The 57,671-nt window shown below is 26.4% G+C and carries 52 protein-coding genes and 1 riboswitch (2 of these 53 cut by a window edge); of the genes, 6 read left to right on the plus strand and 46 right to left on the minus strand.

Features of this window, described 5'->3' with window-relative positions; all coding sequences use genetic code 11:
- The 5 genes from I2E83_RS13920 to I2E83_RS13940 all read right to left on the minus strand — a co-directional run.
- Positions 1-176, minus strand: the 5' portion of a protein-coding gene (locus tag I2E83_RS13920) for a sugar ABC transporter permease (protein ID WP_195430512.1). The gene continues 1,162 nt to the left of window position 1, outside the view; only the first 176 of its 1,338 coding nucleotides appear in the window; its start codon is at positions 174-176; its stop codon lies beyond the left edge, outside the window.
- 300 nt (positions 177-476) lie between these two features.
- Positions 477-1,400, minus strand: a complete 924-nt coding sequence (locus I2E83_RS13925) for a LacI family DNA-binding transcriptional regulator (RefSeq protein WP_195430514.1) — start codon at positions 1,398-1,400, stop codon at positions 477-479.
- 210 nt (positions 1,401-1,610) lie between these two features.
- The gene (locus I2E83_RS13930) at positions 1,611-3,005 is read right to left on the minus strand and encodes a L,D-transpeptidase family protein (RefSeq protein WP_195430516.1); all 1,395 of its coding nucleotides are present in this window, start codon (positions 3,003-3,005) and stop codon (positions 1,611-1,613) included.
- A gap of 358 nt (positions 3,006-3,363) precedes the next feature.
- The gene (locus I2E83_RS13935; protein ID WP_195263503.1) at positions 3,364-4,302 is read right to left on the minus strand and encodes an L-lactate dehydrogenase; all 939 of its coding nucleotides are present in this window, start codon (positions 4,300-4,302) and stop codon (positions 3,364-3,366) included.
- Between the two features lie 272 nt (positions 4,303-4,574).
- Positions 4,575-4,958 carry a VOC family protein gene (locus I2E83_RS13940; protein WP_195263502.1) on the minus strand — a complete coding sequence of 128 codons (384 nt, stop codon included), beginning with the start codon at positions 4,956-4,958 and terminating at the stop codon, positions 4,575-4,577.
- Positions 4,959-5,253: 295 nt separating this feature from the next.
- Here I2E83_RS13940 and I2E83_RS13945 point away from each other — a divergent pair, with 295 nt between their 5' ends.
- Positions 5,254-5,901, plus strand: a complete 648-nt coding sequence (locus tag I2E83_RS13945) for a hypothetical protein (RefSeq protein WP_195430518.1) — start codon at positions 5,254-5,256, stop codon at positions 5,899-5,901.
- A gap of 106 nt (positions 5,902-6,007) precedes the next feature.
- Here the strand turns inward: I2E83_RS13945 and I2E83_RS13950 are convergent, their stop codons facing one another.
- A complete protein-coding gene (locus tag I2E83_RS13950) occupies positions 6,008-6,544 on the minus strand; it encodes a GNAT family protein (protein WP_195263500.1) in 537 nt (178 codons plus the stop codon).
- A gap of 25 nt (positions 6,545-6,569) precedes the next feature.
- On the minus strand, positions 6,570-8,522 hold the full coding sequence (locus tag I2E83_RS13955) for a TetM/TetW/TetO/TetS family tetracycline resistance ribosomal protection protein (RefSeq protein ID WP_195430520.1): 1,953 nt from the start codon (positions 8,520-8,522) through the stop codon (positions 6,570-6,572).
- A gap of 363 nt (positions 8,523-8,885) precedes the next feature.
- On the opposite strand from I2E83_RS13955, the gene cplR reads away from it, so the two are divergent.
- A complete protein-coding gene (gene cplR / locus I2E83_RS13960) occupies positions 8,886-10,535 on the plus strand; it encodes an ABC-F type ribosomal protection protein CplR (protein WP_195430522.1) in 1,650 nt (549 codons plus the stop codon).
- Positions 10,536-10,817: 282 nt separating this feature from the next.
- Here cplR and I2E83_RS13965 read toward each other — a convergent pair whose 3' ends face one another.
- The 14 genes from I2E83_RS13965 to I2E83_RS14030 all read right to left on the minus strand — a co-directional run bounded on the left by I2E83_RS13965 (position 10,818) and on the right by I2E83_RS14030 (position 24,166).
- The gene (locus tag I2E83_RS13965; RefSeq protein ID WP_195430524.1) at positions 10,818-11,375 is read right to left on the minus strand and encodes a hypothetical protein; all 558 of its coding nucleotides are present in this window, start codon (positions 11,373-11,375) and stop codon (positions 10,818-10,820) included.
- 23 nt (positions 11,376-11,398) lie between these two features.
- Positions 11,399-11,926 carry an N-acetyltransferase gene (locus tag I2E83_RS13970; protein WP_195430527.1) on the minus strand — a complete coding sequence of 176 codons (528 nt, stop codon included), beginning with the start codon at positions 11,924-11,926 and terminating at the stop codon, positions 11,399-11,401.
- Between the two features lie 14 nt (positions 11,927-11,940).
- Complete coding sequence (locus I2E83_RS13975) at positions 11,941-12,324, minus strand: VOC family protein (protein WP_243249647.1); 384 nt, start codon at positions 12,322-12,324, stop codon at positions 11,941-11,943.
- A gap of 26 nt (positions 12,325-12,350) precedes the next feature.
- Positions 12,351-12,800, minus strand: coding sequence for a GNAT family N-acetyltransferase (locus tag I2E83_RS13980; protein ID WP_111927925.1), 450 nt, complete (start codon positions 12,798-12,800; stop codon positions 12,351-12,353).
- A gap of 86 nt (positions 12,801-12,886) precedes the next feature.
- Positions 12,887-13,675 carry an EcsC family protein gene (locus tag I2E83_RS13985; RefSeq protein ID WP_111927926.1) on the minus strand — a complete coding sequence of 263 codons (789 nt, stop codon included), beginning with the start codon at positions 13,673-13,675 and terminating at the stop codon, positions 12,887-12,889.
- A 240-nt stretch (positions 13,676-13,915) separates the two neighbouring features.
- Positions 13,916-14,704: a 5'-methylthioadenosine/adenosylhomocysteine nucleosidase gene (locus I2E83_RS13990; RefSeq protein WP_195263493.1), complete on the minus strand. Its 789-nt coding sequence runs from the start codon at positions 14,702-14,704 to the stop codon at positions 13,916-13,918.
- Between the two features lie 200 nt (positions 14,705-14,904).
- On the minus strand, positions 14,905-16,794 hold the full coding sequence (locus I2E83_RS13995) for an endonuclease MutS2 (RefSeq protein WP_195430529.1): 1,890 nt from the start codon (positions 16,792-16,794) through the stop codon (positions 14,905-14,907).
- Between the two features lie 394 nt (positions 16,795-17,188).
- Positions 17,189-18,340, minus strand: a complete 1,152-nt coding sequence (locus I2E83_RS14000; RefSeq protein WP_195430531.1) for an MFS transporter — start codon at positions 18,338-18,340, stop codon at positions 17,189-17,191.
- Between the two features lie 164 nt (positions 18,341-18,504).
- Positions 18,505-19,713: an FtsX-like permease family protein gene (locus tag I2E83_RS14005; protein ID WP_195430534.1), complete on the minus strand. Its 1,209-nt coding sequence runs from the start codon at positions 19,711-19,713 to the stop codon at positions 18,505-18,507.
- Positions 19,703-20,383 (minus strand): ABC transporter ATP-binding protein, encoded by a 681-nt coding sequence (locus I2E83_RS14010; RefSeq protein WP_195430536.1) that lies wholly within the window; start codon positions 20,381-20,383, stop codon positions 19,703-19,705. The genes I2E83_RS14005 and I2E83_RS14010 overlap by 11 nt, the downstream gene beginning before the upstream one ends.
- A gap of 1 nt (position 20,384) precedes the next feature.
- A complete protein-coding gene (locus I2E83_RS14015) occupies positions 20,385-21,464 on the minus strand; it encodes an efflux RND transporter periplasmic adaptor subunit (RefSeq protein ID WP_195430538.1) in 1,080 nt (359 codons plus the stop codon).
- Between the two features lie 75 nt (positions 21,465-21,539).
- Entirely contained in the window at positions 21,540-21,950 is a 411-nt protein-coding gene (locus I2E83_RS14020) for a hypothetical protein (protein WP_195263488.1), read from the minus strand.
- A gap of 127 nt (positions 21,951-22,077) precedes the next feature.
- Positions 22,078-23,490, minus strand: a complete 1,413-nt coding sequence (locus I2E83_RS14025) for a HAMP domain-containing sensor histidine kinase (RefSeq protein WP_195430540.1) — start codon at positions 23,488-23,490, stop codon at positions 22,078-22,080.
- A complete protein-coding gene (locus tag I2E83_RS14030; RefSeq protein ID WP_195263486.1) occupies positions 23,477-24,166 on the minus strand; it encodes a response regulator transcription factor in 690 nt (229 codons plus the stop codon). The genes I2E83_RS14025 and I2E83_RS14030 overlap by 14 nt, the downstream gene beginning before the upstream one ends.
- A gap of 279 nt (positions 24,167-24,445) precedes the next feature.
- Here I2E83_RS14030 and I2E83_RS14035 point away from each other — a divergent pair, with 279 nt between their 5' ends.
- Both I2E83_RS14035 and I2E83_RS14040 read left to right on the plus strand, forming a co-directional pair.
- Positions 24,446-25,648, plus strand: coding sequence for a YibE/F family protein (locus tag I2E83_RS14035; protein WP_195430542.1), 1,203 nt, complete (start codon positions 24,446-24,448; stop codon positions 25,646-25,648).
- A 276-nt stretch (positions 25,649-25,924) separates the two neighbouring features.
- A complete protein-coding gene (locus I2E83_RS14040) occupies positions 25,925-26,095 on the plus strand; it encodes a hypothetical protein (protein ID WP_195430545.1) in 171 nt (56 codons plus the stop codon).
- Positions 26,096-26,298: 203 nt separating this feature from the next.
- On the opposite strand, the gene tyrS is transcribed toward I2E83_RS14040, so the two are convergent.
- The 8 genes from tyrS to I2E83_RS14080 all read right to left on the minus strand — a co-directional run bounded on the left by tyrS (position 26,299) and on the right by I2E83_RS14080 (position 34,089).
- Positions 26,299-27,507: a tyrosine--tRNA ligase gene (gene tyrS, locus I2E83_RS14045; protein WP_195430548.1), complete on the minus strand. Its 1,209-nt coding sequence runs from the start codon at positions 27,505-27,507 to the stop codon at positions 26,299-26,301.
- 681 nt (positions 27,508-28,188) lie between these two features.
- Positions 28,189-29,574: a DUF4179 domain-containing protein gene (locus I2E83_RS14050; protein WP_195430551.1), complete on the minus strand. Its 1,386-nt coding sequence runs from the start codon at positions 29,572-29,574 to the stop codon at positions 28,189-28,191.
- The gene (locus tag I2E83_RS14055) at positions 29,558-30,079 is read right to left on the minus strand and encodes an RNA polymerase sigma factor (RefSeq protein WP_195430553.1); all 522 of its coding nucleotides are present in this window, start codon (positions 30,077-30,079) and stop codon (positions 29,558-29,560) included. Before I2E83_RS14055 ends, I2E83_RS14050 begins: the two co-directional genes overlap by 17 nt.
- A gap of 88 nt (positions 30,080-30,167) precedes the next feature.
- A complete protein-coding gene (locus tag I2E83_RS14060; protein WP_195430556.1) occupies positions 30,168-30,779 on the minus strand; it encodes an NlpC/P60 family protein in 612 nt (203 codons plus the stop codon).
- A gap of 159 nt (positions 30,780-30,938) precedes the next feature.
- Positions 30,939-31,478, minus strand: a complete 540-nt coding sequence (locus I2E83_RS14065) for a hypothetical protein (protein WP_195430558.1) — start codon at positions 31,476-31,478, stop codon at positions 30,939-30,941.
- A gap of 171 nt (positions 31,479-31,649) precedes the next feature.
- Positions 31,650-32,165: a hypothetical protein gene (locus tag I2E83_RS14070; RefSeq protein ID WP_195430560.1), complete on the minus strand. Its 516-nt coding sequence runs from the start codon at positions 32,163-32,165 to the stop codon at positions 31,650-31,652.
- Positions 32,166-32,447: 282 nt separating this feature from the next.
- Positions 32,448-33,071 (minus strand): hypothetical protein, encoded by a 624-nt coding sequence (locus tag I2E83_RS14075; RefSeq protein ID WP_195430561.1) that lies wholly within the window; start codon positions 33,069-33,071, stop codon positions 32,448-32,450.
- 145 nt (positions 33,072-33,216) lie between these two features.
- The gene (locus I2E83_RS14080) at positions 33,217-34,089 is read right to left on the minus strand and encodes a PhzF family phenazine biosynthesis protein (protein WP_347708069.1); all 873 of its coding nucleotides are present in this window, start codon (positions 34,087-34,089) and stop codon (positions 33,217-33,219) included.
- A 150-nt stretch (positions 34,090-34,239) separates the two neighbouring features.
- Here I2E83_RS14080 and I2E83_RS14085 point away from each other — a divergent pair, with 150 nt between their 5' ends.
- Positions 34,240-34,986: a polyphosphate polymerase domain-containing protein gene (locus I2E83_RS14085; RefSeq protein WP_195430562.1), complete on the plus strand. Its 747-nt coding sequence runs from the start codon at positions 34,240-34,242 to the stop codon at positions 34,984-34,986.
- Complete coding sequence (locus I2E83_RS14090; protein ID WP_195430563.1) at positions 34,980-35,669, plus strand: DUF4956 domain-containing protein; 690 nt, start codon at positions 34,980-34,982, stop codon at positions 35,667-35,669. The genes I2E83_RS14085 and I2E83_RS14090 overlap by 7 nt, the downstream gene beginning before the upstream one ends.
- Positions 35,670-35,804: 135 nt before the next feature.
- Here I2E83_RS14090 and I2E83_RS14095 read toward each other — a convergent pair whose 3' ends face one another.
- The 17 genes from I2E83_RS14095 to I2E83_RS14175 form a co-directional block, all read right to left on the minus strand.
- Entirely contained in the window at positions 35,805-37,106 is a 1,302-nt protein-coding gene (locus tag I2E83_RS14095) for a DUF2812 domain-containing protein (RefSeq protein WP_195430564.1), read from the minus strand.
- On the minus strand, positions 37,090-37,422 hold the full coding sequence (locus tag I2E83_RS14100; RefSeq protein WP_195263467.1) for a PadR family transcriptional regulator: 333 nt from the start codon (positions 37,420-37,422) through the stop codon (positions 37,090-37,092). The genes I2E83_RS14095 and I2E83_RS14100 overlap by 17 nt, the downstream gene beginning before the upstream one ends.
- A gap of 409 nt (positions 37,423-37,831) precedes the next feature.
- Positions 37,832-38,254 (minus strand): DUF2871 domain-containing protein, encoded by a 423-nt coding sequence (locus I2E83_RS14105; protein ID WP_195263462.1) that lies wholly within the window; start codon positions 38,252-38,254, stop codon positions 37,832-37,834.
- 6 nt (positions 38,255-38,260) lie between these two features.
- A complete protein-coding gene (locus I2E83_RS14110) occupies positions 38,261-38,923 on the minus strand; it encodes a hypothetical protein (RefSeq protein ID WP_195430566.1) in 663 nt (220 codons plus the stop codon).
- Between the two features lie 14 nt (positions 38,924-38,937).
- Positions 38,938-39,363, minus strand: a complete 426-nt coding sequence (locus tag I2E83_RS14115; protein ID WP_195430568.1) for a hypothetical protein — start codon at positions 39,361-39,363, stop codon at positions 38,938-38,940.
- A 468-nt stretch (positions 39,364-39,831) separates the two neighbouring features.
- Entirely contained in the window at positions 39,832-41,697 is a 1,866-nt protein-coding gene (locus I2E83_RS14120) for a carbohydrate-binding domain-containing protein (RefSeq protein WP_195430570.1), read from the minus strand.
- A 264-nt stretch (positions 41,698-41,961) separates the two neighbouring features.
- Complete coding sequence (locus tag I2E83_RS14125) at positions 41,962-42,246, minus strand: hypothetical protein (RefSeq protein ID WP_195263458.1); 285 nt, start codon at positions 42,244-42,246, stop codon at positions 41,962-41,964.
- Positions 42,247-42,310: 64 nt separating this feature from the next.
- On the minus strand, positions 42,311-42,856 hold the full coding sequence (locus I2E83_RS14130; RefSeq protein WP_195263457.1) for a hypothetical protein: 546 nt from the start codon (positions 42,854-42,856) through the stop codon (positions 42,311-42,313).
- Positions 42,857-43,747, minus strand: a complete 891-nt coding sequence (locus tag I2E83_RS14135) for a hypothetical protein (protein WP_195430572.1) — start codon at positions 43,745-43,747, stop codon at positions 42,857-42,859.
- 267 nt (positions 43,748-44,014) lie between these two features.
- Positions 44,015-46,903: a DUF11 domain-containing protein gene (locus I2E83_RS14140; protein WP_195430575.1), complete on the minus strand. Its 2,889-nt coding sequence runs from the start codon at positions 46,901-46,903 to the stop codon at positions 44,015-44,017.
- A gap of 619 nt (positions 46,904-47,522) precedes the next feature.
- The gene (locus I2E83_RS14145) at positions 47,523-48,125 is read right to left on the minus strand and encodes a hypothetical protein (RefSeq protein WP_195263454.1); all 603 of its coding nucleotides are present in this window, start codon (positions 48,123-48,125) and stop codon (positions 47,523-47,525) included.
- Positions 48,126-49,125: 1,000 nt separating this feature from the next.
- Entirely contained in the window at positions 49,126-50,475 is a 1,350-nt protein-coding gene (locus tag I2E83_RS14150; RefSeq protein WP_195430578.1) for a nucleobase:cation symporter-2 family protein, read from the minus strand.
- 114 nt (positions 50,476-50,589) lie between these two features.
- Positions 50,590-50,691: riboswitch (purine riboswitch) on the minus strand.
- Between the two features lie 49 nt (positions 50,692-50,740).
- A complete protein-coding gene (locus tag I2E83_RS14155) occupies positions 50,741-51,454 on the minus strand; it encodes a YoaK family protein (RefSeq protein ID WP_195430623.1) in 714 nt (237 codons plus the stop codon).
- Positions 51,455-51,632: 178 nt separating this feature from the next.
- Positions 51,633-53,003 carry an MATE family efflux transporter gene (locus I2E83_RS14160; protein WP_195430580.1) on the minus strand — a complete coding sequence of 457 codons (1,371 nt, stop codon included), beginning with the start codon at positions 53,001-53,003 and terminating at the stop codon, positions 51,633-51,635.
- A gap of 194 nt (positions 53,004-53,197) precedes the next feature.
- Complete coding sequence (locus tag I2E83_RS14165) at positions 53,198-54,910, minus strand: methyl-accepting chemotaxis protein (protein ID WP_195430583.1); 1,713 nt, start codon at positions 54,908-54,910, stop codon at positions 53,198-53,200.
- A gap of 148 nt (positions 54,911-55,058) precedes the next feature.
- Positions 55,059-57,080, minus strand: coding sequence for a molybdopterin-dependent oxidoreductase (locus I2E83_RS14170; RefSeq protein ID WP_195430585.1), 2,022 nt, complete (start codon positions 57,078-57,080; stop codon positions 55,059-55,061).
- A gap of 339 nt (positions 57,081-57,419) precedes the next feature.
- On the minus strand, positions 57,420-57,671 hold the final stretch of the coding sequence (locus I2E83_RS14175) for an SDR family NAD(P)-dependent oxidoreductase (protein ID WP_195430588.1). Its footprint extends 507 nt past the window's final position; the window shows 252 of its 759 coding nt (coding positions 508-759); its start codon lies off the right edge, out of view; it ends in the stop codon at positions 57,420-57,422.

The following is a 57,671-nucleotide window of genomic DNA, read 5'->3' on the forward strand; positions in this document are numbered from 1 at the left end:
AAATTTTTAATATAGCCTAAAAGATATTCAATCCAATAACCACTTAACAATTCAATAGCTATAAGTATAGCTTGCATCATAAAAAACAGTAATCCTTTTATCCGTTGTTTACAGACAAAAAACTGACCACTTCCCCATACTAAGCACGATAATAAAAGCGCCTTTTTTCTTTTCATTTCCACTCCTTCTTTCTGTTTAACTTATTCGTTTAAGTAACCTGAGTATAACAATATATCCTTTTGTAGTCAATTACATTCAAGAACTTTCATACATATGTACAATTCAAATTTTCATCTAAATTTAAGTAAATTTCTAAAAGCTTTTTGTTAAGTAAAAATATTTTATTTAAAACACTTTGATATTGCACTCCTATGATATCTTCCTTATATTTGTTAAGCATCATGTTAACTTATCTCTAAAATCAGTAAAAAAATAAAAAAATGTGAACTTTGTGCAAACTCACATTTTTATTATTTCTAATATTTAAAAATTGGTTTTATATATGTAGTATTTATAATTTCCTCTTCATCTAGATTAATTAATTTTTGCATGAGTTCAACTGATTTTTTTGCTTTTTCTTTATTACTCATAGAAATTGTTTTTGTATGAGAAAATAATAAATTTGATTCTTCTGATCCAATAATAACTATTATATCTTTAGTATCTACATATTTTTCTACTTGCATTCCTAATATCTCCCCTAAAACTACACCTCTTTTATTCTTATGCTTTTCTAAAAATCCAATTAAATCACTATCATGTTTATTTACAAATATATTTTCTTTTAGGAATCTTTCATTTACAATTTCTCTTAAGTTTTCATTTGAGTAATCTTCCATAATAATATAGGAATCTTTTTTAATCTCTGATTTTTTTTCTAATATATTAAACAACTCATTATAATCACTTAATATCTTGCAAAATATCGGATCTTCTAAATATCCATCAATAAATATTACTGGTACATAAAAATTACTTGTAAGATATTTTAGTTTACTTTTATCCATATCAATAACAAATACAGCATCTAATGATCTTTTTTGCCCAACTTGTATATCTTTATTTGGTTCTTTAGTAGCTAAAAACACTACATCATATCCAAGCTTATAAACTTCTTTTTGAATTTCATTAGTTAAATCATAGTACTCATATAATTTACTCTTTAGATTTTTTTCACCTAAATTTATTATGATTCCAACTAAATAACTTCTTTTACTTGCTAAAGATTTAGCTGCCATGTTGGGAACATAGTTTAATTTTTTCGCTATATCAAAAACTTTTAATCTTGTTTCATGGCTAATCTTTTCTTTTTCTGAATAATTAAGAACATATGATACTGTTGCTGCAGATACACCTGCTTCTCTTGCAATATCTTTTAATGTTACCCTTCTTTTCGCCATATAAAATGACCTCCTTTAAAGCCATAGTTAAATCCTTAATCCTTATAATAATTAAACTAATTATATCATATAAAGTATTTAATTTTTTATATATTTCTACTATAAAAAGGTCATTCTTAAAGTAAATCTATTATTATTTTTTTAAAGTAAAAAGGCTAGATTAGTGTCTAAAACACATATCTAACCTTAAATTCTTTTACTTTAATATTTCTATTCTTCATAGCAAATAACAGGAGTTCCTTCCTCTATATTATCAAAAATAGTTTTTGCTAAATATGACGGAGAATTTACACAACCATGAGTTCCATTTGATTTATATATTGTCCCTCCAAAAGAATATCTCCAACTTGCATCATGAATTCCTATGTTCCCATTAAAAGGCATCCAATAAATTACTTTTGCTTCATAATTTGGACCTCTTAAAGTTGCTTCCTTTTGCTTATAATTAAGCATATACGTTCCAAGTTTAGTGGAATATCCTTTCCCAGGATCTCCAGTTACCACATCCCCTTGAGTAATAAGTTCACCATCTTTATAAAACCATAAATGCTGCCTTGTTATATTGATTTCTACATAGGTATCCCCTATATCATCTGCATCTCTATTGATACCTTTTTGTGTGTATATTGGTTCTTTTTCAAGTACTGCACCAAGCTTTATATTTTCCAATAACATCTTTGTTTCTGCTACATAATTAATTTTCCACCCATAATATCCACCTTTAACCTCAACAACTTTTCCTGTAGAAGATTTAAAATTTCTTGCTATTCCAACTGTGTTATACTTTGCACTTAGCTCTAATACATAATCTTTTACTGAGTTTTCATTTATTATTACTTCTAAATCGTCATTAACACTAAGCCATTCGTTTATTCTATTTCCATCTAATACTTCATTTTTATTTCCAAATAAATATGTTATTTGGGTTGATACATACTTATTTAAAGTATCTTTAGTTGTCATTGCCTTTTCAGAGTTTATTGTGTACTCTGGATTTTCGTAGCATAGTTTCTCATTTAAATCTAATTTAGCTTCTCCTCTTAATATACTGTTTTCTATAGTTTCATATAATTTATTTTCATCTACCTTATTTCCATAAATCTCTTCAATAAACTCATATGAACCATTTGAATATTTGAATCCTACATTCTTAGGTTCAATAATATCTTTATTTAAACAGTCTAACTCTTTAATTTTATTTTTTAATTTTTCATCATTATAAATTACTAAATCATTCATATAATAGTTTTGCTTTTTAATTAATCCTACAATCCACTTTAATGGGGCTTGTACTTCTTTTATGTTAATACCACTATTGTTTTCCTTAAACTTTAGCTCTATATCCTTTCCTAATATTTCTTCTATTTTGCCATCTCTCTCTATTATTTGTAATTTATAATCACTTATGGAGCCTTTTAGTATATCCTGTGCCTCTTCATAAGTTTTTAATGATAAATTAATTCCATTTATACTAGTATTAAAGAATAAATGATTAGTAAAAAATATTGATATAAGTAAATAAACAAATATAATTGCCGCAAATATAATAATAATGTATCCTGTTATTTTATTTTCAAAAAATTCCCTTATATTAATTTTTTTCATATTACTGTATCCCTCTCATTATACTCATTTAAATTAAACATAATTTCTATCTATACTATGCTTTAATTTTTCGTTTTAAACCTTAATTAATGTTATTTTTTCCCAATAATAATATATTTTACAATAAAAATAGTAAAGTGTCGACTATGTTAACACTTTTAAATAATTTCTAATTTATATGTATATTATATATATCAATGTTTAATATAAGATGATTCCTTAAAGATTTATTATTACGTTATAGACTCATAATATTTATTAAGCACTTATAAAATTTAGTAGAAAGTTTTTCGATCTATATCCCCAATATAAATTTAAAAGGTATGAAATTAAAATTTCATACCTTCACATTAAAGTTTTAATTATTATCGATTCTATCAATATATTCTTTCATTATCTTAGCTGATGAAACAAACTTTTCTTTTTCTTCTTCTGATAATTCTATATTTAATACTTTTTCTACTCCATTTTTACCTACTATTGTTGGAACACTTAAGTATGTGTTGTTAACCCCTAAATAGTCATCTAATAAAGTAGATACTGATAATACAGTTTTCTCATCTTTTAAGAATGCTTCCACTATTCTTGTTAAAACTGCTGCAACTGAAAAAGCAGTAGCTCCTTTTCTATTAATAACTTCATAAGCTGCATTCTTAACATCATCAGCAATAACTTTTTCTGTTGCTTCATCCCATTCTATTTTTAATTGTTCTGAGAAATTTTTTATTGGAATATTTCCTATTGTTAATGATGACCATGGAACAAATTCACTATCTCCATGTTCTCCTAAAACATATCCTTGAACAATTCTTCCATCGATACCAAAGTACTTTCCAAGTAAACTTCTTAATCTTGTTGTGTCTAAAACTGTACCTGAACCAATAACCCTTTCCTTAGGAAATCCAGATAATTTATAAGTCATGTATGCTAATATATCTACTGGATTTGATACTACTAATAATATTGCATTAGGACTTAATTTTGATATTGTTGGAACAAAGCTTTTGAATATTTTATAGTTTTTATCAACTAAATCTAGTCTAGTTTCTCCTGGCTTTTGTGCAACACCAGCAGTTATAACAATTATATCTGAATCTTTGGTATCCTCTAAAGAGCCTAGTGTAACATTACAAGGACTATTTAGTGAACTACCGTGCATTAAGTCAAGAACTTCTCCTAATGCTTTTTCTTGATTAATATCATTTATAACTATTTCTCTTGCTACTTCCTTTTGTAGTAAGGCAAAGGCAGTAGTTGCTCCAATTGAGCCTGCTCCAATTATTGATATTTTACTCATATATAATACTCCTTCATCCTTTTATTTAATTTATTGTAATTTATTTCTATTATAAACTAATTACTTGTTAATTTATACTTCTTTTAGATAATTTTTATTATATAAACTATATATTTTTAAAATTAATAACTTCTTATTACTAACTAATATAATTTATAATTAACCTTTTAAAAGCATTTTTAGTTTAATTTATATATTACATTAAATAGTTTATGTATTATATACAAAAATAAATCTAGTAACTTTTGTAAAGCCACTAGATTTACTTTAATTTATTTAGCTCTAATTACTTCAATTTTATATCCATCTGGATCTGTTACAAAATAATATGAAGGTTTTGTTCCTGGAAGTCCCTTAAATGGAGTTACTTCATATCCTAAAGCTATATGTTTTTCTCTCATTGCTTCTAAGTCTTCTACTTCAACAGCAATATGACTAAAGCCATTTCCTAAATCATAAGGTTTTTCAACATCATAATTATAAGTAAGCTCTATTTCATATCCACCTTCTTCATTAGATAAATAAACAAGACTAAACTTATTTTCTGGATATTCCTTTCTTCTTGTTTCTATTAAATCTAACGCTTCTTTGTAAAATTTTAATGACTTTTCTAAGTCTTTAACTCTAATACAAGTGTGTAACATTTTAACTGACATTTCTTTTCCTCCTAAATTTAATCTATTTAATTATTAATCACTATAGTAATAAAATTATTATATAATTAGTTCATTTAATTAAAATAATAATATTAATCACTAGATAATATTAATTCTTATATATAATTATATTTCTGAAATTACATTTTATCAACCAATTGTTTAATCCATAAACACTTTTTAATTTTTTAAATATATTTAAAGGTTTTCTTTTATTAATTTACTTTTCTTATGTTTTATCATACAATAAATTTACATAAGTTTTTTGGAATAATTATCTAGTAAAGGAGCTCATATGAAAATAAAAAAAGTATTTTTATTATTGATTTCATTGTTAATTACTTTGAATTTTACTTCATGTAAAAACGCAAACTCAAAAGATGATGTAACTGACAATAATCCTATTGAAGAAAATATTCAATCAGATGATACAGTAAAAGAAGAACCTAAAGCCCCTACTTCCTTTGAAGCATTTGGAAAATCATATACCTCTACTAAGGATATTAATGCAATAGAAAAAAGCACTAATATTTATGATGATCAAACATCTATTCACTATACTTCTGGTGAATATAAAGAAATAGATTTTATAAATGATTTATTATATTCCTACTTAAATGAAGATACTTCTATATATAACTATTTAATAACATATAGTAATACTAGTGAAAAAGGATACGAGCCTATTTCTGAAGAAGATAAAGAAAAATTAAAAAAAGATTTAGCTTCACTAAGAAGTCAAATGGAACTATCAAGTGGTGAGGAAATGGTAGTTAGGTTAGACAGAGTAACTTATGAAGGCTTAGATTCTAATACAAACTCTGGACATAGTTTTAAAATAAGAGTTGCTATCTCAAGAGTAGGAGCAACAGTAGTTCCTTGGAATTACTTTACTGTAACTGTTTTTGAAGATGGAAATAAACTTGTGGCTCACTTGTTTTAAATTAAAGAATTAAGTAATTAAGGAATGAAATAATGAAAAAATTGTGGATTTAAATTTTGCAGAGCAAAACATCCTCAATTCTTTCATTTTTCATTCTTTCATTATTTTAAATATATAGGTCCATTAATATCTCATCATCGTATTCATCATTAACAAAAAAGAAATTTCTATGAACTCCTACTTCTTTAAAGCCAATCTTTCTATATAAATTTCTAGCTTTTGTATTACTTGCTTTCACCCCAAGGCTTATATTTTTTATTTTATTAGTATATTTAGCAAAGTCTATTAATGTTTTCATTACTTCACTTCCGATACCAAGACTCCAATATTCTTTTTTTACCGAAATGGCAACTTCTGCATTATGAGATATTCTTTTTCTATTTGATGCAGATATTTGGGCTATACTTACTATTTTTTTATTTATTACTCCTACTAACATGATAGAATTTTCTTGATTAGCCATATTTTCTAAATGTGATTTTTCTTGATCTATACTTAAGTGAAACTCATTTTCTCCAAATAGCAAATTATCACTTTCGCCACCAACTATATTTAAATACTCAATCATCTTTTCCGCATCATTAACTTCAGCTTTTCTTATAATTAAATTTTCCCCATTTTTTAATTTTATTTCTTTATACATAAATCTCTTTCCCCCAATTTACCTTTTATTCTTTTATTTCACAATGAATATATTCTTCGACATTATCCCAAGGAACTACAAACCCCTGTCCCTTTGAACAAAAAATAGAACTTGATGAATATTCTATATCTGCATTTTTATCGTATCCTATTTTCTCAATTGCTTCTTCTGTATTATGACATACATCATATCCATCAAATATTAAGCTAATACTGCCTTTTCCTTTAGTAAATGTAAGTATTTCCGAGCTATAATCCATAAATGTAGCTACTGGTCCTCTTCCTGTTATAGAAACTTTATTTAATTTTGTTTCTGGAGGATCAAAGCTCCCATTTAGCCTTTGAATATCAGATATAACCTTCCCCATATAATCAAGCTCTATGTCTATTTTAAATTTATAAAATGGTTCAAGAAGTATATTATTAGCCTTTTCTAATCCTTGCCTCATTGCTCTAAAAGTAGCTTCTCTAAAATCTCCACCTTCAGTATGCTTATTATGTGCTCTACCAGTTAGTAAAGTAATTTTTATATCTGTAATTGGCGAGCCTGTTAAAAGTCCATGATGATTTCTTTCAAAGATATGTGTTTTAATTAAGTTTTGATTTCCTGTAGTTAAATCATCAGCATGACACTTATTTTCAAAGGTTATTCCTTCTCCTCTTTTATTTGGCTCTATTTTTAAATGAACTTCAGCATAGTGCTTTAATGGCTCAAAATGTCCATATCCATATGTCTTATTATCTATAGTTTCCTTATACATAATTTCACAAGGTCCAAATTCTATTTTTAAATTAAATCTATTTAATGCAACTTCTTTAAGTACTTCAAGCTGAATTTTACCCATAATTGAAACTTGAATTTCTTGATGTGTTTCATTCCAAATAACATTTAATGCTGAATCCTCATTTTCTAATATTCTAAAATATCCCAAAACTTCTTTTACGTTATAAGACTTATCAAAAATAATCTTAGATGTTAATGTTGGAATCATATTAAACTTTATATTCCCCCTATTTTTCCCTATATCTTCTCCTGGCATAGCCTTAGTGATTCCTGTTACTGCAAACACATCCCCAGCAGATATTTTTTCAACAGTAGAAAACTTATTGCCATTATAAAGTCTTATGCTACTTATCTTTTCAGTTATTTCTTCATCTAACATTCCATAAGTAATTTCATCCCTTACTTTAAGATTACCACTAATAGCTTTTATAAAAGTAATTCTAGTTCCATTATTATCGTATCTTATCTTATGAACTCTTCCTGAAAATTCTTCCTCTTCATCATAATTTGTATAAGTAAGCTCATTAAATATATTCAAAAAGTTATCTATTCCTTCATCTTGAAGGGCACTTCCACTTAAACATGGAAACACTTTATTTTCTTTTATAAGTTTTTTTAACTCATTAATCCAAATTTCTTCCTCATAATCACCATTAAAATATCTTTCTAAAAGATCTTCATTTCTCTCAGAAATAAATTCTATTAATTCTTCACTCATTCCATGAATAGAATCTATATGGCATATATCATTAGCCAAATTTTCATTAACTTCTTCAAGTACTCTTTCTAAGTCAGCCCCTGTTCTATCCATCTTATTTATAAAAATGAATGTTGGAATGTTATATTTTCTTAGCAAATTCCAAATAGTCTCTGTATGTCCTTGAATTCCTTCTACTCCACTAATTAATAAAATTGCATAATCTAATATACCTAATGCTCTTTCCATTTCTGCTGAAAAATCAATATGTCCCGGGGTATCTATAAGATAATAAGTTGAATTTCCAATTTGAAATGTAGCTTGTTCTGAAAATACTGTAATTCCTCTTTCTTTTTCAATATCATGTGTATCTAAAAATGAATTTTTATGATCTACTCTCCCTCTATTTCTTATGCTCTTTGTATGATAAAGTACTTGCTCTGAAAATGTAGTTTTGCCAGCATCTACATGAGCAAGAATTCCTATTGTCTTTTTCATTCTATCACCTTTTCTTAACTGATAAATAAGTTGTAATAAAGTCTACATTTATATTAATTATATTTATAAATTGAAACATATATATTATTTATTATTAATTATATCATAGAAACATTTGAAATAATTTTAAATAGTGCTATAATGAAAAATGAAAACAAAATTTAAGAAAGGGAAAGGTAATTTCAAACATGAGAATGTAATCTACTTTTAGAATTTTTAATTCACAATAAAATTATGACATTAATGAGTCTTTTTTTGTTGTGTAAAAATTTACGGAGAGTGGATTACTGGCTTAAGGTTTATTTGTGTTACCCTTCTATAAAGTCGTATACTCTCTCCTACATTTTAAGGAGGGATTTTTTTATGCAATTAGCATTATTAAATAAAATCAAAAAGTATTATGGTGATAAATTAATATTAGATATAGACAAATTTGAAATACTAGATGGAGATAAAATAGGATTAGTTGGCGATAATGGCGCTGGTAAAACTACTCTTTTAAAAATTTTAATTGGTGATGAACCTTCTGATGAAGGAACATCTTATTTAACTTCAAGTTACTCTTATATTAGTCAATTTGGAAATAGCCTAAATGATTGTTCATTTAATAAAGTAAAAAGTGTTTTTAATGCTCCTACTGAATATAAAGATTATCTTTCTGGAGGAGAAAAAGTCAAAATGAAAATTGCTAATGCTTTAAGTGAAAATAAAAAACTAATTATTGCTGATGAACCAACTTCTAATTTAGATAGTAATAGCATTGAAGTTCTTGAAGATATGCTAAAAAATTATTCTGGAGCTCTTCTTTTGGTTTCACATGATAGAAATCTATTAGATTCTTTATGTAATACTATTGTTGAAATTAAAGATGGAAAACTAAATATCTACAATGGAAATTACTCTAAGTATATCGAACTTAAAAAAGCAGAAAAAGCAAGAGAAAATACAGAATATAATCAATATATTACTGAAAAAAGAAGACTTGAAGAAGCTATAGTATCAAAAGAAAATATAAGAGATGGTATTAGAAGAACACCTAAAAGGATGGGTAATTCAGAAGCTAGGCTTCATAAAATGGGTGGTCAAAAAGGTAAAAAGAAATTAGAAAATAATATAAAAGCTATTAGGACTAGAATTGATCAATTAGATGTAAAAGAAAAACCTAAAGAAGATAAAGATATAAGAATTGATGTTATTGAAAATTTAGAACTTACTTCTAAAAATCCTATTGAAGCAAAGAACTTAAATATTACTATTGGAGATAGAGTTCTATTAAATGAATCTACTTTCAAAATAAAAAAAGGTAGAAAAGTAGCTTTAATTGGTCAAAATGGATGTGGTAAAAGTACTTTACTAAAAGAAATTATCAATAACAATAATGAAAATATAAAAGTTTCTAAAAATGCTGTTATTGGATATTTGGATCAATCTCAAGATATACTAGATCCAGATAAAACAATATTAGATAATATTAAAATTGACTCTTCTTTCAAAGAAAGTTTTATAAGAACAAATTTAGATGGCTTTGGCTTTAAGGGAGATACTGTATTTAAAAAAGTTTCATATTTAAGTGGCGGTGAAAAAGTAAGAGTTGCTATTTGTAAGCTTTTACTTTCAGACAATAATATAATAATTCTTGATGAACCAACAAACTATTTAGATATTAAATGCATGCAATCTCTTGAAAATGCTTTGAAAAATACTAATAAAACTCTTTTAATAGTATCTCATGATAGAAAATTTATTTCAAATATTTGTGATTATATATTAGAAATAGATAATAATAAAATTATTCAATTTGATGGTAGTTACGATGAATATATTAATTTTAAATCTAAACCTAAGATTGATAAGGACGAAAAGATTCTTAAAGAAAATATATTAATATTAGAAAATAAGCTTTCAGAAGTTATTTCTTTATTATCCTTTGAAAATGATCCAAATAAAAAGGCTCCATTAGAAAATCAATATTTAGAATTATTAAAGCAGCTTAAGGAACTAAGAAATCAATAAAAAAGGTAGATAAATAATAACCTCTCCACCTTATTAATGATAGTTTATTAAAAATAATAGACTAATTTAAAAGATGATTTCTATATTGAGAAGAAGTCATCTTTTTTAATTCCATTAATGTTTCTATAATAATATTAAAGATTAAAATAAACTACAATACCAAACAATGCTAACCCTGACACATATAAAGAACTATAATATAACATATGATGCCTATAACTTTAAAAATTGTAATAAAACTCTCCTATAGCAAATTTAATTTATATTTAACTAGAAAATTCATTAATGTGGTAACAAAATCTCTTTTATTGATAAATTAATATCCTCTGATAGATTCATTTCTAAATTTCTTTGTAATAAATCCTTATGTTTTAATCCATTATGTTTAAAATACTCTTTTATTAAAGGAACTCTTTTCTTTGGGTCATTCATTGCTAAATATGCTACAAACCAATCTTCCAAAGAAGTAAAATTTATTTTACTATCTTCTAATATTAAATTATCGACAATTGATTTATCATCTAAAATAAATTCATATATTTTATTGCCTTGTAAATTTATTTTAAAATTACCCATAAACTCTACCATAACTCCATCTACATTATATCCAAAGAAATTTTCCGTTTTAAATGAATCTTTTGAGTACAATTCTACTTTATTTCCTATTGTATTCATAAATTCAATTACTTTTTCACAATCTTTTGAATTAATTAAAATATCTATGTCATTTGGTTTTTCTATTAATCCATGATACTTTAATAAGACTGAGCCTCCAATGCCCCAAGCACATCCTATTTTATTTAATCCATCTGAAATTTCACATAATAATTCTGTGTTCATACATATCTCCATTATTTTTTAACTTAAATCAAAAATGCTTTTGAATACTCTACTACACCATTAACTTCATTAAGTGCATTAGGAATTAATTCCAAAACCATATAAGCTTCATCTGGAACATCAAAAGGAGCCTTAATTCCATAATTACTTGCTTTTTTAAATCCGAACTTAGGATAATAATGTTCATGTCCTAATACTACTATTGATTTATACCCTAACTTTTTTGATTTTTCTATAGCTTCATTCACAAGCTTCTTGCCTATACCATTCTTTTGATGCTTTGGCAATACTGCTAGAGGTGCAAGTGCAAGAGTTTCTACATCTTTATTTTCACTTTTTATCAAAGCTTTAGTTAAAAGAATGTGGCCAACAATTTTATTGTTAATTTCAGCTAATAAAGATAACTCTTTTATAAATTCATTGCTGTTTCTTAGCCTTTTAACTAAGTTATGCTCATCATTATCTGTAAATTCTGCACTTTTAAAGCTTTCTTCAATTACATTTTCTACTTCTTTATAATCTTTATTTACTTCTTGTCTTATAATTATCATAAAAAAATCCTCACTTAGTTAATATTAAATCCTTCTATTATCTCTATTTCTACTCCATTTGGATCTTCTATAAATATAAATCTTTCTCCACCAGGAGTATTAATAGGCCCTCTAATAATTTTTATATTTTTTTCTTCTAATTCTTTTATTGTATTATCTAAATCTGTAACCTCAAATCCTATAGACACTTTTGAATGATTAACTTCATCTTTTATAGATTTATTTTCATATTCTATTAATTCTATCATTGCTGAACTTTCTCCTTTAAGGAATGCTATATTAGTTCCTTCCATTGGTGAAAATTCTCGTGCAATTTTCAAATTTAATACATCCTCATAAAATTTTATTGATTCTTTTAAATTTTTCACTGTAATTGTGACAAACTTAATATTCATCATTAATTCATCTCCCTATCATATATTTATTATACTTCTAATTTCATTATTTTCTCACCATTTATATCTAATTCACCATTAAATTGAAATCCAAGTTTCTCATACATCTTAGTTGCTAAATCATTGTTTTCATAAATACTTAAATATATCTCATTACGGTTATATTCATTATAAATTCTATTTAATATAAGTTTTAAGCTTTCACTTCCATATCCTCTTCCTTGAAACTCATCTCCTATCATAAATCTATCTAACCATACTCTCCCATAGGTCCCCTCATTTTCCCATAGTCCATACATAGCAAATCCTATAATTTGATTATAGTTATATATACCTACAGGCCTCCATAAAGGTATTTGCTTTGCTTCATTTAGACATTCCTCAACAGTTTCAATAAAATCTTCTTGACCCTTTTTAACTTTTAAACTTAATGCTTCATTATAATTTTTATTATTGATTTCTTTTATAACTAACTTCATAATCTTACCTCAAGTATTTTGCTATAGTTTTAATATTAATTATCTTATCTAATTAAAATAATACTATGTTTAAATACTATTATAGTCTATAGCTTTTTATTTAAATATCTTTTTTTGTATCTAATCCTTGCATATTTGCTAACTTTATTAATGACTTGATAATTAGTTATACTTCCTAAAACTCCAACAATAGGTAATCCCTGAATAAATTTGGCCATTAACAAACTTTCTGACAATACTTGTGATGTACTTCTAATTTCTAAGTTTAAATCTCTATTTATCACTATATTAGAATCTATTTTATATTCAACTTCATTTAATTTTTCATTATAAAGTACTTTTTCTTTACTATTTGTTAAAGCAACATTTATTAAGTTTAATATATATATCTTTTCTTCTTCACTTTCATAATTAAACCCATAACTTAGTGCAATTTCATAAACTGTCTTTAATATCATTGCAATAAATAATGGTATATCAGGCAATCCTATACCCAACACTCCAAGACCTGCTCCCTCTATTGTAGATATGGTAGAGTTTATAATCTTACTTTTCTTTCCTTGAGAATCCATTATCTTTATGCTTTTTCTAGTAACTTTTTTATCTAATGAATAATTATTCACATCATGTTCTAATTGAATTTTATCTTTATTATATAACTTTTCTATATACTTACTTCCCTTTTCTAACACTAATTTAAATCCATTATAAAAGGCACTTTCTAATGTATCTTTCAACTTTTGTGGTATTTTTTCTTCAATCTTATCTGAAATTGGTGCTACTTTATTTTTAATAAATTTATTTTCTCTTTTATTAAGCAGTTTATTTTCTTTTTTATTTAATTTATTTAATTCTCTATTTATTATTTTTTTCACTATTAATCACTGTCCTTTAAGATATTTAATAATCTTATTTTTATTATATACCTTTTTAATAGGATTATAGAATATTTATTATAATAACTTAAACAATAAAAAATTATAGATATATAAATTTTCACTCTATTTCAATTCATAAAACTAAGTAAAATTTATATATATACTTTTATGTATTAAAAAACTCTCATTTTAATATTAAAATGAGAGTTTCACATAAACTACATATATAATTTTTAATTAGTAAATTTTTATAAATTCTTCAACTAAAGCGCTCGCATTTTTAGCTGCTATAGGTAAAAATTCTTCATATGATAAATCTGCACCACCATCTGCCTTATCTGATATTGATCTAAGTATAACAAACGGTATATTATTTAAATATGCAACTTGAGCCATTGAAGCTCCTTCCATCTCAACAGCTGATACTTCTCCAAAATTTTCTTTTATTCTATCAGCTATAGCTCCACCAGCTACAAATTGATCTCCTGATGCTATTCTTCCTTCTTTTATATGAATACCTGAAACATTTTCTGATGCTTTTTTAGCTATTTCAATCATATCCTTATCAGCTTCAAAAAAAGTAATTCCTAATCTTGATATTTCACCAAGTGGATCTCCAAATACTGTAGTATCAAAATCATGCTGTACAGCATCTGTTGAAATAACTATGTCTCCTTGATTTAACTCTGTATCAAGTGTACCTGCAACTCCTGAGTTTACAAGTGCTGTTACATTAAATTTATCTGCTAATATTTGTGTGCATGTAGCCATATTCACTTTTCCAACTCCTGAACGCACTAAAACTATATTTTTACCTTGTAATGTACCTCTATAAAATTCCATACCTGCAACTTCTACGGTTTCTTTTATATCCATTTTACCTTTTAATATCTCAACTTCTTCTTCCATAGCGCCAATTACACCTAATACTTTATCATTTCCACTTTTATTTCCAGCACTACATCCACCTAATACTGATATTGCCATAACCAAAACCATAATCATCAATGTTGATATTTTCTTCATTTCCTCTTCATCCTTTCGTTATATATCGAATATTATTTTTTAAATATTTTATATAATTCGTATAAATTATATATAACACAATTTCACTACTTATTCAATACTATTTATATTATTTATCTATATCTTTTTTGAATATATTTATAACAATCAAAAGTTTAATCTCCAAAACAAAAGAGGATGCTTCAGACATCCTCTTAATTTTATTTTATAAAATGCTCTTTTCTTATCTTCTTTAAAGCCTTTTTAGATCCTCTTTCAATATCTCTTTCAAGCTTTCTTTCTTTATAACTTACAAATAATTGATTTAAGTCATATCCTTCTGGATAAAGGTCTTCAGCCTTTATTTCTAGATTTAATCTTTTATAATTGACTTCAATAAATTCACCATCACACAAAACTATTATATTGTTTAGTTCATCCATTTCTTTATATACTATTGCTTCTTTATTATTATCTAAAAGTCTAACTTTATCTCCAATTGAATATGAATTATATTCAATTGTACTCTTTTGAGTTTTCTTTTTAGAAATTTTACTTTCTTTAACTAGGTTATAGTTATATTCTTTAGAGTCTATATATTTTCTTGCTCTTTCAATAATATTATCATCTATACCCATCTTTTTTGAAATATATAAAGCATTACTATCTCCTGATTTTCCTATTGAAAGCTTATACAGTGGTTCAAGTGTATCTTTCTTAAATTCCATTGCTGCGTTTTCAAAATCAGGGTGTTCCTTCGAGAAATTTTTTATTTCCCCATAATGTGTTGATGCAACTGTTATGCACCCTTTATGATAACATTCTTCTAATATAGCAATTGCAAGTGCTGCTCCTTCATTTGGTTCTGTTCCACTACCTATTTCATCAAATAATAATAAAGTAGATTTATTACTTTCTTTTAAAATTTGTGCTAGATTCTTAACATGAGATGAAAATGTACTTAAGGCATTTTCTACACTTTGATCATCTCCAATATCTACAAATATCTTATTAAATAAAGACATTTCAGTTCCTTCCTTTGCTCCTATATGAAATCCTGATTGCGTTGCTAAAGTTAAGAGTCCTACTGTTTTTAACACAACTGTTTTTCCACCAGCATTGGGTCCAGTAATTATTAAGCTTCTGTAATCTTCTCCAATTTCAAAGTCTAATGGTACTCCATCCTTAATTAAGGGATACTTTCCTTTTAATATCTTTATATATCCATGGTTATTTATTTTAGGCTTAATTCCATTTATTTCACGACTATATTTAGCTTTTGCCCAAATCATGTCATACTCTGATATTACTTCAATATTTATTTTCAAATCTCTCATTCTTTCGTAGATCATTTCAGTAATTGTAGATAAAATCCTATACTCTTCAATACTTTCTTCTATCTTTAATGTTGCAAGTTCTGTTGTGTACTTTGTTATCACATTTGGTTCTATAAATACAGTTGAACCCTTAGTTGAAGTTTCAATTATAGTCCCTTGAACTTGATTTTTAAATGCTGCCTTTATTGGTATAGTATATCTTCCATTCCTTTGACTTATAAAGCTTTCCTGAATATACTCTCTATTAGCACTATTCTTTAAGAACTTTTCAAGTCTTTCCTTTATTTTACCTTCACAAATATCAATATGCCTTCTTATTTTCTTAAGCTCTTTGCTAGCATTTGAATCAACAATACTGCCTTTAATTGAATTATTTATTTCTTCCTCTATATAACTTAAATCTGTAATATTTTCTCCATATGAGCTTAATGTCCTAGCATACCCTTCTTTATCTTTTATAAATAATTTTACTTTTCTGCATCCTCTTAAAAAGTTAGATATCATTACTAATTCATTTGGATCTAATGATGCCCCTTTATCAATCTTTTCAATAAGTGGTACTACATCAAAAATCCCTTCTAATGGTATATGATAAGATGCATCTAATAACCTTCGTCCTTCTGATGTTTCCTCAAGTCTTTGTTCTACAATCTTTATATTATCGCTAGGTTCAAGCTTATCAATTAAGGCTTTACCTAAACCACTAACGCAATACCCCTTAATAATTTCCTTTAATTTATAATAATGTAATTTTTCTAGTGTACTTTTATTCATATTAAAAACCTTCCTTGTATTATTTACAAGTCTACGAACTCTAGATAGATTTTAAATAATATATTTTCTCATACTTCTATAAGTCATATAATTAAATTAACAAATTAAATTAACAAATTATTTTATACAAATAAAAAAGCTATGGATACTTCCACAGCTTTAAATTCAACACTAATAAAGGTATATAAAACACCCAAAAAGTATATTCGTGGACTTGTATCTATTATAGTTCTATTAATTCCACAACAAATAAAGGTATACCACCCTATTTTTTAGAATTAATATTCAATTACTATTTTAGATACTAAACACTCACAAAAATACCTCTCTTTATTTTAAAATCTATCTAAATATAATATATGATACAAATTAATTTTGGTCAATACAAAATTAATTATTTGTATTCATTATCCTGAGTTTTTATATAATATCCCACTAAAACTATTGAAGTCATAGCAATTAAACTACAAATAGTTAATCCATTTTCTAATGATGAATTTGATGCAAATCCTATAACTGGGTTAATGGATGCTGATATAATACTTCCTATCATAGAATATATAGATAAAATAGTTGCTCTATTTTTAGAAATTATTGATTTATTTTTTATATCAATAATCATTGGTTCCATTACTGCCATACTAATAGCAATTAATGCTATACATAAAAAACTCAATACTGGACTGTCTACAATTATCAATATAAATGAATTTACTAATATCACTATTATTAAAAATACTATTGATTTCTTTTGTCCAAGTATATTACTTAATTTATAAGACTTTAGTGATATTAATTTCATAACTTGAATTGCTACTAATAAAACACCAAAATATTTAATATCTATTCCACTTTTAATATATTGCCCTTGATTTAAAAAGACAGTTATACTTTGAACTACTTCGCTAATTAAAGAAGTTCCAACTATAAATATTATCATTGACTTATTACTAATTACAAACTTGAAATTATCTTTTATACTTTCTTTTTTAACAATTTCAGTTTTTATATCAACTATAAATAAAGACATTAGAAAGGCTACTCCATACGGAATTATAGTATAATAAGCAGCTAAGTCCATTGATATATTAACTATATAAGTTGATATTATTGATCCAATTAAAAAACCTATGGTTGAGAACCATTCATATCTAGCAAATATCTTCTCACTATTTTCTTCATCATTAATTGATAAATATATTAAGCTATAATCACATCCTGATAAACCTGATATTGCTATAGATAGTAATACCCTTTCAAATAAAAACATTACAAATGAATTTGCTTTAAAAAATATAATTTTAGATATAAAGAATATAAAATTTGATATTATTAATGTATTTTTATACCCAAATTTATCTGCAAAAATTCCCCAAGGCATTTCTAATACTACTATTAAAACCATAGAAATAGATTCTATTAAGAAAATTTGCGATAATGATAGTCCTCTATTTTCTCTAAGTACTGTAGCTATTGGAGCATAAAATACGAACCCTTGTAAAAATACTATAAGATTCATTAAATATATATTTCTTTTAATATTCAATTTAACTTTCCTCCTAAAAACATAACAAATAAACCTTTATAAAAAGGTTAAAAATGAATTTAGAAATTAAGTTAAATTGGTCTAAACATAAATAGTACCTCCAAATAGTTATAAATATATTATATGGTTTAATTTAAAAAAATAGAAAGTGAATTAACCACTTTCTATTTTAGTATATCTACGGTATTTGCATTTGCTGCCTTTCTTGCTGGAATAAAACTTGATGCAAGTCCTATTATAATTGATATTCCTATTGCTAATAAACTTGTAAATAAACTTGGAGTAATTACTAATTTAAAGTACATAGATATTATGTTTGCAATAATCATTCCAAGTATATACCCTACTAATCCACCAACCATAGTAATTACTATACCTTCAATTAAGAATTCTCTTCTAATATCTCTTTTCCTTGCTCCAAGTGCTCTTTTTATTCCAATTTCTCTTATTCTTTCTGAAACTGATGTATACATCATATTCATAAGCCCTATTCCTGCTATAAATAAAGAAATTCCTGCAACTGATGCAATGAACATGGTTATAGTATTAAGTACTCCCCCAAGTAAATTCACTATCCCACTTGTATCTATTATTTCATATTTTCCCTTAATTATATTTCCCTCGATTGAATTCAAAGTATTTTCTATTTCTTTTATACTGGCTTTTACATCACTATCTTTTTTTAGAGTGATTTTTAATCCTTCTACTTTTTTAATTCCAGCAAAATATTTATCATAAGTTTCCTTAGGAATTTTTACGTCACCTTCCATATTAAATAAATTCAATTCTTCCTCTGCTGGAGCTTTTTTTATGCCTACTATTTCAAAAGATATTCCATTTATAGTTGCTATTCCACCTACTAATTCCTCTACATTATCAAAGTTACTTTTTAATGTTTGTTCTGAAGCAAATATAACTCTATTTTTAAGAAGATTATCATTTGAAGTTAGGTTTCTGCCAAAAGCATCTTCTGCTATATCAAACTCTTCTACAGGCTTAACTAAAGCATTAACTACTTTCCCTCTAATATCCATTTGCATATATTCACCAAAAGAATTACTACTATACTGAAATTCTACTGATTCTACTGAATCTACTCCCTTAACTGCATCTTTATGTTTATTATTAAAAAACTCCATACTTGAAACTTCTTCTGTAAAAGTTTCTGGGCTAAAGCTTGCCATAAGAACTACGGCCCCATCTGTTTCTCCTGTAAATTCCTTAATGGTCTTATTTTTATATCCTTGTCCTAGTGCCACTATTGTAATAACAGATGCAATACCAATAATTATTCCTATCATTGTAAGAATTGATCTTTTCTTATTTCTATTTAAATTTCTTAAGGCGGCAAAAACTAAAACTCTAAATTTCATTATTATCTACCTCCTTAAGTTGTCCATCAAAGATCTTCACTATTCTTTTTGCTTTTTTAGCAACATTTATATCATGAGTGATTAAAATAATAGTTATTCCCTCATTATTCAATTCATTAAATATTCCAATTATTTCTTCTGAAGTTTTACTATCAAGGGCACCTGTAGGCTCATCAGCAATTATTATATCTGGATTGTTTACTAATGATCTAACTATCGATATTCTCTGTTGTTGTCCTCCTGATAATTGTTTTGGATATTTATCAATCTTATCTAGTAATTTTACTTTTTCTAAAAGCTCTTTTACTTTATCTTTAGTTTCTTTAATTCCTCTTCCCATATATAACATAGGAAGCTCTATATTTTCCTTAATGGTTAATCTGTCAATTAAATTAAAGTCTTGAAAGACAAAACCTATTTTTTCATTTCTTAAATTACTAAGTAAATCATCATTTAGAGTTTTTACTTCTTTTTCATCAAGAAAATAGCTTCCTTCAAATTCTTTATCTAATAAGCCTAATATTTTTATCATTGTAGATTTACCTGATCCAGAGGGACCCATTATAGCTAGAAATTCACCTTTAGCTACATCTAAATCTACATCTTTTAATGCATGTAGTTTTTCTTCTCCTGAAGAATAATACTTATTTATACCCTTCAGTTTTATCATATTATACTTCCTCCTTACTATCTTCGGAAGTATTTAATAATATCTTATCTCCTACTTTTAAAGTGTCATTTTGAATTATGTAGTTATCATCCTTTAAAGTTGCTGATATTTCTACTTTTTTATTATTTTCACCTTCAACTAATTTAACATATAGTTTTCCTTCTTCTTCTATAACACAACTTTTAGGGATTACTATTTCTCCTGGATTTACTGTTAACTCTACGCTAAACCCTATTTTTATACTTTCATCAGGTTTAACATAAAACTTATACACCATAGACTTTTGATCTGTTGACATTGATGGAATTTCTTCAATCTTTGTTATCTTACCTGTAACTTTTTTATTATTACTTATAATCTTCATTTCTACTTTATCATCTATCTTAAGTTCCTCTATATCAAATTCTGATGATTCTGATGCAATTAAAGAATCCTCAGAAATCACTCTCATATACTCTTTTGTAGGATCTTCATTATTTATATAAACTTTTCCAGTTATTTCTGACTTTACACTTTTTACTACTTTTTCTTTAAGAGCATCCCTTTTTGAAATAACGTCATTTAAATTTGCATTTAACTCTTCTAACACACTAGCATTTTCAACTTGTTCTCCTTGTATATTTACACCTTGATTTAAGTTTTGTTCTGCTTGATTTGTTATTTGTGCAGATGCTTGTACTTCTTTTTTAAGTGCTTCTAACTTACTTATTCTTTCTTTTTCTCTATCAATCTTTGAACTCAATGAACTAATTTGTCTATTTAACTCATCGACTTGCTCTTGAATAGATTCGTTATAATAATTAAAAAGCACTGTATCCTTTTCTACAATTTGTCCATCTTCTACAAATACTTCATTTATTTCTCCATTAGACTTATCTAAAATTATCTTTTGCTCATTACTTATAATACTACTACCCTTAAACTTCAATCCCCCAGCTTCTTCTATTTCAAAATAATCAACTTTATTTTCTTTATTACTATCTACTGTTGATTTATTTTTAACATATAATGCTCCACTTACTGTAGCAATTAAAGCTAATGTAAATATACTAATTCCTATTATAATTTGTTTTTTCTTCATATTATCACCTCTTATATAATTCTCTTAAATAAATAGAGTAAATCTATTTATTAGATTTACTCTATTTGCACATTATTATTTAACAAAATAAATGTCTTTCTTCTTATAAAGAAAGAAAATCATTAATGCTGGGAAAACTAAATTTAATAGTGTTAATAAACTTACTCCAGAAGTTATTGCTGAATAAATAAATGATAATACCTCTATACCTATAAATATAAATGCTCCAATAGGCTTTTTACATAAAATTAATATTACAGCTATAGTTATTATTAATGATATAGCTAATGTTATTACAAAATCTGTTGTAGTTGCTTGTTCTCCAGCACTTACCCCTGCTTCTGCTATCATATTACTTACAAGATCTTTTGCAAAAATATTAACTAAACAACCTATTGTTATAAAAAATTGTCCAAATAAATCGAGTACAGACATTGTAATAATTCCAGCACCCACACTTTTCTTTTCTACATTTTCTTCCATCATCGCCCACCTCCTTCCAGAAATATTCATTTTTATAATGCTATTTCCATTAAATAAATACAATATTACTTACCTTAAGTTTATCTTAATTTTGATTTAAGCATAATAAAATAGAGATAACTATAATAAGCTACCCCCATTTTTTTAAAATTATCTTAAATTCACTTCCAAGTCCGTCCTCAGTATTCAAAATAATTTTTCCTTTATGTAATTCTATAATCTTTTTAGTAATAGCTAGTCCAAGTCCGCTTCCTCCACTAGAATCTCTAGACATATCTCCCCTTACAAATTCTTCAAAAACCCTATCTCTTATTTCTTTTTTAATTCCTATTCCATTATCTCTAATTATTATTTCTATATCTTCTTCATTACTATTTAGTCCAACAAATAATGTTGTATGTTTTATATTATATTTTAAAGAGTTAATTATCAAATTACATATAGCTCTTTCTAATTGTTCAGCATCAAAATTATAATAAATCGGCTCTTCTGGAATATCTATTTCTAAGTTAAATTCAGCTTCCTCAATTTCTCCATAATAAAAAGCTACTACTTCTCTTAAAAATTCACAAATATCTTTTTGTTCCATATTTAATTTATAATCTACACTATCTAGTTTAGTAAATATAAAAAGTTCATTAACTAAATAATTTAATCTACATGTTTTGTTATAAATATAATCTAAATAAATTCTTTTCTCCTTTGAATCTTGTACAGTTCCATCATTTAAAGCCTTTGAATACCCCATAATAGAAGTTATTGGAGTTTTTATATCATGTGCTATATCTCTTATCATATCCCTTTTACTTTTTTCAAGCTCATTCTTATTTTCATTAGCTAATTTTATTTCTTTTACCATATAATTAAAGCTATCTCTTATACTATCAATTTCTTTATATCCTTCAAAGTCTAATCTCACTGATAAATTACCCTTACTCATCTTTTCTATTCCTAAATTTATTTGATTTAAAGGTTCTCTAATCTTCTTTATATATTTATAATAAACACCCCATAAAGCTAGTACCATAAATATAACTGCTATAACTAATGAGTATCTTATAGTTTCAAGAACTCTTCTTCCTAAACTTTTCTCTCTTAATTGTTTCTTTAAAAAGAATTCACTATTAGGAACTTTTACTATGTAGATTTTATCTCCTTGATTATATACTTTTGAATCGAAAAATTTTTCTTCCTTTTTAAATTGATCTTCATAGGAATTTATAACATTTAATAAATTGTAATCATTAATATTATCTTTCTTTTCACCAATTACACTAACAACCTTGTTATTTTCTATAGTTTCTATCCATCCGCCAACTTCTAATACTCCATTAATATTAATATCTTCATAACTTTGAACGAAAAACTCTTCTTCCATTAGTCTTTGTTCCTCTTTGGTTAATTGCATATTAGAAGCAATTCCCAAAATTGAAATAACAATAAATAAGATTAAAGCTATTATAAAAATTATTATGGTATATATATAATTAATAACAAAAATCCTACTTAAACTTCTACTTCTAAGAAAATTACTTATCTTCAAACCTATAACCTATTCCCCTTATTGTTTTTATATATTTATTTTCTTTATTATCATCCTCAATTTTATCTCTCAAATTACTTATATGTACCATTATTACATTATCATCATATAAATATTCCTCATTCCAAACATTTTCAAATATCCTTTGCTTAGTTAACACTTTATTTTTATTTTCCATAAATAATTCTAGTAATTTAAACTCTTTTAAAGTTAAGGATATTTCTTTTTCACCCTTAGTTACATTAACTTTATCTTTATCTAATATTAAATCTCTACTCTTTATAATGTTGTCCTTATTTTCATCTAAATTCAATAAATAGCATCTTCTTAATTGAGCATTAACCCGAGCTATTAATTCCAATGGATCAAAAGGTTTCGTTATATAGTCATCTGCTCCTATATCTAGCCCTATAACTTTATCATGATTTTCACATTTTGCTGAAATAATTATTATTGGTAAATTACTATTACTTCTAATTTTTCTTATTAAATCATACCCATCTGTATCAGGCATCATTAAATCCATAATTATCAAATTAATTTTTTTTGAATTTAAAATCTTTAATGCTTCATTTGAATCATAAGCTTTAAAAATACAATACCCTTTATTTCTTAAGTAAAGTTCAATTAAATCTACAATTTCTTTTTCATCATCTACTATTAATATATTTATCATTCCAATCTCCCTATAGCTTATAAATTTCAATCTTATTACATTATAATACAAAATTATCCAAACAAAAGTATTATCTTGCAAAATTTGCTTGTAAATTTACTCTTATATTCATATATAAGTAGATATATAAATATTGATAAACTTCATCTTTTAATATCATATATGAGTATTTATACCTATCTTCTCAATTTGCTACAAATATTATTTGTTACTCTAATTTACCTTTTAATTTTACTATAATATAATTATTATAGTAAATATATTACTATGGAGGATAATATGGGTAAAAAGGGTGGGAAAAACAAAAAAAATAACAAAAGACAAAATTTTGTAAAAGCTAAGTTTAATGAAAATCTTACTTTATTATTAGGAGTTATATTTTTTAGTGTCATCTTAATTATTGTTTCAAAATCTATATTTAGAAGTGGGTTTTTACCTGATAAATATAATGGTCAAATGAAATACTATAATGCTGTTGTTACAGAAATTTTAAGTGAAGATTTGACAAAAGATCCTTATATAGAAGATGTTGAAGTAGGATTTCAAAAGATAGTAGTTAAAATTTCATCAAAGCCTTATTCTGGTAATACATTTGAAATAGAAAATCCAATAAGCAGATTATATAATTTAAAAGTTAAAGAAGGTACTAAAGTAATAGTAGGCGTTATTGAAAAAGATGGTTCTACTCAAATGAATTTATATAGTTATGATCGAAGTAATATGATTTATTTATTAATATCAGTATTTATATTATCAGTTGTTATAATAGGTGGATTTAAGGGCTTAAAATCTCTAGTGGCTTTAATCTTTACCTTGATATGTTGTATTTATTTAATGGTTCCTTTAATGCTTGGAGGTATTAATCCAATACTCTCAGGAATTCTAATGAGCATATTAAGTATAACTGTAACACTTATACTAGTATCTGGATTTAATAAAAAGACTTTAACAGCTATTTTAGGCACAGTTTCAGGTGTTATTATTGCAGGATTAATAGCTTATATCTTTGGATCATTAACAAAGCTTTCAGGATTAAATATGAGTGAAGCAGAAAGTTTAGCATATATTGCTGAAGACACAGGATTAAAACTTAAAGGAATAATGTTTACTGGAATATTAGTTGCAACACTCGGAGCTGTAATGGATATTGCAATGTCAATTGCTTCATCAATATTTGAAATTCATAAAGTCAACGATAAAATAAGTTTTAATGAATTATTTAAAAGTGCTATGAACATAGGTAAAGATACTATAGGGACAATGACTAATACATTAATTTTAGCATTTGCTGGTGGCTCATTAAGTATTTTAATATTAGTCTTTTCAGCAAATATGCCTTTTAATAAATTGATAAATTTAGACCTTTTAGGCATTGAAATAATTCAAGGCTTATCTGGAAGTATAGGAATAGTACTAGCAGTTCCAATTACTGCTTTTATAGGATGTTATTTATGTAAAAATGAACTTAAATTTAAAAAGTAAAGGATGTCGCGGAACGCGACTCCCTTTACAAATTTACCTCTTAGCCATATAGGCACCCCTAGCAAATTATCTAATTTCAACTTTATTTTACCACCTATTGTCATTTATATATATAATCACACAACTATATATATTTAAATTTAAAATTAAATTTTTAAATTTACAACTTCTCCCTATAGAAATAATAAATACTATATCAAGTTATATTTTAATAATATTTTTTAATTATCTTGTGGGACACTAATATAGACAACTTAACTTTAGGAGGTAATTTAAATGGATAATAACAAAAATAGAAGAAAAGATCGTCCTAAATCAAATGCTGAACTTAGAAAAATGTATTCAGAATCTGGTGCAGAAATTGGAATTGAAAATGGTAAAAAGAAAGGTGCCCATGCTAATGGCAAAAAATTCACTAAAAGATCAAAGTTATCTCATAATAAATAATCTATACTTTCATTTTAATATTAAAATTACATAATTATAATCTTTATTATAGTTATGATAGTAGATATGTAATTGCTAAATTGAAAGCTGTAGTTAAAAGTTCCTTTTGATAATATTTAAAGATTTTTTACACAAATCTTTAAATATTATCTTTCTTTTTCAAAATAGCCCTGCTTTATATTACAGGGTTATTTTTATTAGCTTTAAGAATTTATTTTAAGTTTTACAAACTTCTTTTTCCCTATTTTTATTACATCTTGCGTTAATAAATTTATATCTAAACTATCTATTTTTTCTCCATTAATTTGAACTCCACCTTGTTCAACAAGCCTAGTAAATTCTTTTTTACTTGATACATATTTCTCACTTACTAAATTTGAAACAATATTCCTAAGCTTATTACTTTCCACGGTTAAATTAGGTATATCATCTGGGATTTCTTTTTTAGTAAAAGCTGTAGTATAAAACTCCATTGCTGATTTCACTTCATCTTCACAATGGTATAATCTTGTTATTATCTGTGCAAGTTCTAATTTAATATCTCTAGGATTTTCACCACTATCTAATCTATCTTTTATTTCATCTATTGTATCTGGGTGTTCATCTGTAGCTAATTCAAAGTATTTTATAATTAAACTATCTGGAACTTCCATCACTTTTTTAAACATTACATTTGCAGGTTCATTTACCCCAATGTAATTTCCTAAACTTTTACTCATTTTCTCAATTCCATCTAAGCCTTCTAAAATAGGCATAAACATTGCAACTTGCTCTTCTTCTCCCATTGTTTTTTGAAGTGTTCTTCCCATTAAAATATTAAATGTTTGGTCTGTACCACCAAGCTCAATATCTGCTTTTAGAGCAATTGAATCATAAGCTTGCATTAAAGGGTAGAAAAATTCGTGAACTCCTATTGGAACATTATTTTTGTATCTATTTTGGAAATCATCTCTTTCTAACATACGCGCTACAGTAGTAGTTGCTGCTAATTTCAAAACATCATTAAAATTCAATTTTGAAAGCCACTCACTATTAAAACGCACTTCAGTCTTACTTTCATCTAAAACTTTAAAAATTTGAGTTTTATAAGTTTCTGCATTTTTTAATACTTCTTCGTCTGTTAATGCCTTTCTGCCTTTTGCCTTTCCTGTTGGATCTCCAATTTTCCCTGTAAAGTCTCCAATAACAATTACTGCATTATGACCTAGATCTTGCATTTGCTTGATTTTACGTAAAACTACAGCATGCCCAAGATGTATATCTGGTGCACTTGGATCAAGACCAAGTTTAATAATTAATGGTTTATTATTTTTTTCAGCTTTTTCTAATTTTTTTCTAAACTCTTCTTCATTAACTATTGTAGCTACTCCTTTTTTTATAATTTTCATTTGCTCATTAATTGTTTGTTTCATCTTTAAACACTCCTCTTATATTATTTAAAATATAAGCAAGTTCTATAAGAATAACTTTACGAAAGGCTATTTGATAAAACTATTTGAACTACTAGTGGACATATATAAGTTTACTTATTCCGTCGCTTCGCTCCAAGTCAACGCAAACTTTATATAAAAACAAAAAACTCCCGCCCTTTATATCAAAAGGACGAGAGATAAATCTTCGTGTTACCACCTTAGGTTCATAGACAACTCACATTGCCTACCTTTTCAAGTACTCCAGAAAATATCTAGGTAATACTCTAGCACTATAACGTGTGCAAGGAATACGTCACAGCCTACTAGGTGTTGCCTAACAATAAAGAATGTAAAATGAAAAATTACTTAAAAATCTCTAATAGAATTTTCGAAATTAAATTTGGGTAATTTAAGACAAATCTCATTTTTAACATCATTGTATTTAAACCAACTCCATTTAGTGTGAAGCTCAAAGATGTATTCATAATTAGCTTATCTTGCACCTCTCATCAACCGGTTACTTTCTGTAAGCCTTACTAACTACTACTTGTTCTTATCACAGCTTTTCATAATCTTATACTCCGAAATATAATCACTTATAAATCTTCGTTATGCTTATTATTAATATGGATTATAAATCTTATTTTTAATATTGTCAATATTCTTATAATTTTTAATTAATCAATAATTAATTTTAACTTTTATGCTTCTATCTTTTTTCTTTATATCTAATGCTTTATTATTAGCAACGAAGAATCTATTATTACTAAACAGTTTTTCACCATCCCCAATATATAACTGTCTTCTCATAAATATAAATTTTCTATAATCTTCACCTAAATAATCTTTTATATTACTTTTATTAGAAGATGGTTCAGAAATAACACCATTATAAGGAAGTATTTCATAAGGTAAATATTCTTCAAACCATATTTTTTTATACTTACTCCAATAAGCTATATCTACTACTTCCTTACTTTCATCATATTTTAACTCTTCTATAAATAAATTATCATTTATCCAAGTATCTTTAATATTACTCTTAACATCAATATTTAAATCTTCACTAAAATTAGCTCTTTCAACAACTATCTTAGCCTTATTAAATTTATCTATAGCTAAATCCTTTAAAACAAAGTTTTCAACTATTCTAATACCATTATTAACAATTTCCTTTTCGTCATATACAACTACCCCCATTCTTTCAATATTTCTTCCTTCTATATTAGGTCTAAAATATATACCTTCATTAAAGAAATTTCCATCATTTTTTTGAATGGCCTTAATTTTTTCTTCATCATCTGAGACTACTGAATAATCTAAATTTATAGCTAAAGGGCTAACCCTCAAATTATTTACTACAAACCTTACTCCATCTATTTCAATTTCATTATTATCTGGTTTTATATTTTTAATATCAACTATCTTAGATGAGTCTATATCTATAGTTATCTCCTTAGCTTCTCCTTCTTCTGTAATTTCCAAAGTAAACTCATTTTTATTTTCTCCTATTTTAAATGTCCATACACTTAATGTATCTCCATTTTTATCTTTTTCACTAAATGCACTTGAGCCTGATGCAAAATCACCATCTAAAATTCTTATACCAGATTTAGGTTTAGTAGAATCATATTCTTCAGGTGGCTCATCTGTTGGTAAAAATCTATCTGCATAAGCAATACTTCCTCTCATAAAAACAGAAAGATACTTATTATCATAAACAATTGCTTCTATTGTTACTTTTTTACCATTACTAAATTCTACTGATTCATTAACCTCTTGAAGTTCTCCCTTATTATTAAGCTTTTTCACATAGCTATTATAAGAAAAATAATCATCATATCCCATTAACTTTTTTATCATTGCAGACACTGTACTTAAATTAAAAATAAACATAAATGCTATAAATATTAAAGCTATTTTTATATATTTACTATTTAAATTTAATCTCTTCTTATTTTCTCTTTTTGCATTATTTAATGCTTCTTTCATTAAATTTTCAAATTGTGGTGGAGCTTTTAAATCCTTTTCTTTTAAGTTATCTAACTCTTTATCTAAATCCATCATTTATATCACCACCTATAATTTTTCTTATTTTGTTAATACCTTTATTTATTCTAGATTTTACAGTTCCTAATGGTATTTCCATGATTTCAGAAATTTCTTCATAAGTATAATCTAAATAATATCTAAGTCTAATAACTTCTTTTTGATTATCATTTAAATTTTCTATAAGAGATTTTAAATAAATTTTATTTTCTGATTCATTAAAAGCATTTTCATCTATCATATTTTCTAAATTAACTTCTTCATATTTCTTTCTCTTAGACAGTTCCCTTTTACATAGATTAACAAGTATTGTCTTGCTCCAACTGTAAAACGAATCAAGTTTTTTAAGCTTTGGAATCTCTTTATATAAAACTATTATCATTTCTTGTAATATATCTAAGGCATCATGTTCATTTTTCATATATACATAAGCTAACTTATAGTAATTATCTTTTTCATTCATAATTAGTTTTAAAAGAGCTTCTTTATCACCATTTATAGCCTTCTTGACCTGTAGATCCAAGCTTCTTCCCCCCCCTAACCTTTTGTCCTTAAATATTAACTATATACCTAAGAGTCTTATAGCCACTAAAAAGTTCCCTAAAATCTTATTATTTTAAAGAATTAATATAATCAATTGGTCTATATATTATACTTTCATCATTTAAATAAAGTTTACCTTTTTTTACTCCTCCAATTGGATATTGTAACTTATTATATGCATTTATCATTTCACCTTTTCCCTTATATAAAACTACATGCCCTGGTGTAAAGATTAAATCTCCTGGCTGTATATCTTTTTTATCAACTTCATACCCTTGCAATATATCTTCTTGATCAAAAGTTGAATAACCAATTTCAACACCTGTAACTTCTTTATATGCAAAGTAAGTTAATCCTGAACAGTCAAAAGCCTGATTTCCTATGTATGTTTCTCTCTTTAATGGATAATATTCTTCTCCATAATAACCTATAAGTTCATCTAACCTTTCTTCAGTCATAATCTCACCTTTTCCACCCCATACATATTCTAGTCCTATTTTTTCTTCAGCTAATTCTATAACTTTATTTACAATTTCCTTTTCTTCTTTTGTCATATTTATCCCTTCATTTTCATAATTTTCTTTTTTATATAAATTATTAAATGCGATAATTCCAACAACTAATAAAAATATTAACCCTAATATAAAAACTATATTTCTATTTACTCTCATCTTTTTCATCCTCAAAATCCCTTTCAATTAATTTCCTTTATATAGTTAATTTTACATTAGCCCCCTCACTTTTCCTAATTACTTTTTGATTAAGAAATAATTAATTATAAATTAAAATGAGCTGTTAAATTAAGAACAGCTCATTTCACTTCTAAATCTATCATATTTTCATCTATTCCAACATTGATATGGTGCATAATTAAATATAGCTTCAAATCTATAATAATCATCTCCATAATACGCAACTAGAGGTAATATATCAATTGCACCTGGCCTAATTCTTCTTTTTGGAACTAATAGTATTCCTGCATTTAATATATAGTAATTTCCGATAGCTCCATGTATTTCACTAAGCTTTTCATTATAATTAGCTCCCATGTATTTTACATTAACATTCTCATAACACTTTGATGATAGCAAAAAATATTGAGCTCTACATGGACGTACATATATTACTTTGTTTTCAGATTCAATATGCATTTCTAATCTACAATTTGCTTGCAGTGAAGTTTGTTTTATATCTCGTATTATTTCTTCATTTTTCTCTTTAATCTCATATGTTTCTTTATTTACCTCTTCAAGAATACTCCAAAAATCATTTTCATATTTTTCTCTTATTTCTCGTGCTTCTTTATTTATATTTTCAAATAAATCTCCATTTATTTTGTCACTATCTTTATTAAGATCATTACAATCTAATCTTTCCACTATCATATCCTCCTAATATAGAGTTAATTTAATACTATATATTTAAACCATACATATAATAATCTATTAAGAATGTTTTATTTATCAATTTAAAGATAATTTCTATACAAAACAGACATCTTAAATGCCCATTAAGATGTCTGTTTAGCCACTATCTTTTATAGCTACAATTTATTTTTTGCAGCACTTACATGGATCAAATGTAAACACTACATCAAATTTAAATTTATTACATCCATCAAATGCTTCAAAAGGTAATACATCTATTTCCCCTGGCCTTAAGCGTTCATTCGGAATAAATAAAATTCCTGAATTTAAGATAAAATAAGTTCCTAGGTCTCCATTAACCTTTTTAAACTTTTGATTAAATCCATGACCAATATATTTAACATTAATTGGACCACAACATTTTGATGAAGATGCTAAAAAATATTGAGCTGTTTTGGGACATACATATATTATTTTATTTTTGGGATTAATATGAATTTCAGATTTGCAATTTGCCTCAAGTGGTGTGTAGGTTTGATTTGAGAATTCTTCAAAACACTCTTCTTCCGCTTCCACTTTATGGTCTTCTTTAAATATTCCCATTTCTTTCTTTAGATCCTCTTCCAACTCTAAATGCATTTTTACAAATTCTCCGTCACCAACTGTATCTAATTCAGATTCATCATAAAAAGTTCTCATTAATTATATCCTCCTACTAATTAAAGAATTATTTTTTTTGCATATATCGCCAATATTCTATTCGATACAATAGTATATTCACATATATGTGAATTGACATGACAAAAAACGCATTTAAAATATTAATTATAAAGAAATAAAAGGCTGTATTAAATTTAGTTTGTAACTTCAATTTAATACAACCTTCTTTAATTTAAAATACAATACCTCACCTAAATGCTTATAAATAAAGGTTATCTAATACAAATTAAATACTTTATTTATAATAAATAACTTCTATCGTTAACCATGAAAATACCCCGTTCTTGCTGACACTACAACATAGGGTACCTCTTCTCCATCTTTATTTATATATGCTTGGTATAAATCATTTTCTAAATGCTCTAATTTTACTACTTTTTCTCCATATATATCAAATAAATCTTGTTTAAATAGCTCTTCCCAATTATTAATAATCGGAGCATTTAAAGTTATATAACTAGCGAACTTTTCTAAATCATCGGCATTACCTCCAGTAGATATATATTGGTCATATAAACTTTCAATATTAACTTCATTTAAAAATGTTTTACTCCATTTTATTTTTTCTGCTTCTGATTTATTTGATTGACCATTAATAATGTAATTTTTAACTTTTTCGCTAATATCATTATTGACTATTTTCTCATCTGAAGTTGAATTTTCTACCTCAGAAGTATTATCTGAAATTTTTTCAGAATCTTTTTCTTCAGAAATATCAGATGAATTTTTATCAGTATTATCATCTTTTAAATCATTATTTAAATTCTTCTCTGATACTTCACTTGATTTATTATCTACTGTTTTATTTGTACTTTCAGAATTATTGGCAGAACATGATATCATAAAAATTGCAGAAAACAATAAACAAATTATTATTTTTTTCATAGTTAATGGACTCCTTTCTTAATTCAATATAAATATTTTACAACTTTATATATATATTTACAATAATCCTTATATAAGTAAATTTTTGTATTTAACCAAGCGAAATACTCTATAAAAAAATAGCCTCTTTTTAGATATCATAGGTCTATAAATATAACTCTCCGCTTAGTACTATAACAGCTTCACCACTTAATTTTACCCTATCATTTTCTAATACCTTTAATGAAATTTCTCCACCTCTATGCGAAGCTTGATAAGCATTTAATTGTATTTTATTCAATTTATTACTCCAATAATTTGCCAGTAAAGTATGAACTGAGCCTGTAACTGGATCTTCATTTATACCTGCCCATGGATTAAAATATCTTGAAATAAAATCATATTTTTCGTTTCCTCTACAAGTAACACCTATTCCTTTTACATTACTTTTAAACTTTAATAATTTTAACATTTCAAAATTTGGTTTTAAATTTATTACATCTTCTTTATCTTTTACTTCTATGACAAGTTTTCTTGTTTTTTCACCTATTATAGCTTTTGAGTAACTTCTTATTCCCATAGCATCTAATATATCTTGCGTTAAATTAAAATCTAAAGCCTTATCTATTGGAAAATCTAAACTTATCTTTTCATCTTCCTTTTTAGCTGTAAGTACTCCACTTTTAGTTTCATATTTAATATATTGCTCTTTTATATTAAACTCATCAAATAAAACCTTAGATGTTGCTATAGTTGCATGTCCACATAAATCAACTTCAACCTCTGGAGTAAACCATCTTAAAGAAAACATCTTGCAGTCACTTATCCTAGAGTTTTCTAAAGGCTTAACAAATGCTGTTTCTGATAAATTCATTTCCTGGGCAATATTTTTCATCACTTCATCACTTATATCATCTTGCAAAACACAAACTGCTGCTGGATTTCCTTTGAATGACTTGTTGGTAAATGCATCTACTTGATATATTTTAATTTTATTTTCTTCCTTTATAATAATCAGCTCCTTTAAATATCCATTTATTTTTCAAATTTTATAATTAATATCATTTTACTATTTTTACATATTAATTTATATATTAATCTTCTAAAAGTAATTTTTAATTTAAGATTTCTTTAAGGTTAGCTTTATATAATTACCTCATAAGATATCAATTCTATGGGAGGCATTTATATGGCAATAAAATCATTTCAAAGATATGAAAAGAAATTTATATTAAATGAAAATCAATATAACGCACTTATTCCAATTTTATCAAAATACATGAATCCAGATAAATTCTGTAAGTTTGGACAGAACTACAGTATTTACAATATATATTATGATACTGATGATAATCAAATAATTAGACATTCTATTAATAAACCTTACTATAAAGAAAAACTTAGATTAAGAAGTTACAGTATACCTACTAGTAAAGATGATAAAGTTTTTCTTGAATTAAAGAAAAAAATTAATGGAATTGTAAATAAACGTAGAGCTACTTTAACTCTAAATGAAGCTTATAAATTTTTAGAATTAGGGGAAAGACCTGCGACTTCTGATTATTTAAATAATCAAGTTCTCAATGAAATAGAATATCACATAAGTAATCATGATATTCATCCAACTGTATATATAAGCTATAGTAGAAAAGCTTTTTTTGCAAAGAATGATAAAGATTTTAGAATAACTTTTGATTCTAATATAATAACTAGACGTGATAGCCTCTTCCTTGAAGCTGGTAGCTTTGGTGATAGACTATTAGATAAAAAACACTACCTTATGGAAGTAAAAATATTAGGTGCTATTCCAGTTTGGTTTACTAAAATCCTTTCAGATTTAGAGATATACAATACTCACTTTTCTAAATATGGAAATGAATATATGAGATATTGTTTAAATAAAAACTATGATACAGGGAGGAAAGATGTATGTTAGAAACTATAATTACATCAACGAATGGAGAATCATTCACACTATTTAACGCACTATTTATTATAATATCTTCAATTGTTCTTGGCCTAATTATAAGCCTTGCATATATGAAGACACATAAAAAAGAAGGATATTCAACAGGATTTACAATAACTCTTATAATGTTACCTGTTATAATTGCAATTATCATACTTCTAGTTGGAAATAACGTTGCTAGAGCATTTAGCTTAGCTGGAGCTTTTTCAATTATTCGTTTTAGAAGTGCACCTGGAGATCCAAAGGATATAACTTATGTATTCTTTACTTTAGCTGTTGGTTTAACTTGTGGTATGGGCTATATAGGCTATGCATTTATATTTACATTAATACTATGTGCTTTAACCTTAATATTAGATTCAACAAAGTTTGCTATGCCAAAAACAAAAACATCTAAGCTTAAAATCACAATTCCTGAAGATTTAAATTACGATGGTATTTTTGATGATATCCTTAATAAATATACAAATTCATGGCATGTTGAAACTATTAAAACTAGAGATTTCGGCTCATTATTTGAAATTCATTATATAATCCATATGAAACTTGACGCTAATCAAAAGAAATTTATAGATGAATTAAGATGCAAAAACGGTAATTTAAACATTTCATTGAACTTTGCTGGTTTTGAAGAAAAAGTTTATAATTAAATTACTATAAAAGCAAAGATAAATAAAGTATGTTTCATAAGTTAAATAACTGTACAATAAAGTACTAGGATTGATATATACTTATTTCACACATTTTATTTATCTTCCTTTCTCTATATTTTATTACTTATGTTACTAACTACTAAATAATTTTTCATAAGCCCTATTAATTACTTCATCTTCACTTATTCCTTCAATTGTTGATATCTCTACCATCTTATTAGGTGAAAAAATTATATATTGATGTCCACGTTCATTCATATAAACCTTTATGTCATTTGGTAAACTTGTTTCTTTTTCTATATATTCTATATCTATCTTATTTGCAAATCGTATTGTCTTATCAAAGTTATATTTTACTGCCCATTTATATTTACTTTCAAAAATATCATAACTTAAATAATCATTTTCACCTGCACAACTATAAAATAAATATGATGCTATTGGAGACTTTTCTAATCTATAGTACAGTGAATCATCTTTACTAATATCATTAAAATCCTCTAGTCTTAAAGTAGCTACTTTTTCTAGTATTTCATCATCAAGTTTATAATCTCTTGTATCTATGTTTCTAAAAATTATATTTGTCATAATAAAAAATATTACTAATGTTAATAATAAATATACACTTGAAATTATAGTCTTTTTATTTTTATAATTCTTATTTTTAACAAATTTAATTATATAATTTAATAAAGTTATTAAAACGATAAAAGCAATACATATCTTAATAACATTCAAATCAGATTTTACACCATAAACCATAAAGGCTGTAAAAGTTGCAATAAATGAAACTTTATAAATAGTTCTCTTAATTAAGGCAATAACTTTAAAATTATAAGATACTTTTTTCCCTTTACTTATTAATAATTTGCTTCTAATATTGAATATTAAAAATGTTATTAATCCTATAATCTCATGTATTGAGAAAGTACTAACAACTAAAAGACTTCCTAAACTTAATGGACTTGCTAAAAAATGCCCATCTAAGCTTCCTATTGTTATAATATATTGTGAGTATAAAAGAAATACTAAAGTTATAAAATTTAAACAAAAATATTTTAATGATGCTTTACGAATAGTATTAAACTTTTCAACTTCATCTGTATGAATATCTATTCTCTCTTGATCTATTTCACTACAATATACTTGTATTTTTTCTCTTCCACAAATAAATTTCCATCCAGCTTCTTTACAATACTCTCTGTACTCTAATAAACTTTCACTATCTTTACCATCAAAAAAAGATACACTATCCATTATATCAACTGAATATTTCAAATTTTTAGGCTCACTTCTTTTAAACTTTAAGAATACGCCCATCATATTCTCTAATATCCATCCCTTTAATGCCATTTTTTCTAGATATTCTTCTAAACTTTTATACTCATACGGTAAAAAATTAAATATAACCCACTTCTTATTTCCCAATACCATTATTATATCCTCCTAAAAAAGATTTTCCATCTTCAACTAACAGAATTAAACGATTATACTCATCTTTTAATACTTCTAATCCTTTATCTGTTATTATGTAGCTTCTTTTCCTCCCTACCACTTCAGTTTCTCTAATCATTCCTTCTTTCTCAAATCTACCAAGTAACGCATATAATGTTCCTGGTCCAACATTAACCCTTCCCCTTGATATTTCTTCAACTGATGCCATTATATCTACGCCACATCTTTCTTCTATTAAAGATACTAATATATAGTACATTGGTTCAGTTAAATTTTGAAATTGTTCTCTTGGCATCTTTGGTCACCTCCAAACATCGATATTCGATATTCTAAACACGCATATGAAATAAACTTTATTTTTGTAATACAATTATAATATCGAGCATCAATATTGTAAACAGAATTTTTACTTTTAATCCCATAATATATAATATTTATATATTGACTGCTTTATAAGGCTCTGTTTGTATGTAATTTTAAAAATATGCCTTGTTTTAATATTGCTTAAAGAGGCTCGCGTTTCGTTAGCCCCTTTAGGAATTACTAATTTCAATAAGTCTTCTCCATATTATAATTATTTTAATCCTCTATTTTAGAACTATACATAAAAGCAGTGAGTTGCTTCCCCTCACTGCTCAAATATCTTAACTTAACCATTTTATAATTTGCTTTTAACTGTACATTTTAATTATAATTTATAATCTCTACTTTTCCTCATTAACTAATACTTTCTTCAATGATGTAAATAGCATCCATAAAGCTATCATTACAAGTATGTGAGATACTCCTGCAATTCCTGAAATCATTCCATTGATTGAACTCGTTAATTGCAGCTCTAATGCTTGAATAATTCCTCTAATTAGCATCATACATACCATAAGTGGAAGTCCAATATTATATATAACCATGAATTTTTTAAAAGTTTTGTTATATAATAATTCTGTATCTCTACAAAATAGAGCTATAATTAGAAATAGTATTGAACCTAATACTATTAAATGTACGTGTATATATCCCAATGTTGTTTGCCCTGTGAATCCTATAATTTTCGTAAATTCTCTGTAAAAAACTCCACCTATCATTGCTAGTAAAAAATAGATAAATGAAATATTTAATATCTTTTTCATACAAAACTACCTCCTTGAAATCATACTATTAAATCCTATTAATACAGTCCAAACATATGCACAAGTTTTTGGAATCATCAACATTCCTACTAATGGAATAGTATCTGCAAATAATACTACAGGTATATAAAATGCAAAACTCAATACAATAGTTAACCACATAAAACGAAAACTTCTATCATTATTTTCTTTTGCACTTTTATAAAATAGAATAATTATCAATATTCCTAATAAAGCAAAAGGTATATTTCGATAAATTCCCCAGCTTAAAGGTGCATTTATGCTTGTCCAACCATTTTGCGGAAATAAACATAAGATAATACGTGTAATTGATAATAAGTATATAGCTAATGTCATTCCATTTTTCCCTTCAATTTTGTAACGTAAACGCCATACATAATAAAGTAGTATATAAAATATAGTCATTGTTATTGAAGTTATAAACTTACCAATTCCTAATGCAAATGTATAATTTTCAAGTCCCGTAGTACATAGTGCAATTGCTCTTGGAACTAAGTGAAATGAGTCTCCTACCCCTAATGTTACTGCCATAACCCCAAATAAAAGATATTGTTTTTTTCCATTGTTTTTCATAATCATTATGATTCCTAAAGTAACTACTGTAATTAGATATACAACATCAAATGTTGTTTCCATAATTGCTTGCATTTTAATTTTCCTCCTTATTCTTTATGTATTTTTCTTTCAAGCTTAAAATAGTTATAACCAAATAGAATTCCAGCACCAAATAATGCACAACCTAAACCAGAATAGAAAACAGCAATAAACACTTCTGGAACAAGGCTAAAAGCTCTTATCCCAATACCAAATGTCATCATGAAAGCCATTATACAAAATGATTTTATATCAAAAAATTTCAAAACAAACTGCATCTCTTCTTTATAGTTTTGAATTCTATTTGTATGTTTTGTAACAAGTTTATTAAAAACTATGAACCAAAAAAACACGAACACTAATATTGAAAGAATTAAGTTCAAGAAAGTGATATATCTTACATAACTTATAAATCCTATTCGCAATATATTAAAACCTGCAATAAGCCATACTGCACTTGCTAAAATTAATAGCTTTTCCTTTCTTATTTTCATAAAAATTCCTCCTTTATAATATGAACTTTGTTCATATTGAATTATATTTTTTCCCACTTTATTTAAGTGGGAATATTAATATATATTTACATTTTTATAGAAGCCATTTGTATTAAAATCTTATATATAATAAAAAAATATATATTTATATTTTTTATGAAAAACATCTATCTAAAATAAGCTATGAGCTTATTTTTAAAACTTCTATTTTTTAATTTCGACTATATTTTATATATTGAAATTCAAATTGAACATTGTTCATATAAAGAATATTATACTCTATCATTTAGTTTGTCAATAGTATTCTTTATAAAATAAAATTCATAATTATTTGCACTATGTAGTTACTATATTTTTTAATTAAGTAACTACTTACTCTATCCTTTTCATTTATTAACATAAATAAGAAGGATATTACCTATAAACAATTAACTTATTTATAGATAACATCCTTTAATAAACTTTATATTAAGGTCTTTCTGGCATTTCTCCTTGTGGTATTCCTTCTTGCCCTCTCATACCACCGCCTTGACCTGGCATTCTTCCTCCACCAGGACCTCCAAAGCCTCCAGTTGATTGACCTACAGTTGTTACTACACTTGAAGCTGTGAAACTTTCTAATTCAGTTCCTCCTGAGTAAGCTCCTTCTGAATACAATCCATCACTTGATGTTCCAGTTGATTCTCCTCCTGTATAAACTTTATAATTTCCATTTGTCTTGATATTGGGTGATGATATAACTATTGATTGTACATTTTTGCTCGGTGCAAATGTTATTAATTCATTTCCACCTTCATCTTCAACACGTAATAATGTATTTGCTGATAAGCTTGTAAATATATTAACTGAATTTTGTGTTGATGTTGTGCTTGGTGATTGAGCCATACCTGCTCCACCTGCTGCTATTAAAAGTCCACCTGAAATTTCGAACTTTCCATCATAATCTAAAGCTCCATTTCCATTATCTTCAGGTCCATTAACTATAACAGCTCCATCTTTCATATATATTGACCCATTGGCATCAATACCATCTCCGCTTGCATCTACAATAACTTTTCCACCATTAAGATTGATTATTCCATTTCCTGATGAAGCAAAATTATTTTGTCCTGGTCTTCCATTCATTGAAGATCCGTCATTTCCACCTGCTGCATTAATACCATCATCACTTGCAACTACTTTTATGTTTCCATCATTTATATTTATAGTTTCAGCTTCTATACCTTCATAAGATTTAGCTATATTAATATCTCCATTATTTATATCTATTACAGAATCTGCATGGATACCATCATCACCTGATGAAGCATTAATGCTACCTCCATTAATTTCTACTCTACCATTAGAATGTATTGAGTCATCAGATGAATCAATTTTTATATTTCCAGAATCAATTTTTATTCCTACTACAGCTTTTATTCCCTTAGCACTTGCTGTTTCAGTTTCTTCTACTGTTGTTTCTTGAGCTCCAAAGCCCTTAGGACTTCCCCATGCTCCCCATGAGCTGCTAGTTTTACTGCTGTTTTCGCTTCCTCCACCTGATTTAATAGTTATGTCTCCTCCAGTGATTGTAGCATTTGTTTCTGCTTGTATTCCATCTTCACCTGATGTTATATTAATAGTTCCACCTTGAATTAATACATATCCTCTTTCTGCATCTTCTGCGTTATTAGATTTCATTCCATCTCCTTGTGAATTTATAGTTATATTTCCACTTGTTATTGTAATAGAATCTTTTCCTCTAATACCATCATGTACAGAAGTTACTGATATATTTGCATCTCCTATCTCTAAATCATCCTTACTTGTTATTCCATTATTATAATTAGCATTTACTATAAGAGATCCTGCACCATTAATAAACAAATCAGATTTACTAAAAATTGTAGCATTGGGTTCATCAGTGGATTCATCATCAAACACGTAATTTTCTCCATCTGTCATTTGATTCTCTGTTCCATCAGCTAAAATTATATATGTATTTTTAGAATTTTTAACATATATTGCTGAACTATTAGAACAACTTATATTAACACCATTTAAAATAAGTTCTACATTATCTTCATCTCCAGCATTTACTATTATTTCTCCATCACTTAAAGTTCCTGAAATACTATATGTTCCTGCTGAATTTATTATAACTTTATTTTCTTCTACAACTACTCCATTTCCTTCTACAGATATATTCTCTCCTAAGGTTATATTAGCATTAATATTTTCTATACTTTCACTACTTATGGAAGTTTCGTTATTATTAGCTTTTTTACTTGTACAACCAGTAACTCCTATGCATAAGGAAATTACTGATAATATAGCAATAAGTTTTTTACTCATAAATTTTCCTCCTACAATTTCATTGAGTAAATAATATCATTATTACCTTAAATTAATCTTAAAAGATTTTTAAATGTCCATTATAAGAAAAGTAGTCATATATTTCTTTTCTTATTCCATCACTTTATTTCTATTCAAAGTAAACTTATATATACACAATAAAAAATCAAAAAAATCTATAATAACAAATTTTTAAAATTTAATTTATAATAAAAAAAGTTCCTCATTACAAAATGAAGAACTATCTTTTTTTAACCTATATATTTATTTTTTATTTAATATTAATGAATTTAAATCAACCTTATTTTTATCATCTTCCGAAATTTCATATTTGTCCTTATTTTCTACAACATCTTTAAGCTCTACATAGGCATTTGTTATTTTTGATGAATACTCATCAATTATTATATCTTCATTAGAAATATCATCATTTATTTTTAATTTATCCAAATCCCTATTCATTCCTAATGCTGTATTTCTTTCAAAATTATGTTGAGATAGATTTTCAGAATTTTTAAGTTGTAATTCATCTAATATATCTTTAATCATTAATAACACCTCCATATTTCTATAAAAGTATTATTAGTTAATTTTTATAAATTTATTTAGATATTTATAACTCCCTTTTATATAATCTTCTAAATGATAGCATTATCCACAATTTTATTATTAATGCATATATTCCTAATACTAGTTCTATCATTTCTGACATAAATATAAAATTAAAATTAATTACAATTATTACTACTGGATATAACCAAAGATACTTTATTGCTTTATTTCTATATTCTTTTCCTAAGCTATCGCTATATTTTTCAGATAAGATTTGTGATGTTCCTTCTAAAAGCTTTACTATAACTATAATTTCCAATATACTTACTACATTAAAGCATATTTCAGTTAAAACTATATTATTAGATGAAGTATCAATTCCCAGAAATGGCAATATAAAAATAATAAAAGAAACAAAGGCACTTATATTATTTAATTTTAATGATAGATTAAGTGAAGCATTTTCATTATCAATTAATATTTCTCTTATTCCTGAAGATACAATCAATATTGCTATAAAGTTTGGTAAAAACTGAATTGACCCTAAATTAATGTGAAAAGCTGTAAAAAACATTCCCCAAAAGATCTTTTTATAACCATTAAGCATTTATATTTCCTCCTTTACTTTTAGATATTTATAAATATCACTAAAGCTAAAGTACGGTTTATAATCGAAGGTGTTGTATACTCTTTTTTCGTATTCTTTTCCACTTCTATCAACAAAATAAATAACTGGTTTTATTTCATAACTACAGAGCTTTTTCTCTATGTCATCTATATTATAAAATTGAAAACTAAAAAATAGATTTTCATTTTTGTTATAAATTAAATCTTTTTTATTCATACTTCCTAATTTGTTTATATTGAAATCAAATAAATCCTTAGCTTCCTCAAACAATGGTGAATAAACATTTGATATCATTATATAATCAGTGGCCCAAAATATACTCCTACTATTTCCATCACTTGATCCCTCTACCCCTGAATCTTGTAGTGGAGTTTTCTCATCACTATATTTATGCAACAGTATTTTTCCTAAATCCACATCCATAATAAGTCCATCATTAAAAGTTATAGTTGCTTCACCTAACTCAAGCTCCTTATTTAAATCATACTCAAAATTTTCATGGTTTAAACTTAAGAAAACTGTATGAACTCCATATCTACCATGTCTTTCAACATTATCATTGCTATAATCGTAAAAACTCATTAATCCCATGGAATTAGTTTCACTTGCATAAAAATTCAATTCTGGTGCTTCTTTAAAAGTTATATATACTACCTTTCTTTTATCCTCTATATTTGATATGTATTTTAATTCTATATCAAAACCTGAAATTGAAAGTCTTCCCTCACTTTCTATAATTTCAACTTCTTTATAATTTTTTATAAACACAGGTTTATCTACTTTTAATTTCTCTGATATTAAAATTGTTAATACTAAAGATATAACTATTAATGTAATAGAAATTTTTAAAGTTTTGCTAATACTCTTCATCTTATCTCCCCCTAAATTCCCAAATTTAACACAATTTAATTATATAAAATATATAATTAAATTTCATTATAATAACTAATTATTCTTTATATAAGTAATCATGATATATTTATTAACAATGGTACTCCTAATGCTAAGATATTTTTATTGTATTCTGCAACTAAATGTATAAAAAGAACCTATATAGATAGGATCTCTTTTACAAGTGTCTACCTTATAGGTTCTTTTTTATTTAAATCACTTTTTTATTATGATTTTATCAAATTTTTATGAAAATATATTTGTTTTACTAGATGAACCATGAAAATATTTCTTTTTATTAAACTCATTAATAAATTTTACATTTATTAAATTATTATTTTCACTAATAGATACTTTATCTCCATTATACATATTATGGCTAATATTATCCTCATAGAAATATGTTGCATTTAAAAACTTATAATCTTTAGAAAGGATTTCCGTTATCATGTATGTGCCATATGGTACTTCTAATTGAATAGTTTCTCCATCAGCAAGTTGAATATAAGTTTCAAATTTATCACCCTTTACGTAAATTGTAAATTTATCATTATTTACATTATTAGCTACTTCCTTAGTAATTGAGATTAATCCTAATTGATTTTGAGGAACAAATAAGCTTTTATCATCATTATCAATTAATTTACCACTATTAGCTATAGCAACATTATAATATTCTATGCCACCATTTTGATTTTCTGGAACTAAAACTTTATATATATATGTTTTAGATTCATTAACATTTAGTTCAGCTATATTTTCTAAGTGCTGATAGGATAAACCTTCTAATGTATTATTAATGTTTATATTCAAGTACTTAATAGCATTTAATAAAGTTGAATATGCATTTTTAATATCTTGGTCACTAGGTGAATTTAAATTTAGAACATCTTGAGCATTTGTTATTGCCATATTATAATAAACTTCATAATACTTATCTTTAAAATCCTTTATATTACTATTGATTAAATAATCAAATAAAATTTTTAACTTATCTATATTGTAATCTATGGCCATAATATCTATTACATCAACATCAATTATAGGAAGAATCCCTTCGTTTGTTACAGTTATTGTATATTCTAGTTCTTTTCCTTTTTCAGCAGAAGTAGCATTTACGGTTTTATTTATATTTAAAGCATTTCCTGTTCCATATAAAATGATTTTTTTACATATATTATTACTATTATCATTGGTTGATACTCCTATTACTTCTCTTGTTATCTCATTAGATGTAAAATCCCCTAAATATTGTTTATTGTTTGTTTTATTTATATCAATTATTTCTTCTTCGATATAGTTACCTTGTTCCAGGACTTTCCAATCATTCACAAAATCACCTATATTATTAGGAGACATATAAAAAGGATATCTTACATATTTCCATGTATCTATTTGATTCCATAACTCATCTGTTAAGGTTTTAGATGATACATCTGCTTTACCAATTAAAGAAAAATCATCAGGAGTAGATAGAACTACTGCTTGAACGCTGTTTGCAGAAGCTTTTCTAATTATAGGGTTTTCATTTAATGCAAAATGCTCTAATTGAGGATAATATCCATCTATAGTTGTCCAAGGTATATCTCCTCCTGGATTCCAATTATTATAGATCATATCTTTAGTTAATAAACCTTCTAAGATGTCTAATTTTCCAAAAAACACATTTGGATATCCTAATAATAATTCAAGTCCAGGTTGACCGACCGCATTTAAATAGTTAGATCCTCCTGTTCCCATCTGGATGTCTTGATATGACTTTTTCATGTGTATTCCCATATCTCCAGTATTAGAGTGTCCTATTGCAGCTACATGCTTATATTCACCATAACCATCTAATTCAACTGATGAATAAATATTATAGAAATTACTATCACCTCCCACAACACCCGCAATTCCTCCTACATCATGCCATCCAGATAAATATCCAGTTGCATAACTACTTGTAACTTTACCAGACTCAGCCATTCCAACAATTCCCCCAATATATTGTCCAAATAAAATATTTACATTAGCCATACACCCAATAATTTTACTAATATTTAATCCAACAATTCCTCCAATATATTGTCCACCAAAATTTGCAGTTTTAGTTCCATTCAAATCTCTTTCATCTAATATCGAATCACCTATATTATAAGAATAAATTCCACGATTTTTTCCACAAGATTGCATAGATACTAGTGAATTAGATATGGTACCATAGTTATATGCTGATATTCCTCCCATATACCTCGCTCCAACCATATGCAAACCAATTACTGATACTTCATTTATATTTCCATAATTATATACTGCAACCGCTCCCAAATTACTACCAATAGAAGTAATTTTATTACTACTATTTATTATAGAAGAATCTATACTTACATCTTGAAATATAATATTTTCTATGGTTCCCATAAGCTTATTAATAAACCCGAGGTTATCAGAACCCTTTATATTTATTGAAACATTTGAAATAGTATGACCATTACCATTAAGACTTCCATAAAATTCCTTAATCGGTATCCAATCCGAACTTAATGTTATATCATTTGCTAATTCATAATCACTAGTTGGTTTCATGTTTTTTAATTCATCTTCTGTTGATATTGTTATTATTGTTGCTTTACTTTCAGCTTTTGACTCTGTAGATTCTATATTAGGGAGATTTTCTATTAAGGTTGCATCATTAGTAACTTGATTTTCAGTATCTTGATCATTAGTAGCTTGATTCTCAGCATCCTGATCATTAGTATCTTGATCCTCAGCATCTTGATCATTAGTATCTTGACCCTCAGTGTCTTGTTCATTAGTATCTTGATCCTCAGCATCTTGATCATTAGTATCTTGATCCTCAGTAGCTTGATTATTAGTATCTTGATCCTCAGTGTCTTGATCATTAGTATCTTGACCCTCAGTGTCTTGATCATTAGTAGCTTGATCCTCAGCCACTTGATTCTCACAATCTTGATTCTCAGTAACTTGATTATTAGTAATCTCATCATTTAAAGTTTTATTTTCATCTAAAATATTATCAATATTTTTATAAGTAAGTGCTAAAATATTATTATTTTCTGCAAACACATTCATTGAAAAAATATAAGTAGTAAACAAAAAAATAGCTAACAGCTTTTTTAGTTTTTTATTCATGTAATCACCTTTTAAAACTTAATTCTAAATACTAATTTTAATTGGAATATACTTTTATCAAATAGTGATATATTCCATTATAAATTTCTATTTCATTTCCATTAACAGTTATTTTATTATTAACAAAATAAACTTCAATAGCTATAACTCTTTTTACTAATGTTAATTCATCATTTTTTTAATCAGCAAATATATTATTTTATAATGAAGCTCCTCCTTTGTTAATGATATTCTCAGCATCTTCTGGATTAAAGTTTTCTATAACTTCTATACAACTATTTTCATCACTAGTTCATCTGTTCTTCTAGTTGAAAATTCATTTCTTTGCTGCACTTGAATATGTAAAACAAGATAGTGTTTCCCCAATTTATCCAATTGTTAATATAGAATCTACTAAAAATGCTACAATTTTCTTTTTGTTTATAATATATTCCTGCTAAATAGTTATTTGTTAAAATAATCATTATGTTAATCATTGTAACTTTTTTAAATATAACCTTTAAATTTTCAAGAAAAGTTTCTATTATAATAGTTGAAAAAAATTATTATAATATTAATAATCCTATGTGTTACTAAAGCATTGCATTATCAATATTGAATGTTATTGTATAATTTATTTCTAATTTGTCCATTCAATTCTTCCATCTTCCAGAATATTTGCATTCATTCCAAAAACTTCTTTAACAGCATTATAATCTGCGTTTACATATTCCATATTAAATGTAAGATTATATTTTGCTTCTTTATATTCAGTTTCAAATTTTTTATTAAAACCTACTGAATCTAATATAGTTTGAGTATCTTTACCAGGTTCTAAAATAAAATTGTAATAATACCAACCATCATTTCCTAATGTCCATTCATTCGTCCAAAATGGCGTCCAATTTTTTATTGCTACTTCTTCACCATTTATAATATTGCTTAAATAAATTGTGTTTCCAAGATTATCAACATTACTCCAATTTTCAAGATAGTTTACTCTAAGCATCATGCCTATAGTTCCGGTATTTGAAAACCTAACCTCTTTAGTTAGTGGATCATCCCAATTCTTAATATCATCAGGGAACTCCTCTTCTATTTCTCCTTTTAAATCAGCCGTAGTAAATTTATTTACTGTATAATCAGTACTTCTAAATGTTGCATAAGATTTATTAATAGTAACTAAAAATAAATAAGCAATTGATAAAACAACTATACTTTTTAATAGTATATTCTTATTCATATGTTCACCTCCAAAAAATCAGTCCATAATCTTAATAAAATTTAAATTGTTCTATAAATTAAAAATTAAATTATATCTAATAATATGTTATTCAAAATGTGAATATGTTAATATATTGTTTTATCTTTTTTGTATTTTTTATTTCTTTGTTATTAAATAATAATTATTATAAGTATTAATAGACTACATGTAAAAAATGGACTAAAATAATAGAAATCCTTGTAAAAATAAGTAAACTTATTTCTTCTGAAAAATTTATATTTAAATCTTTCGAAAAAAATCAATATGATTTGGTGATAGAAAAATGGCTGCATATTATTAAGAATCTATGCAAATAACAATTGTTAAAAATCATACCGGTGAAACATTATTTAACTTAAAACTTACCAATAATGGTGAGGAAAGTACTGACTATATTGTAAAAAAACTAAAGGGAAATACTAATACAAAGGCGTCATTATATACTTTAAAAGTTAAGGAAGCTTGAGACTTAATATTAGAATATGAATATAGAGATGTAAAAAGATCACTAGTAGTTTATGATAAACTCCAAGGTAAAGATAGACGATATATTGTTCTTGATATTACAAAAGAAAATGAAGAATTGAAAGTTGCTTTTAGTTTTCAAGGGATCTACGATTAAAGATAATTAATTATTTGAGATAATATGGTCAATAAATACTAAATAGCTTAGGTAAAATATCTAATTATTTATTTGTATTTTCAGTAATACTACTATGTGCTTGTATATTTAATAAAGTATATTTAAAAAGTTCATTTTAACAATTAATCATCTCTTGGAGGAACAACAGTTGTAAATTGCGAAGCAATTTATTGGTGAAAAGTGAAAGAGTGAAAAAATTAAGGTTGTTTTGCTCTTCAAAACTAAAAAATCAAGTGCAATGCACCCTTTATAAAAAATCCATTAAGTTTTTTTTCCTAAACTCTTTCACTTCCCACTCCTTCACTATTTTGCTTTACAAAATATAGCATTCATATATTATGCTGCTTCTACATCAGTTTCATCTGAAGCTTCTATTTCTTCTTTATCTTCTTTTAAAACTATATTTAACACTAATGCTGTAATTGTACCTGTTGATATTCCTGATGCAAAAATCATTTTTAATCCTTCTGGTAGTTGTGCAATAAACTCTGGTCTAAATGTTACTCCAAGCCCTAATCCAATAGATGTAGCTATTATTAAAAGATTACGCTCATTTATTTGTACTTTACTTAATGTTTTTATTCCTGCTGCTGCAACAGTTCCAAACATAACTATTCCAACTCCTCCTAAAACAGGTTGTGGAATGCTATTAACTATTGCTGCAAGTTTAGGTAAAAATCCTAATATAACTAATATAATACCTGCCATAACTGCTACATAACGGCTAGCTACTTTTGTTAAAGGTATTAACCCAACGTTTTGACTAAATGTAGTATTCGGTAATGTACCAACAGCTCCACCTATCATACTTCCAATACCATCTGATAATACGCCAGCTCCTATACGCTTGTCAGTCATATCTACTTCTGAAACTTCTCCTACTGCCTTTAAACATCCTACAGTTTCAATTGCAGTAACGAAATATGCTGGAATAAATGCTATAAGTGCTTTTAAATCAAAGGTAACTCCATATTCAAATATCTTAGGTAATGAAATCCAGCTTGCTTCTTTAACTGCTGTAAAATCTACTAATCCGAGTGGAATGCACACAACATATCCAACAATCATTCCTATAAGTATTGATGCGCTACTAAGCATTCCCTTTCCATAACGATTTAGTAATAATGTTCCAATAAGTACAAGCATTGAAATTGATATATTTTTTATACTACCATAATCTGCAGCTCCACTTCCCCCTGCAGCCCAATCTATTGATACAGGTAATAATGTTAACCCAATTAAACATACAACTGTTCCTGTAACTAGTGGTGGAAATAACTTCATTAATGGCCTTATAAAATAGCTAAGCACTACTTCAAAAACTGCCCCCAGAATTGTAGCTCCAATTATTCCTGGTAATCCTAAAACTGATCCAACTGTAATAGATGGTGATACAAAAGTAAAGTCCGTTCCCATTATACAAGCTACTTTTGAACCTACTGGTCCTATGCCCTTAGCTTGTATTATTGTTGCAATACCAGCTGCAAGTATTGATGCACTTATTAATGCTGTTCCTGTTTTAGCATCAAACCCTAATGCACTAGATATAACTAATGGAACAACTATTATTCCACCAAATGCAGCAAATATATGCTGAATTCCAAATAGTATTTTTTCTGATATTGATGGATTATCATCAACCCCATATGTTAGCTTAATCCCATCACTTACTTTTACTTTATCCATGATTTTATCCTCCATTTTTTTAATAATAAAAAACACCTCGTAATCGAGGTGTCGTCTTAAAAAATAGAAATAAAATCATAAATTTATAATACAAATCAATTTATAATAATTTCTTTTTCAAATTCAATACCTCGTAGTCTGCCTATTTACGGTTAGCAGGTAGAAACTTTCGGTCCATATTACCGATGATATACGAGAATTTCTTAATTTATATTCGTATTATACACAAACATTAGTATAATTTCAATAATTAATTATTTTGAAATCATTTTCCAAAATTATGCATCTTTTCAATTAATCTATGTTCATCTATACTAAATAAAACTTTTGAAATAATTAGTATAATGGAGCATGTCCAAATTGATTTAACCCCAAAATTTACAGTTAATATTCCACCTAAAGATGCGCCAACTAAAAATGAAAGAATTACTATTATATATCTTATTGATCTTGCGCATGCCACTCTATCATTTTTAGTTATTGCTAAATATGCAGCTTGTGAAGCTGTTCTTAAATTCCCTGTGCACATAGTTGTGCTATATGGGGAATCAACTAACCTTCTAAAAGATGAAATTTGCACTGATGAAACAAATGATATAGTGGTAGTTACAAATATGTGTTGCACAGTATTTGGTATAAATCCAATTATAAAAAGCACAACTGCTTCAATAATTAAAATGAACTTTTCAGACCTTGATGATCCTTTGTAATTCTTTATTGATTTTTCTCTTATTATTTCTGTGACTATCACACCTACTACAAATGCTAAAATAGGGAGTGCAGCCATAAAAACACTTTTATAATCTCTATTTGTAATTCCAAGTGCAACTAGTACAATATTTCCTGTTTCAGCATTAGCAAAAACACCGCCTCTACATATGAATGTATAAGCATCTAAAAATCCTCCTACTATTGCAAGAAGTATTCCTAACCTTAAAGATTCAGATGTTATTTCATGACTAGGCACCTTTTCTCTTATATTTCTAAAAAGTTTAGACGTATGAACTTCTTTTAAATTCAACTAAAAGCCCCCTTGATACTTCTATTATTACTATTAAAGGCTTATATAACACAAAGAACAATAAACAATGTGAATCCCTTGATACTTCTACTATTACTATTAAAGTATATTTTCAACTAAATACTACTTTTAATATCTAAGCTCCAACTATATTTTTAAGCCACTTCTTTTGTCTATATCTTCTAAAACCTAATATAAACTTATAAACCTCTTCGAGTGTTATCATTGCATAAACATAATAAATAGGTAATCCTAAAACAATTCCTCCAAAGAAAGCCATCGGTATTCCAACACACCACACACCTGTGATATCTAAAAGTAGAGAAGCCTTTGTATCTCCACCACTTCTAAGAACACCTACAATATTAACTAAGTTAAACATTCTAAATGGTAAATAGCATACAAATACAGTCAAACACCTAGTTATATCTAATGCTATATTATCTGGAACCGAGAATAGTTTAATTAATGGAGTTCTTATAATAATACATACTAATCCCATAGCTACTGTTAATAACAATTGTAATACAAAGAAACTCTTGGCATGTTTTTCTGCATCTTTTAGCTTATTTGCACCTAATTCATTTCCTAAAATAACAGCAGTAGCAGAACTTAGTCCTTGGAATAAAACAATACATATTTGCTCAACATTTTGAGTTATTGTAATTGATGCAACAGCTTCATCTCCCATTCTTCCATAAACTAACGAATACATAGTAACTCCTAGTCCCCACATAAATTCATTAGCTATAACAGGTGATACTGTAATAAAATACTTTTTAATAAATTCCTTATTAAAGTCAATAAGCTCTTTTATTTTAGCTGCTGCTGGTCCTCTACTTATGTACACAATAGCTAAAATAGATAAGCATTCAACTAATCTAGCAATAACAGTTGCTATTGCAGCACCTTGAACCCCTAATCTTGGTGCTCCAAAATTACCAAATATGAATGTATAGTTTAGTACTACATTAACTCCAATAGCTACTATACTTATAAAAACCGGAGCCTTAACCTTATTTGTTGCTCTTAAAAGTGAAATATAACAATTTGTTATTGCGGTTAAAGGATAACTTAAGGCTACTATGATTAAATAAGATGCTCCAACAGCTATTGTATTTTCACTTGGAGTAAAAATTCTCATAACAAACTTTGGTATTAAAAGTCCTGCTAGCATAAAAATAATAGCTCCAGAAAGCCCTATAATAAGAGATATGCCAAGAACTCTTCTTATGTTCTTCACATCCCTCTTCCCCCAATATTGTGCAGTTAATATTGAAGATCCACTAACAACACCAAATAATAGTAAAGTAAAAACAAAAAACACCTTATTAGCTAATCCAACTGCTGCAATTGCACTTTGTCCTAAAGTTCCTATCATCATGGTATCAACTAAATTTAGGGTTGTATTAAGAAGTGACTGTATTGCTATAGGAATTCCAATTGCTACAGTTTTCTTTAGAAATTTTTTATCATCAAATAAGTCTTTAAAATATGATATAACCATGGTTCATCTCCTTCCAACTATATTTCATATATTATAAAAAGCGTACCTTTCGATACACTTTTTAATAATCAATAATCCTTCTATTCATAGAATAAAGTAATCATATATAAATACTAATTTTATACTTTACTTTAATAGTTTTATATTCTATATCTTATTAATTATAACATAATTTAAAGTATAGTAATCTATTTTTAAACCTTAAATTTTTGAATCATTTCATTTAAATCCTGTGCAAACTCTGCTTGAGCTTGAGCTGTATTAGCTACCTGTTCCATAGCTTTAGCTGATTCATAAACACTTTCATTTATTCCATCTAAGTTTCCTGACGATATTTGAGCCATATCTGCCATGCCTTGAACAGACTCACTAACTTGATTCATTGTTGCTAACACTTCTTCCGTCATTGCAGCTAGTTCCTCTGACATATTACTTACAAATATACCATCACCTTGATATTGCTCTCCAATCTCTACAAAGGTTTCAAATTGCGGAACAATATTATCATCAATAAACTTTAATAACTTATTACTATTTTCTGATAAACTTTTAAATGCTTCTTGTACTTTTTCTATAGTAAACTTTACATTACCTACTGCTTTTGAAGATTGTTCAGCTAATTTTCTTACTTCTTCAGCCACTATGGCAAATCCTTTTCCTTGGTCTCCTGCTCTTGCTGCCTCTATAGCAGCATTAAGTGCTAAAAGATTTGTTTGTTCTGCTATCCCTGCAATAGTTTCTGCCATTACTTTAATATCTGCAACAACTTTTCCTTTTTCTATATCTTTTAAAACTTCTTTTTCCATTTCACTATATACTTCTTTTGTGTTTTCAGTAGCTACTTTGCTAGCCTTTTCAACTCTTGTTGCTCTATTTCTTATTTCAACTGCATTATTACTGCCTTCCATTGCTTTACTTGATAGTATATTAACACTTGAATCCACTTCTTGTACTGCTGCTGATATTTCCTCAGCTGTTGCACTATTTTCTTGTACTCCTGAACTAACTTCCCTTGTTAATGCATTTATACTTTCAAGTTTTGCAGTCATTTCTTCTACTGTAGCTGATAACTCTTCACTTGAAGCACTCATATCCTGAGAACTATTCATAATATTTTTTATTAAATCACTAATATTTTCTTGTGCTTTATTTAAATCGCGTCCTATTTCTCCAAACTCATCATTTGATTCTATAATAATAGGATAAGACAAATCATAATTACATAATCTATTAGATAATCCTTTTATCTTACTTAAAGATTTTTTTATTGAACTTTTCATAACAAATGCAAATAGACTTGTAAATATAAATAATGCTAATATAATATAAATAATTAACTTTAATGAATTACTAAAAGTTTCCTTACCTTCAACCTTTATCTCATTAGCCCATTGTTCATTTAACTCTATTAATTTATTTAGCTCATTTTCCATATTATTTCTTGCTTGAATAATAGCTAAATGTTGTATTTCTGCTTCTTTTTTATTTCCATTATCCATTAAATTTATGTACTTCTTAACATCTTCGTTATATAACTTTAAATTATTTTTAAACTCATTAAAAATATTTCTTTCATCCTCATCATCAACTGTCGTTTCATATATTGCAATTTGCTTTTCACTTTCTTCTGAAGCATTAGTAATTTCTTTTATTAATTCATCTGAATTACCTTTATCACTTGAATTTACTAGTAATTGTATATCTTTATAAATAATCAATTGATTTTTATCTATTTTACTAATTGAGTCAATTGATTTTATAGTATTGTTATTTAAATAATCCACCGATTTATCAATACTATGCATATTATATATTCCTATTATTCCAATTACCCCCATTGAAAAAATAGTGCTTAAGAAATAAATTGTCAATCGTGTAGATAATTTTAAGTTATTATAAAATTTCATATGTCTCCCCCTGTATGCTAATCTTTTGTTTATATTACTGTTAAATATTTGTTCATATTTATTATTAAACATTTAATAAACAAATGTCAAATTTATCTTTTATAACCTCATTATGATAAATATGGTAAGTTTTAAATAACCGCATATTTTACATCACTATCTCAACTTCAGTTTCATTGTAAGTTACTTGTCCACCTATATCAGATATTCCTGAATCTGTTAGATAATTAGGATTTCCATGTTTTGTCCACCATCCAACATACATTAAAATCACGTAATCGGATACTATGTTATCAATTTTTAACTTTACTCTTATTTCTCCATTATTATTCTTTAAAGTAACTATTTTATCTTCATTAAAAGATATCTTATTTGCCATATCTTCATTTATATAAGCAATAGATATTCCCTCTTCATCCATCATATGTTGGCTTGATAAAGTATCTCTACTATGGTTAGTAAGTAATTTAAAACTTAATTTATTATTATTTCTATTTTCTAATTTATTTTTTAAATATAAATCTTTATTAAAAAATATTTCAAATTTCCCTGAAGGTGTTTTAAATTTTTTATCCTCCCAAGCTACAGGTTTATGAATTGTAAAATAATTATTTTTCAAATACTCTATACTTACTTCTTCTTTGAATTCCTTTAATGGTTCTATAACTTTTGACAAATATTCCTGCTTATCAACATATGGATAATTATCTAATTTAACTCTTTTTGCAAGTTCTTTAAAAAATTCATATTCATCCATTAATTCATTTTTAGGTTCAACAGCCTTTTCATTATAAATTATATATGGACTTGTCATAGAACTATATATTAAATCTTCACTTTCTAATGTACTTGTAGTTGGAATAAACAAATCACATTCCTTAGCTGTATCAGTCATAAACATATCAAAACATACTTTAAATTCTATTTTTGAAAAGGCATTCTTTAGATTATTTAAGTTGGCTAATTGATTTATTAAATTACTTTTTGTAACTACAGCCATTTTTATTGGTATATTATATTTTTTAGTATCCTCATTTAATCTAATATCTTTTAAATAAACTTTATAATCATCATAAAAGTCTTTTCCACTTAATGAATCATTTATAAAATCCGCCATATGACTCACATAAAAAAATCTATTTTCACAATATTTTTCGCTATTATAAGGATCTGAATCAATTACACTTGGATAAACTTTATTGGCATAATTAACACCACCACCAGTAAATCCTATTTGTCCAGTGATAGCTCCTAAAATATTTACTAGGCTTATGGTATTTCCTCCATTTTTATATTTTTGCATACCATATCCAAGCAAAATAGTAGAATATTTATTTGTATATAGCATTACTAATTCTTCTATATCGTCTTTGCTTACACCACAAATTTCTATTAGGTTTTCAAGACTTAAGCCTTCTACATAACTTTTATATTCTTCAAAGCCATTAACATACTTTTCTATATAATCTCTATCATACAAATTTTTATCAATTATTATTTTGCCCATAGCCAGTGCAAGAGCTCCATCTCCACCTGGTTTAACTCTTACATATTTATCTGACACTTCTGCAGTTTTTGTGTATATTGGATCAATTACTACTATCTTACTTCCATTATTCTTGGCTTTTTTTATACTTTGCATTGTATGTATAGTTGTAAAGGCAGGATTCTTTCCCCATACAAATATAGTCTTACTATTTATCATATCATCTAATGAATGACTTTTTACATCTCCAAAATTAAATGTTTGTGCTTTAATTCCAGCACTCCAGCAAGGCCCACCTTTAGATTTACTAACTCCGCCATAGAAGTTAAAAAATAAATCGCCCATGCTTTTAAGTAATGCACCATTTCCATATTGCTCATAATATAGTATAGACTTTGATGAAAATTCACTTTTGTAATACTCAAGTTTTTCAGCCATAATATTTAAAGCTTCATCAAAGGATATTTCTTTCCATTCATTATTGATTTTTATCATTGGCGAATATATTCTATCCTTGTGATTTAATCTATCTAAGTGCGCTAACCCCTTCTTACATATAAATCCCTTAGTATACGGATGATCTTTATCTCCTTGAATTTTTATTATTTCATTTTTATCAACATAAATATTAAACTTACAACAATCAAAACAATCTAATGTACATCCATGACTTAATTTTTCCATAACACACCCTCATTTAATTTATATATTTTACTTATTTTATAGTATTTTATGTTATATCGTTTTCTCCTTATAGAATATCAAATTTTATAATTACTTACTAGCTAAATATTTTTACTACTTATATGATAATTTTGTGGAAATATTAAGAGGCTATATCAAAATAAATTTGATATAGCCTTATTATCATTTTCAATAATTCCATCTACTATAACTATATGTGTTGGAAATTTTCTCATACTTAATTCCTCTTAAATTATAATTCATTATAAAAAAAGGATATGGAATTAGTTTATATATTATATATTCGACATCTGTATACTATAATTTTACTATAGTTTATTAAAATGCTGTCCAACCTGCATCTGCAACAATTTCAGTTCCATTTACAAAACTTGAATCATCAGTAGCAAGGAATAGAGCAATTGTAGCTATTTCATCTGGTGAACCTGACCTTGGCACATTCCCCATTCCAAGTCTTACTCTTGAGAATCCAAATTCACTTGGATGACTTATACCTACTCCAATTTCTGATTCTACTCCACCAGGACATATAATATTACATCTTATCCCTTTATCTGCATACATAAATCC

Source organism: Clostridium sp. D46t1_190503_E9 (genome assembly GCF_015555225.1).
In the GTDB taxonomy this organism is placed as follows: Bacteria; Bacillota; Clostridia; order Clostridiales; family Clostridiaceae; genus Clostridium.

Excerpts from the sequence above, each read along its gene's own strand:
- I2E83_RS14140 (WP_195430575.1), bottom strand. The coding sequence starts at position 46,903 with ATGAATAAAAAACTAAAAAAGCTGTTAGCTATTTTTTTGTTTACTACT.
- I2E83_RS14085 (WP_195430562.1), top strand. The coding sequence starts at position 34,240 with ATGGCAATAAAATCATTTCAAAGATATGAAAAGAAATTTATATTAAAT.
- I2E83_RS13925 (WP_195430514.1), bottom strand. The coding sequence starts at position 1,400 with ATGGCGAAAAGAAGGGTAACATTAAAAGATATTGCAAGAGAAGCAGGT.
- I2E83_RS13970 (WP_195430527.1), bottom strand. The coding sequence starts at position 11,926 with ATGATAATTATAAGACAAGAAGTAAATAAAGATTATAAAGAAGTAGAA.
- I2E83_RS14090 (WP_195430563.1), top strand. The coding sequence starts at position 34,980 with ATGTTAGAAACTATAATTACATCAACGAATGGAGAATCATTCACACTA.
- I2E83_RS14050 (WP_195430551.1), bottom strand. The coding sequence starts at position 29,574 with ATGATGGATTTAGATAAAGAGTTAGATAACTTAAAAGAAAAGGATTTA.
- tyrS (WP_195430548.1), bottom strand. The coding sequence starts at position 27,507 with ATGAAACAAACAATTAATGAGCAAATGAAAATTATAAAAAAAGGAGTA.
- I2E83_RS14035 (WP_195430542.1), top strand. The coding sequence starts at position 24,446 with ATGGGTAAAAAGGGTGGGAAAAACAAAAAAAATAACAAAAGACAAAAT.
- I2E83_RS14070 (WP_195430560.1), bottom strand. The coding sequence starts at position 32,165 with ATGAGAACTTTTTATGATGAATCTGAATTAGATACAGTTGGTGACGGA.
- I2E83_RS14020 (WP_195263488.1), bottom strand. The coding sequence starts at position 21,950 with ATGATGGAAGAAAATGTAGAAAAGAAAAGTGTGGGTGCTGGAATTATT.
- I2E83_RS13935 (WP_195263503.1), bottom strand. The coding sequence starts at position 4,302 with ATGAGTAAAATATCAATAATTGGAGCAGGCTCAATTGGAGCAACTACT.
- I2E83_RS14095 (WP_195430564.1), bottom strand. The coding sequence starts at position 37,106 with ATGGTATTGGGAAATAAGAAGTGGGTTATATTTAATTTTTTACCGTAT.
- I2E83_RS13955 (WP_195430520.1), bottom strand. The coding sequence starts at position 8,522 with ATGAAAAAGACAATAGGAATTCTTGCTCATGTAGATGCTGGCAAAACT.
- cplR (WP_195430522.1), top strand. The coding sequence starts at position 8,886 with ATGCAATTAGCATTATTAAATAAAATCAAAAAGTATTATGGTGATAAA.
- I2E83_RS13995 (WP_195430529.1), bottom strand. The coding sequence starts at position 16,794 with ATGAATAAAAGTACACTAGAAAAATTACATTATTATAAATTAAAGGAA.
- I2E83_RS14130 (WP_195263457.1), bottom strand. The coding sequence starts at position 42,856 with ATGCTTAATGGTTATAAAAAGATCTTTTGGGGAATGTTTTTTACAGCT.
- I2E83_RS14170 (WP_195430585.1), bottom strand. The coding sequence starts at position 57,080 with ATGGAAAAATTAAGTCATGGATGTACATTAGATTGTTTTGATTGTTGT.
- I2E83_RS14075 (WP_195430561.1), bottom strand. The coding sequence starts at position 33,071 with ATGAAAAAAATAATAATTTGTTTATTGTTTTCTGCAATTTTTATGATA.
- I2E83_RS14100 (WP_195263467.1), bottom strand. The coding sequence starts at position 37,422 with ATGCCAAGAGAACAATTTCAAAATTTAACTGAACCAATGTACTATATA.
- I2E83_RS13990 (WP_195263493.1), bottom strand. The coding sequence starts at position 14,704 with ATGAAGAAAATATCAACATTGATGATTATGGTTTTGGTTATGGCAATA.
- I2E83_RS13975 (WP_243249647.1), bottom strand. The coding sequence starts at position 12,324 with ATGATGAATATTAAGTTTGTCACAATTACAGTGAAAAATTTAAAAGAA.
- I2E83_RS14110 (WP_195430566.1), bottom strand. The coding sequence starts at position 38,923 with ATGCAAGCAATTATGGAAACAACATTTGATGTTGTATATCTAATTACA.
- I2E83_RS14165 (WP_195430583.1), bottom strand. The coding sequence starts at position 54,910 with ATGAAATTTTATAATAACTTAAAATTATCTACACGATTGACAATTTAT.
- I2E83_RS14120 (WP_195430570.1), bottom strand. The coding sequence starts at position 41,697 with ATGAGTAAAAAACTTATTGCTATATTATCAGTAATTTCCTTATGCATA.
- I2E83_RS13930 (WP_195430516.1), bottom strand. The coding sequence starts at position 3,005 with ATGAAAAAAATTAATATAAGGGAATTTTTTGAAAATAAAATAACAGGA.
- I2E83_RS14125 (WP_195263458.1), bottom strand. The coding sequence starts at position 42,246 with ATGATTAAAGATATATTAGATGAATTACAACTTAAAAATTCTGAAAAT.
- I2E83_RS14105 (WP_195263462.1), bottom strand. The coding sequence starts at position 38,254 with ATGAAAAAGATATTAAATATTTCATTTATCTATTTTTTACTAGCAATG.
- I2E83_RS14145 (WP_195263454.1), bottom strand. The coding sequence starts at position 48,125 with ATGAATAAGAATATACTATTAAAAAGTATAGTTGTTTTATCAATTGCT.
- I2E83_RS14040 (WP_195430545.1), top strand. The coding sequence starts at position 25,925 with ATGGATAATAACAAAAATAGAAGAAAAGATCGTCCTAAATCAAATGCT.
- I2E83_RS14060 (WP_195430556.1), bottom strand. The coding sequence starts at position 30,779 with ATGAAAAAGATGAGAGTAAATAGAAATATAGTTTTTATATTAGGGTTA.
- I2E83_RS14135 (WP_195430572.1), bottom strand. The coding sequence starts at position 43,747 with ATGAAGAGTATTAGCAAAACTTTAAAAATTTCTATTACATTAATAGTT.
- I2E83_RS13940 (WP_195263502.1), bottom strand. The coding sequence starts at position 4,958 with ATGTCAGTTAAAATGTTACACACTTGTATTAGAGTTAAAGACTTAGAA.
- I2E83_RS14010 (WP_195430536.1), bottom strand. The coding sequence starts at position 20,383 with ATGATAAAACTGAAGGGTATAAATAAGTATTATTCTTCAGGAGAAGAA.
- I2E83_RS13945 (WP_195430518.1), top strand. The coding sequence starts at position 5,254 with ATGAAAATAAAAAAAGTATTTTTATTATTGATTTCATTGTTAATTACT.
- I2E83_RS13965 (WP_195430524.1), bottom strand. The coding sequence starts at position 11,375 with ATGAACACAGAATTATTATGTGAAATTTCAGATGGATTAAATAAAATA.
- I2E83_RS13980 (WP_111927925.1), bottom strand. The coding sequence starts at position 12,800 with ATGAAGTTAGTTATAAAAGAAATCAATAATAAAAATTATAATGAAGCA.
- I2E83_RS14160 (WP_195430580.1), bottom strand. The coding sequence starts at position 53,003 with ATGGTTATATCATATTTTAAAGACTTATTTGATGATAAAAAATTTCTA.
- I2E83_RS13950 (WP_195263500.1), bottom strand. The coding sequence starts at position 6,544 with ATGTATAAAGAAATAAAATTAAAAAATGGGGAAAATTTAATTATAAGA.
- I2E83_RS14030 (WP_195263486.1), bottom strand. The coding sequence starts at position 24,166 with ATGATAAATATATTAATAGTAGATGATGAAAAAGAAATTGTAGATTTA.
- I2E83_RS14115 (WP_195430568.1), bottom strand. The coding sequence starts at position 39,363 with ATGAAAATAAGAAAGGAAAAGCTATTAATTTTAGCAAGTGCAGTATGG.
- I2E83_RS14015 (WP_195430538.1), bottom strand. The coding sequence starts at position 21,464 with ATGAAGAAAAAACAAATTATAATAGGAATTAGTATATTTACATTAGCT.
- I2E83_RS14005 (WP_195430534.1), bottom strand. The coding sequence starts at position 19,713 with ATGAAATTTAGAGTTTTAGTTTTTGCCGCCTTAAGAAATTTAAATAGA.
- I2E83_RS14150 (WP_195430578.1), bottom strand. The coding sequence starts at position 50,475 with ATGGATAAAGTAAAAGTAAGTGATGGGATTAAGCTAACATATGGGGTT.